The sequence below is a fragment of the Thermosulfurimonas dismutans genome, from assembly GCF_001652585.1.
GTDB lineage: Bacteria > Desulfobacterota > Thermodesulfobacteria > Thermodesulfobacteriales > Thermodesulfobacteriaceae > Thermosulfurimonas > Thermosulfurimonas dismutans.
This window is the reverse complement of the sequence record NZ_LWLG01000015.1, coordinates 1-57,111: the sequence shown is the minus strand read 5'-3', so window position 1 is coordinate 57,111 and position 57,111 is coordinate 1. Positions and strand designations below refer to the sequence as shown.

Below are 57,111 nucleotides of genomic sequence, written 5' to 3'. Positions count from 1 at the left end.
GCCATCGTGCACCAGCCTCCGGAAAGGGATCCCTACCTCTTCTACACCGAGGCCGACCGGCCCCTTATCGCTCAGCTTGCCGGAAGGGAGCCCGAGGTCATAGTCCAAGCCCTGGAACGGCTTGAGGCTCGCTTTGACTTCTATGGCTACGACCTAAATTTCGGCTGCGCCCGGGGACGGGCCAAACGCTACGGCTGGGGTGCGGCCCTTCTTTCGGAGCCGGAGCTCGCCCGCAAAATAGCGGCCGGGGGGCGTAAGATGACCCGCAAACCCCTTTTCGCCAAACTTCGTTCCACCCCGGGGCACGATCTCAGGCGGCTCATCGCCTTTGCGGAAGGGTTGCTTGCCGAAGGGGTTGAGATCCTGATCTTACACCCCCGGGCTCCGGAGGATGGTTTCCGGCGGCCGCCTCGGTGGGAAGAAATCGCAGCCTTGAAGCGTGAAACCGGAGCCACAGTCATCGGAAACGGGGACATATTTTCTCCGGAAGACGTCCTCAGGATGCTTGAGACCACCGGCTGTGACGGCGTTATGATTGGCCGTACGGCCCTCCTTCGCCCCTGGATCTTTCGGGATGCGAGGGCCTTTCTCAAGGGAGACCCCATACCCGAGGCACCCAATCCCTTTGAGCCGGTCTTACTCATGGCTGAACACCTGAAGCTCCTGCCCGAAGAATGGCGGGAGAAAAGGTTCAACCTCTGGCTCTTCTGGTATCTCCAAAACTTCCCCTTCGGTCTTTACTATTTCGGACGGGTGCAGAAGGCACTAGGAATTTCTGAAAAACTCGCGGTCTTAAAAGACCTCCTTTACCGCGAGAAAATACCTCCCTACCCCGCTCGTATCCGCCAGAACCGGTAAACTTCAGGAAAAAACAAAGATCAAAAGGCGACGTTTTTTTCTGTAGAATGGAGAAATCTCGGCGAGTTTTCCAAGGTCTGACCTAGGCAAAGAGACCTCGGCCCCGGGGATGGTTTCCACTAAGAGCACAAAGGGGGGCTTGAGACCCTTGAGATCTTCTTCTCTTACCACCGGAATAGGGCCCCCGTGATAAAAGACCAGAAGATAGTTGGGTTCCTTTCGGTAACTGTAATAGGGATAAGGCAGGGATAGATAGGGCCTCGCCGCCGATAGAGAGTCGAAGCGGAGCCGGTTTGAATGGTATTCCATAACCAGAGTACCGGCCACCATCATTAGAACTATAAAAGAAGTCCCGACCATAAATTTTCGTATTGGAAAGGCTCGGTTTTCAAGCTGGCTGAATATCAGGCGGGCAAGGAACAAGGCAAAGAAGGGGTAAAAAGGAAGGAGATACTTGCTGTATTTGGCGGCCGTAAAGCTGAGAAGGGTAATCGGCACCAAAAAAGATAGGAAGATAAGGGACTGCTGGCCACGCAACGCCTCCCGCAAAAACTTCCCCGGACGGTAAAGCAAAGCCAAGGTCCAAGGCATGAAGGCCAGAAGAAGAGCCCCTGGGTAATGCCAAAAGGGATCCCTTTTGCCGGTGGAAATCCTTCCAAAGATGTCGGTATAGATGAATTCGTAAAAAGCCGCGGCCGAAAGCTTTTTGTAGGCGTAAAAATACCAGCCGCAGACCGGAGCCAGAAGAAGAAACCAACCCAGGGGATTGAAAAGTACCCGCCAGATCCGGCGATCTTTGTAGAGGAGGCCGTAAATCGCCAGCGGCGGAAAGAGAAAAAAAATGAAAGGGCCCTTGGTTAGGGCCGCCAGTCCAGCCACAAAATATCCCAGGTAAAGGAATCGGCTTTTCTCCTCGGAGAGGTAGCTCCAGAAGAAATAGAAGCTTAAAAAATAAAGAAAGGCCAGCAACATATCGATTTCCACCCGGTGAGAGAAGAAAAAGAACTTGGGAGCAGAAATCAGGATTAGCACGGAAAGAAGGGCTATTTCCATGCGGCTACAAACCTTTAGGGTCAGGCGATAGAGAACAATTCCTATGCCAAGCGCCGAAAGAAAAGAGGATATCCTTAGCACAGCTTCCTTAACACCAAAAAGCCAAGCGAAGACGCCTGTTATCCAAATATGAAACGGGGGTTTCACCACATAAGGCTCACCATTGAGGCTAGGAATAAGCCAGTTTCCGAGTATTACGGCCTCTTGAACGATCTCTGCCCGACGGGCTTCCTGGATGGAAGTCAAAGGAAAAGAAAGGGGAACCACATACAGCACTAGAACCATTAAACAGGGAGCCCAAAAAGCTCTAAAAGCCGCCTTCATTTGGGTTACCATAAGCTAACTTGTACTCCCAAAAACTTCTATGCAGGGCACCAGAATAAACGAAACCAGAGTAGCCGTCACGAGGCCTCCTATAACAGCTATAGCAAATCCTCGAAAGTACTCAGCTCCCGCTCCGAGGCCCAGGGCCGTAGGAATAAGGGCAAAGATAGTTGTCAGGCTGGTAAGGAGGATTGGCCTGAGCCTGGTCTGAGCCGCTTCAATCAGGGCCTCCTTTCTGTCCATCCCTTCCCTTATTTTTTGTTCGGCAAAGTCGAGAAGGACGATGGCATTGTTGACACAGATTCCTATAAGGGTGAGCACGCCCATGGCCACCGAGATGTTCAGGCCCTGACGGGTTATCCAGAGGGCCAGGATAGCCCCTACCAAGGAAAAAGGGGCCGTAGTCAATATCACCAAAGGGCGTTTCCAGGACTTAAACTCCGCAAACAATATAAGATAGACAAAAATGATAGCCCCGGAAAGGATAAACATCATCTCCCACAGGCTCCTTTTGAGAACCTTGTACTGTCCGGTCACCTCCACCCGGTAGCCCCGGGGAAGCGAAAGGGCCGCAAGACGCCTCTTGAGGCTTGAGGCCACCTTGAATAGGTTCCCCTCCACTTCGGCCAGCAGGGTGACCTCCCGTTCACCGTTGAGCCTGGTGATCTCTCCGGGGAGGTATTCCACCCGGATATCAGCCACCTTCCTGAGGGGTACCAGTTCCCCTTTCGCTGTCCGGATAGGTAGAAGGGCAAGTCTTTTTAGGCCGAAAGCCTCGGGCCAATCAAATTCGAGAAGGACATCGATCTCCTCCCGCTGTCTCACGATGCGTGTGGCCTCAAGGCCCCCAAAGGTGGCCCTCAGGGTGGAAAACACCTCCTCCAGGCTCACCCCGAAACGGGCAAGGTCGGGATACCTCAGCCTTACTACGATTTGAGGCCTTCTTGTCTTCAGGGGATTGACCACATTGGTAATGGCCGGATCCTCGTCCATGATCTCTTCTACCTTTCCGGCCAGGTACGCCAGGGTGTCAAGGTCTTCACCGTAGACAGTCACCCCGAAGAGGGCCGGAAGCCCGGAAAGACTCTCGTCCATCTTCTCCTGGGTGGGCTGGTGATAAAGAAAGACCACCCCGGGAAAGCGAGCATAAGCCCTCTTGAGATCGGCCATGATCTCCTCTACTCCCCGGTAACGTTCCCCCTTGGGCTTGAGCTTGATCATAATTTCTCCCCGGTTGACACCCTCGATCTGGTAACCCACCTCTGGGGAGCCGGTGCGACGATACACACAGGCCACATCGGGATCGGTCATGGCTAGGCGGACAAGCTCTTCTCCAATTCGATTGCTCTCCCTGAGAGAGGTGCCTGGGGGCATGATGTATTCTACCAGGATGGCCCCCTCGTCCACCGGAGGGAGGAGCTTTGCCGAGCCAAGAAAGACCGAAAGACCGGCCAAGGTAAGGCCCCCCATACTCAGAACGATCACTTTACGGGGATGATCAAGGCTATAGGAGAGGACCCGAGATAGGAGACCCCTCAGACCCGTGAGAAGCCTCCCGGCCGGGGGCCGGAGGGGTTCCCGCACCGGGGGCATATTCCCGAGAAGCACCGGGACCAACGAGAGGGAAAGGATGAGGGAGACTAGGAGGGCCAGACTCACCACCAAACCGAAGGGCCGCAGGAAAAGGCCGGCGATACCGGTCACCAGGGCCAGGGGGAGAAAGGCCGCCACAGTGGTGAAGGTCCCGGCGGCGTCGGGCGGGGTGATTTCTACCGTGCCTGCCAAGGCCGCCTCTGGGGATGCTTTCCCCATCTCCAGGTGCCGGGAGACGTTCTCCGTGACCACAATGGCGTCGTCCACGATCATCCCCACGGCAAGCGTGAGCGCCGAAAAAGTGATGACATTGAGCGAAAGCCCCAGGATCTTCATTAGGACTAGGGTGACCAGCAGGGTGAGTGGGATGGTGGCGGCCACTATGAGGGTAGGCCTCATCGTCCCTATGAAAAGATAGAGGACGGTCACTGCCAGGGCCGCCCCGAGCAAAAGATCACTGGAAATGGTTTCCCGGGCCTCTTTTATGATCTCTGACTGATCGTAGAATTTTTTGATCTTTGTTCCCGGAGGAAGGAGGGCCTTGAATTCCTCCACCGCGTTTTCCACGGCCCGGGCGACCTCAATAGAACTAGCACCGGGTTGCTTACGCACGTAAAAGGCCACTGCCGGTTGACCGTCTCCCCTGACCTCGTAATGCTTGGGAGCCACTCCTTCAAAGACTTCGGCCACCGCCGAAAGAGGAACCGCCTCCCCATCGGCGCTCTTTAGATAGAGGTTTTTCAAGTCTTCAATAGTTTGCAGACGGGCATCTCCACGGATCACATACTCCCGTCCACCTCTAGTAAGGAAACCGGCTACCTCAGAGGCATTGTGGCGTCTTAGAGCTAGCTCGAGATCCGAAATGCCGAGTCCGAGACGGGCAAGGGCCTCTGGCCTTACCCGGATAATAAAGGCCCGCCTATCACCCCCAAAGACCTCCACCGAGGAGACCCCGGGAATACCCATGAGCCGATTGGTGAGGGTAAACCGGATGAGATTTCGCAGTTCCACGAGGTCCTTCGAGCCGTAGACCACATATCCGAGCACCTCCTGAAGGGTGGTACCGATGTTTTCGAGCCTGGGGACGGCCCCGCGCGGCAAGAGACCAGCGGTCCGGGCGAGCCTCGCCTGAACGAGTTCTCGGGCCTCTCTGACCGAAATACCAGGGCCAAACTCCACCGTGACCTTGGAGATGCCCTGAACCGAGACCGAGGCCACCCGTTTGACCCCTGGTAGGCCTCGCATTTCGTCTTCAATAGGGCGGGTAACGAGAAGTTCCATATCCTCGGGAGCAGCCCCGGGATAATGAGTAACAATGTTTACCACCGGAAGATCAAGATTGGGGAAAAGATCTACCGGCAGGTGCCAAAGGGCGTACACCCCGGCAAAAACGATGGATGCAACCAAAAGAAGCATGAGGGGCGGTCTGTCAATAAGCCAGCGCAGAAATCCCCTCATTTGCCGGGTCCTTTTCGAAATTTTTTCCAGATCAGGGGAAAGATTAGCCCCAAAACGATCATCCACAGGGCCGCTTCTAACCAATGAGGGTCAAAGAGATAGGTGTAGACAAAGTAAAGGGTATGATCGAACCATTTGGGGCCCGGAACGAAAATGGGTTTCACTTCCACGTCAAGAACACCGTTTATGACCTTTACTTTGAGATAATGGTAGAAGAAATGTCTCGGATCCCCGCCGTAAAGTCTAGCTCCTGCCCCGCCGGTGATGGTGTAAGGAATGCCATTCCAGTTTCCATGAAAATAACCATGGATGTGTCCGGCAAATACGTGAGAGACCCCGTAGCCCCTAAAAACCCTCGAAAGAAATTTGGCCTCTTTTTCGGGTAGACAGTGGTATTCGTGAGGCCGGGGATCATAAAGGGGAATGTGGAGAAAAACCAAACGGTGGTCGCAAAGGTCCCGGCTCTTCCTGAGTTCTCCTTCAAGCCAGGATCTTTCTTTGAGGTTAAGCTTTCTTGCGGCATCATCCAGGATCAAGAAACAGGTCCTTCCGATACGAAAGGAGTAATAAGGCCGGCCGAAGATCCGAGTATAAAGCGGATAACCGCCTCCTTTTAGTTCGTGATTGCCGATGACCGTAACTAGGGGTTTGTGAAGGTTCTTTTGGATAAGATCCAAAAAAAGGGAATACGATGTCTTGCTTCCTGAATGGACCATATCTCCCAAGGCAATGACAAAGGAGATTTCAGGATCTTGGTCAATGTCCCTTAAGAGGCTTTCAAAGGCATAGATGCTGAACTGGCTATCTCCAAATACGGCGAATGAAAAATCATGCGGATCCTTAATCCTTATTCTAGAAAGATTGCGAGTATTCCAATCTGTAGCTGGAAGGGCGCAAACATGTTCATAGAACTCAAGCCCGAGAATGGCTCCCAACGCACCCAGAAGAACAAAGAATCGCAGGGATATTCTCCTAGCTTCTGTAAGAGGCACCTCACGCACCTTCCTAATCGGGAACTCTGTAAATCCGACTAAAATCTCGATAAAAGAGTTCGTAGGCCCCCTTAATCACCACCTTTTCCCCTTCTCTGAGACCAGAGACGACCTCTACGAAACCATCCCCGGAAAGCCCGGTCTTGACCATCCGCTTCTCAAACCCCTTTTCGCTTTTGACGAAGACGTAAGCCCTTTCGGCTTCGTCATAGACGAGGGCCTCTTCGGGGACGGCCAGGGCCTTTCGATGTTCCTCGAGGATCACCACTCCCCTCACGGGCTCACCCGGGGCCAGGGACCTTGAAATATCCCTCCCTTCGAGAAAGACCGTTATCCCTCCCGCCGGGGTCCGTTCGGGGGCCACCCTCGCCACCCTGGCGGAAAGGGTGCGGCCCGGAAGCTGGATCAGGGCCGGTTTGCCGGAGAGGCTGACGCCTTCCGGGGGGAAGACGATGGCCTTAACCCAGAGAGCCTTCGGGTCCAAGACTTCAGCCAGAACCGCTCCCTTTTCCACCCTCTGACCGATAGAGACCCTTCGCCGGGTAAAGATTCCCGAAATCGAGGCCCTGATCCGCAGCCGGGTTTCAAAAAGGTATAGTTCGTTTTTCCGGGCCACAAGTTCATTTTTGAGTTGCAGAAGATGCTTTTCGGCGTTAAGGAGCTCTCCGTAAGGGATGATCTTGGCCTTAACTCCTTCCCTCTTTAACCTCACAGCCTCCTCGGCCAAAGAGATTTCCTTTTCAAGAACGGCCACTTGTGACCTTAGGGTGGCAAGCCTCCTTTTCACCTCCGGGCCGCCCAGGACGAAGAGGACTTCTCCGGCCCTCACCCGGCTCTCATCGGGAACGCCTATCGAGACGATCCGACCCGGCGTGAGCGCCGTTATCCTTACGCTCTTTTTGGAAAACACCTTCCCCACAAAAGGGACAGTCCGACGAAAGTCTCTTCTCACCGGGGTAGAAACTTTGATGAGAGACGGTTCGACCTTGGCCGCTTCTACGAATTGGATCAAAGATATAATCAGAAAAAATACGCAAGCGACCGAAAAGATAGTCCTCATTTTTCTTAACCTGTTTGATATTCTCTTTTAATAAGCGCCAATAAGGCCGGCAAAACCACGAGGACCAGCGGCAATTGAAGACAGAGACCAGAAATTATGGCGATGGCCAGGGGCTTCAGCATAGCTGCTCCCTGACCAATTCCGAGAGCCAGGGGCATAAGGGCCAAAATGGCAGCCACCGTGGTCATGGCCACCGCCCGCAGGCGATTTCTCCCGGCAAGGATCAAGGCCGTTTTATACGGTACATGGCGCGGAAGCAGACGATATTCGGAGAGATAGAAAATGGCTGTTTCGGTAACAATGCCCACGATCATGGTAAGCCCCATCATGGAGGAGATATTGATCTCGGTATGGGTAATCCAGAGACCTACAAAGACTCCCGCCAGAGACAAAAGGATGGTTGCCATTACGGCGATAGCCATCCGGAAACTTTCATAGAGAAATAGGAGAAGCAAAAAGACCAGAAGCACCGCGGACACGAAAACGGCCAAAAGCCCGGCAAAGGCAATTTGTTGCTGACGGTAAAGACCACCGAGCTCATAATAGACCCCTTTGGGAATGAGTCCCGGACGATTAAGCACCCTCTTTACATCCCGGATGACCGATCCCATATCCCGACCGCTGATACGTCCGGTAACGGCCACCATCCTCTTTAGGTCTTCGTGCATTATCTGGGGTTGACCGGTGAGCACCTCCACCCTGGCGATACGCCTCAAAGGGAATAGATGTCCATCGGGAGCCCGCAGGCGGAGGGCCTCGACCTTGGAAGCGGTATCTCTGAGATGGCTTGGGATCCAGACTCGAACTCCCACCATTTTGGGAGTCTTCTGAATCTGGGTGGTGACCGCGCCACCAAGGTAATAAGAGAGCATTCTGGTTACCCATTCGGGATCCACTCCTTCAAGGGCCGCCCGATCCCGGTCAACATGGATGACCAGGGCGTCGCCGGCCAGAACGATCCCATCTCTTACATCCACCACGCCGGGGATCTTTCTTATTTCTTCGGCTACTTTGGGAGCCAGTTTCCGCAAGAGAGTACCGTTATCGGAAAAGAGCTTTATCTCTATGGGCTGCGGGACAGCCGTAAGATCTCCTATGAGATCTTCCATCAACTGGGCCATCTCGATCTCAAGCCCTGGGACCCTGCGCTCTATACGGCCTCTTATGTCCTCCATCACAGCCTCGATATCCCTCCGGGGTGGGGGCTTCAACCGGACGAAGAAATCGCCCTCGTTGGCCTCAGTAATATGGCCCCCCAGAGATAGTCCGGTCCTCCGGGAATAGGTCTCTACGTCTGGCGTCTCTTGCAATATCATCTCGACTTGACGCAGGAGACGATCCGTTTCGGTAAGAGAGGTCCCAGAAGGAGCTCGATAATCAAGGACAAACCCTCCCTCATCCATTTTAGGCATGAAGCCAGAGCCTAACCGATGATAAGCTATCCAGCCGATACCCACCAAAATCAAAAGTACTGGAATAATGAGCCAGGATCGGGCCATAATGCTCTTCATGAAACTCTCATATCTTTCATAGAACCGGGAAGCCCATCTCCCGGGCCTTTCCTTTTCGGCGTCTTTCTGGGTAAGCAGATGATTTGCCAGGATAGGAACCCCCAACCAGGCCACAAAAAAGGAGATCAGAAGGCTTGCGGCCATGGTAAGAGAGAGGGCCTTAAAAAAGGCCCCGGTTACCCCGGAGAGAAAGGCCAGGGGAGCAAAAATGATGGTCGTCGAGGCCGAGGAGCCGGCAAGCGGCCTAGAAAGCTCCCGAACAGCCGTGGCGATCCCAAGCTGCTGATTGGCCAGTTCTCCAAGCCTTCTTACGATATGTTCCTCCATGACGATCATGTCGTCGATGATGAGACCCACGGCCGCGGCCAGGCCTCCCAGGGTCATGATGTTGAAGCTCATGTGGAGGACGTAGAGGAGGATGATGGTAGCTGCGAGGACACTCGGAACCAAGACGGCGGCAATAAAAGTCATCTTGAGGTTCCGCAAAAACAGCCAAAGGACCAGGGCGGCAAAAAGGAGGCCTATAAGCACCGCATCCCTTACGCTCCCGGCCGCCGAGAGGATGAGCTCGCTCTGGTCATACCACTTGGCAATTTTGATTCCTAGGGGAAGATGTTTGCGAAATTCAGCCAGCTTTTTCTTGACCTCCTTAGCTATCTCAACGGTATTACCCCGAGGTTGTTGATAAATTAGGAGGAGTACGGCATCGTGGCCGTCGGCTGTGACCCTGATCCATTGAGGAGCGGTACCTCGGCGCACAGTAGCAATATCGTCCAGACGAACAAGTCCATTCTTGCCGGCCCGGATGATGGTCTCTTTGATTTCTTTCAGGCTCTGAAAGCGGGTGTCCGAGATGACTAGATAGAGTTTATAGTGGTCTTCCAAACGTCCTACGGCCTTGATGACATTGGCCGCTGAAAGGGCCCTGGCAACATCGTCTATCGAAAGCCCCAAGGCATCCAGCTTGGCCGGATCGATCATGACCTCGTATTCTTCCTCCGCCCCTCCTTGGACTCCAACCTTGGCCACCCCTTTAACGGTGGAAAGCAGAGGCCGTAACTGGTAAAGGGCTAGATCTCTCAGTTCAACCAGAGAATGGGTGTCAGAGGTGAGACTATAGGCCAAAACTGGAAAGACGGTGGGGTCCATGCGCCTTACGGTGAAAGAAGTTCCCCGGGGGAGGCGGGGAAGGACCTGGTTTATGGCCGATTCTACCTGAAGCATGGCCGCCACCATGTCTTCTCCCCAATCGAAGTTGATGGAGATATCGGCGCTGCCTCGGCTGGTAGTTGAACGGATGCTTCGTACTCCAGGAACAGACCTGATGGCCTCCTCCACCGGGCGGGTCACCTCAATGGCCATGCGTTCCGCGGGTCGGTCACCGGCCTCTAGTTTCACCTCCACGCGGGGAAAATCCACGTGGGGGAAGAGGGCCACCGGGAGTCTAAAACTGGCAGCCAGTCCTCCTAGAGCCAATATAGCAATCAAAAAGAGAATCGAACGGCGGTGGCTTTGCATCCACTCAACCACATTCACTCTATTTTCTCCGTCCGAACGGCTATTCCGTCTTCAAGTTCATAGTTCCCAAGGATGACCACCAAATCTCCAGGATGGAGATCCTGGCCGATAACCTCCACCTGAGATTCGGTTTCCAGACCTATCTTGACCGTGTGTTTCCGGGCTCGACCATCCTTGATGGTAAAAAGGACATAATGATCTCCTTCCGGAAGAACCGCAGAACGAGGAACAAGGAGAGCTTCTTTAGCAGCAACGATTATCTCGCCCCGGACATACTCATTAAGAAGTAGGTCTTTGTGAGAGACAGGGACTACAAAGACGTTCACCAGCCGAGTTGAAGGATTCACCGAGCGGGAGACGGCCCGGATAATGCCTTCTATGGCAGACTTAGCCGGTCTGTTAACCGGGAAAAGTCTTACTTTTTCTCCGGGTTTCAGGCGAGAAATATCCTCTGGTTCGGCTCCTAGTCTGACTTCAAGGGCCCCTCCGGTTACGATCTCTAGCAAAGGGCCTCCTGCCGGGACGATGGCTCCTTCTTGGACATAAACCTTGCCGACGATCCCGTCTTGCGAGGCCTTGAGGGTCTTGGTCTTTCCGAGTCCCTTCTTCTTGAGACTTTCGAGCCTAAGTCTAGCCTCCTGAAAGGCCTGTTCCGCCTGAAGCAATTCCTGATTAGTGGCCAATTTAAGAGCCTTTTTCTTTTTGACCTGGGTGAGTTTCTTTTTAGCCATCTTGTAAGCCGTTTGGGCCACCTCAAGCTTCAAAAGGCTATCTGGACTTGGAGCGAGCTCAAGCAAGGGAGTTCCGGGGCTAATCTCTTCGCCCTCACTCACAAAAATACGCCTTACCTGGCTTTCAAAAGGGATCGAGATAATCTCCACCGCTCCTGGAGCAGGGATGACCGTTCCGTAAGCTACCTCAGTCTCGGAGATCTCTCCCTTTCTTATTCGAGCAACCTTTACGGCGACCGTCTTTTTAAGAAATGTTTGGGGATAGCGGTTATCGTTTTTAGAACTCGGAAAGGAGTAACCAGTTAAATGCCAGAAGATGGCCCCTATAAGATGGGCCAGGATTAGGATAGCCAACCTTTTTTTGTTTATCCCGAATCTATCTTTCATTTACTTCATATCTCCTTTGGGATTAACAATTCCCAACGTCTTGCACCTCATCGGAAGGTAAACCCCGGAGGCGATCTCCAGGGCCACCCCGAGGTCGCTTTGTGTCTGCCTGAGCCTAAGAAGTTCGAGACGTTTGAGCAAAAGTTCGTTTTGCAGCCGGTAGTAACCAAGAAGATCGGCATTTCCCTGATGGAGGGCCTCCTTATAAGTGACAAGCAATCTTTCGAGGGCTGCTACGGCCTCCTCGGAAGCAACGATCTTTCGGCGCACAAAGGCCATTTTTTCAAGGATTTCTGCCACCTCGGCTCGGGCGGAAAAGAGTCTCGCCAGGTATTCGTCGTAGAGCTTCTTGCGGGTGGCTTCCTCCAGGGCAATGTGGGCCTGGCCCCGGTCAAAGAAGGGAAGCTCTATGGAGACCGCCAATCCGGTGGTGATCACGTCTCCGGTATCCTTGGCCCGAATAAGACCGATTCCTATTTTGGGAAACTGGGAAAGCACCGCGGCCCGAAGACGTTCGTCCTGGGCCTGATAGCTCATCTTTAAGGCCAGGAGATCGAGTCTCCTTTCCGCAAGTCCGGAAAGAAGTTTCTCTCTTTTGATGGGTGGGGGCCAGGAGAGGAGCCGGACATCCTTTTGAATCTTCAAGTAAGTGTTCGGAGGAAAACCGAGAACGCGGTTTAGTGTAAGCCTTTCCCGGGCCCTTTCCTCTCTCGCGGTTTCAAGGTCAAGCCTTATCTTCTGGTAGGTAGCCCTGGCAGCGGCCAGATCGAGAGCCGTCTTTTCTCCAAGGGAGACGGCCCTTTCGACCAAGGCGAGGTTCTTTTTTAGCTCCCTTTCGGCCTCTCGTAAAAGGGCTACCTTCCTTTCGGCCCAGAGTAGACGCAAGGCGTGAAGTTTAGCGGCCTCGGCTACCTGCCATTCCTTCCAGGCTACGTTGAGATCAACCGCGGCCCTTTCCGCCCTGGCCGAAGAAACCCTGGCCCCCCTGGTAAGTAAGGCGGTTATCTCCCAGTCAAGCTGAAGACTGTAGGCATTTACCGTTCCGGAAGTCACCCCTGCCGTGGGGACCTCATAGCTTAGCGCAAGCTGAGGGTTGGGAAGGAGCCCGGCCTGAAGTAACTGGGCAGAGGCTATCTTCTTTTCGTCCCTTACCGCCCGGAGCTCGGGATTGGCCACCACGGCCAAAATGGCGGCCTCATCCGGAGAGAGCCCGTCCTTTAGATCGAACTCTACGGGCTTGAGAAGGGGATGTTTTATCCGAGAGGCCTCTATTTCCAGAGCTTCGGTATCCGGGCCTTTAAGGACCGCCTCTTCCGCCTTCCGGTCAAGAGGCAAAGGATGATAGACCGCACAGCCCGAAAGCATAAAGAGAAATAAGATGCAAAACTTCCGATATTTTTTCATAATTGGCTGTCAGAGCGGGGTTGGTAGGCCTCGAGATAAGACCTTTCCGTTCTTCTCCGAGGCCAAAGTCTAATCTTCCTCAACTTCTTGTCTCTCGGCAGTAATCTTGAGAATAATCTTCCTGGCCTTCGAGAAATAAGGCAGCTTGATGGTAAAGTAGCCGAACTTGTGCCGTTTACTCCTCAGGATCTCCGGCACGGTAAGGACATCCTGTCGGGCCAGGACCGCATTTCCGGCACCCACCAGGGCCGCTTCCACCTCCACCCCGGAGAGTACGGTATGGGAGAGGTTGTGAACTTTTCCTTTGATGATCAGGGTGTTTTCCCTGAGTTCACAGTAGAGGTTCTTGAGAACGGTCTTTTCCTCGAGTTCATTCTCTAGTAAGACCGGGAGGGGGCAGTTTTCCGCCTGGATGGTTTCATCACCTACCGCTTCGTGTTCCTTATCCTGGCTCGCCCATGAAGCTTTTCCCATAACTAACAACCCCAAGCCGATAAGCAAAGTAATCAGGAATCTTAACCACTTGCTTTGACTCTTTCCCTTCATGACAACCTCCTTTGGTAGAGGTCTATAGGGAAAGATTAAAACGGTACAATTAGAGAAAGATTGAAAACAGATTAAAAATTCTTAATCTTCTACGATCTCTTTTGCAGGATGGGTCGTTTCGACTGGTAACGTCTGGGGCAGGACTATGTAAAAGACGGACCCCCGACCGGGTTCGCTTTCTACGCTAATCTCCCCCCCGTGGGCCTCCACGTAGGCCCGAGCCAGGGAAAGCCCGAGACCACGCCCTCTTTCCGGACCTCGGCCGCGATAAAACCTATCAAAGATCCGAGATAGTTCCTCGGGAGAAATTCCTCGCCCGGAGTCCTGAACCTTAATTACGAGGTCTTCGCCCTTTCTTTTGGCTTCTACCCGAATACGGCCCCCAGAAGGGGTATATTTAAAGGCGTTGTCCACCAGGTTTAAAAGGGCTTGAAGGAACCTGGCCCTGTCGGCAAAAAGGTAAAGATCTTCATCGGGATAGCGGATCTCGAAATTAAGGCCTTGGCTGACAGCTAGTTCCCGAAACACCTGATCTACCTCTTCAAGGATATCTTTTACAGGAAATCGCTCCCTTCTGAGTTTGAGCAATCCCGTTTCGGCCTCCGAGAGGTCAAGAAGGACATTCAGGAGATGAAGAAAACGGTCACTTTCGTAAAGTATGCGGACTATCAGTTCTTCTCGTTCTTCGGGGTCTCTCTTTTCAAGAGCCCTTTCGGCCAAAAGTCGGAGATGGGAAAGAAGGTTCTTGAAATCATGGGCTAGATTGTCGAAGATTTGAAGAAGTTCCCGAAAGTAGAGATCCAGTTTCTCGAGCATGGAATTGAAAGTCTCGGCCAGCCGGTCGGGCTCATCTCCCCTACCCGAAAGGGGAACCCGTCGGGAAAAATCGCGGGCATCCACAATGCCGCGGGCTACTCTTTCTATCTCCAAGATCTGTCTCAGGGATCTCTTGGCAAAGAGGAAACCCATAGGAAAACTTATCAGGAGGGCCACCACCCCTGCCCACAAAAAGGCCCTGTGGATCTGAGCTAAAATTCTCTGGTTGAAACGCAAGGGCACCGCCATCTCCATACGGTGTTCTCCAAGCCTCCAAACTACGGCCCTTACCCTTCCGAGGGAATCAGTAAGATCAAAGACAAAGAACTTCGGGGATTCGGAAGCTCTATCGGGCCATGGGAGAGTCTTAAAGACGGAATTGCCTACAGAAAAGACCTCCCTGCCTTCGGAGTCCAGTATCCGAAAGAAAAAATTATTTGGCCCTTCCTCTGCTAGCTCCGCCGAAGCCAAGGATTTTAAAGCCGGGAGGCCCTTGCGAAGATAGATAGTCGTGATTTCGGAGACATCCTCCTTGAGATCCTGATCCAGATTTTGAAGCAATTTGTGAGCAAGAATTAGGTGGACCACTGCAAAAACCAGACCCGTGGCCACCAGAAAGAGGGAACCGTAAAGGACCGCTAGACGAAAGGCCAGGCTCTTTGTCGGCAACTTAATCTTCATCCGTAAAGGTATAGCCCACCTGGCGTATGGTCCTAATGGTAGGGCGGGAATCCCTTCTCAAGCCGAGCTTTTCCCGCAAACGACAAATATAGACATCCACGATGTTCGACTCTGGTGAAAAATGATAGCCCCAGATCTTTTCCAATATCTGAATCCTGGTGAGGACCCTGCCTTTGTGTCGCATCAAATACTCAAGGAGCGCGAATTCTCTGGGTGAAAGTTCGACTCGCTTTTCTCCCACCCGGACCTCACGGCGCAGAAGGTCGAGCCTTATAGGACCGGCCGAAAGGACTTCCTCCATCTCCGGGGACTGAGAGGCCCTCCGTAAAAGGGATTTCACCCGGGCTAGCAATTCTGCAAAAGAAAAAGGCTTAGTTAAATAATCGTCGCTTCCGAGTTCAAGTCCCCGCACCCGATCGTCCACCGAACTACGAGCACTCAGAATTAGAATGGGCAACCGTGGCCGGCGTTTTCTCAATTTTTTTAAGAATTCGAATCCGTCCATATCTGGAAGCATTAAATCGAGAATAACCAGGTCCACTTCGGTGTTAAACAGGATTTCATAAGCGGCAAAGGCATTAAGAGCTTCTTCTACCGAAAAACCGGCCTCCTGTAATCCCCTAGAAACAAATTCCAACAGATCCCGATCATCCTCAACCACTAAAATCTTTCTCATAACGTTTTTTTAAGCACGTTTTCCTTAAAGTTTAATTAAAGCTCCATTGAGAAATTTTAATCCAGTTTTAACCCCGCCTCAAAAAGAATTCCACAAAATCAAGGTGAAATTTGGTTGCTAGGAGGCTAAAAATCTTGAGAAATTCAGTCTTTAAGATTTTTATTCTAGCCTTGGTCTTGGGCCTTTGGTTTCAGGGGACTCGGCCTTATATGGGGCGAGACGAACATCGCTATACTGAAATTGCTCGAAATATGCTCTCTAGCAAGTCTTTTCTAATCCCATACTGGAAGGGACATCCCCATCTTACTAAACCTCCTCTATTTTATTGGACTATAGCCCTGAGCTACAGGGTTTTTGGAGATAACCGCTGGGGAGCGCGAGTTCCTAACGCCTTGGCCTTTGCCATAACGGCCGCGGCCTTGGCAGCCATTGGAAAGAGGCTCTTTGGAGAAGGAGTGGGCTTGCGAACCGGGAGCCTCTATGCCACCACTCTTACGCCCTTTGTAGCCGCCAATATCGTCACCCCCGATACCCTTCTGGTTATGTGGGAGACCTTAGGGGCTTGGGCCTTCTTTAGGGTTCCCCATCTTGCCTGGGTCTTTTGGGCTCTAGCTTTCATGACCAAAGGAACAGCGGTACTTCCGGTAATGCTCCCTTTCCTGTGGTATGGCTGGGTAAAAAGAAGAGACTGGCAGGGACTCTTTTTAGGAGCCCTGGTCTTTTTAATAATAGCTCTTCCCTGGTATCTATATGTTCAATTCCATTTTCCTTACTTCTGGGAGGTCTTTCTGAAGGAACAAGTTACGGGAAGGCTCTTTCACAACTACTTCCACCGGAATAGTGCCTGGTACGCCCCGTTTTACCTCTACCTACCTCTCCTTACCGTAGGTGCTGTACCGATCTTCCTTTCCCTGCTAAAGAATGGACGGTCCCTCGGATCTTTCCTAAAAACCTCGGAAAAAGTCCGCATCGTGGCCTTGTGGTTTCTAGTACCATTTACAGTCTTCTGGCTGGCTAAATCCCGCCTTCCGCTCTATATCTTGCCCCTCTTCGGCCCCTTGAGCCTTCTGGCCGCCGGTCTTGAACTCCAAACCGGAAACCGTTTACCCAAAAAGGCATTTATGCTGTTCTGGGTAGGACTCCTGTTGGCCATCAAAGCTGGTAGCTCCATATATTTGAAAGCTCATGTTATATTTCACTCGCCATGAGAGAACGGAAGTTAATGGTACTTTTCGGGCTTGGACTTTTGACCTTTCTCTTCCTGAACCTAGGCGACCGGCCTCTATGGGGAGTGGAGGGACGCTGGGCGGAAGGTGTACGGGAAATGATGCTTCGTGGGGACTGGTGGGTGCCCACCATAAACGGCGAACCCCATGTCACCAAACCCCTCATCCCCTACTGGCTAATAAGGATCTCGGCCCTTGCCTTCGGGAGACTCGACGAGTTGACCGTAAGACTTCCGGTGGCCACCTGCGGTCTTCTCACCATCGTAGCCTTTTACGCCCTGGCCCGTAGATTCTTCGAACCTTGGTGGTCCTTAACGGCTGCGGGGATCCTTGCCACCACCTGGGGCTTTGTGGGTTATGCCCGGGTGGCCCAGAGCGAGATCTACCAACTGGCCGGCATCGTCTCGGCGCTGGCCTTTTATATGTGGTTTCGAGAAAAGAAAAGCTTCTGGGGATACCTGGGGTTCTGGTTTTCGGCCCTCTTGGCAGCCCTCTCGAAAGGACTTCCGGGTTTTACTGTGCCAGTATTAGTGGCCATGGTAGATATAGTGCTAAACCGCAATTTCAGACATCTTAACTTACAGAATTTTGGGGCGGCCTTTCTGGCCTTGACCCTCTATTTTCTCCATTATCTAGGTATCGCCCGGGCCATGGGAAGTGAGCTACCTTTCTATTTGATTGTACGGGAAAACCTTACGCAGGTGGTCAATCCCTACGACAACCGTGAACCTTTTTATGTATATTTTTATTATCTTCCCGAATTATTCTTGCCTTGGACCTTGTTTTTCTTTGCGGCCCTAGGGTTTACGGTTAAAAACTTTCGCAAGGTTTCCCAGAATCAGCGTTTTCTGCTTCTAGCTCTTACAGCCGTTTTCCTGCTTTTCGATCTAGCTCGAGCCCGACGCTCCTATTACATCCTTCCGGCCGTACCCCTGGGAGTGCTCCTTATAACTTACTATTTAAGAGATAAGCTAAAAAATCCGGATGCCCTGGCCAGGGGCCTCTCTTATTTTTACGGATTTACAACCCTTTTTGTCGGCATTTCTCTTGTTTTACTGGCTATTTTTCCCCATCATTTTGATTTTTTACCCTTCAAAAGTCGTTTTTTACCCTTAATAACCGGTATTTTCATACTAGGAGCTTTAAGGTGGTGTGTCAAAAAACGAACTTCCCCCTGGGGGCTTATCTTTAGTTATCTTATTTTAGCTATAGCTGGGATCTCCATAGCTACTCCCGCTTTAACCCCACCTTCTGAAAAAATCTTCGGAAGGGGATTGGCTCAGTTACAAACCAGCTTTCCGCAAGCCAAGCTTTGTGGTTATCGTAAAATTTCGGCTAACCTCTTCTTTTATATAGCCTCACCGAGGCCACTACCGATTTATCAGGAACTATCCAAAGCCGTTCAAAATTGTGATCTTGTATTTTTTCGGGAAAAGTTTTATAAAAAGGCGGCATCTGAAATAAAAATCTTAGGCGCCAATGGAGAACTTTATGCCGTGGATAAATTATATCGTTCCAAAGATTCTAATAAAAATTACCTCCTTTGGAAACTTTCGGGAAAATACATCTTAAAACAACCTTTTATTCCTTATCCTTAGGAGAGAGAGGGGAATGAAATCCGTAAAACTTGCTCTTATAGGTTGCGGGAAAGCGGCTACCAGACATCTACGCATCTTCAAAGAATTACCGGAAGTAGCATTAGTGGCCGTAGCGGATTCCGATCCCGAGAAAGCCCGGGCCTTTGCGGAGGAGATTGGAGCCGCCTGGTACACAGACTGGCGAAAGATGCTCTCGGAATATCCCGAAATAGAAGTAGTGGACATTGCGGTGCCTTCCGGAATGCACGGAAAGATTTCTCTTCCGGTAATGCGCGAATTTCGTAAAAACATACTCCTTGAAAAACCCATAACCCTCAACATCGAAGAAGCCTGGGAGATGGTACAGACGGCCGAAGAGCTTGGTCTCAAATTGGTTACGGTATTTCAGAATCGGTTCAATCTCCCGGTGAAGAAGGTCAAAGAGATCTTGGAGAAGAATCTCTTGGGTAAGATTGTCCTGGCTTCGGCTCGGTTTTATTGGTGTCGCAGACAGGACTATTACGACAGTGCCGCCTGGCGTGGCACTTGGGCCCTTGATGGCGGGGCGCTCGCCCAGCAGGGCTGCCACCATGTGGACATGCTCCGCTGGCTCATGGGTGAGGTCGAAAGCGTCTTCGCCAAGAAGGATACTCGATTGGTTGAAATCGAGGCGGAAGATATTTTAGTGGGCGTGATCCGCTTCAAAAACGGGGCCTTAGGAACCATCGAGGCCACCACCTGCGCCCGGCCTAAAGACCTCGGAGCCGAACTGGTAATCCTAGGCGAAAAAGGCTCCGTAAAACTCGGCGGCTTTGCCATGAACGAACTGGCCCATCTGGCTTTGGAAAACCAAAATTTAAATGAAGAAGAGCTTGAGGCCTGCCGAAAAAATCCGCCGGATCCTTTAGGTTTCGCCCACCGAGAGTATTTGCGAGCAGCCATGCATTACTTCGCCGGAGAGCCCCCCGATCCCAGGCTCTGCATAGGCAAAGACGCTATCCCCTCGCTAGAGCTCATCCAAGCTCTTTACGAGTCCGCGGAAAGCGGAACCGAGGTAAAATTTCCTTTTACCCCTGAAAAATCCCGGCTAGGAAAGATGGAGGGTTAGAGATGGCGGTGCCCCTTCTTGATCTCAAAAGGGATTGGCCCGAAATAAGAGAAGAGGTAGAAGCTGGTTGGCGCAAAGTAACCGAAACTATGCGGCTCCTTAACGGCGAGAACCTTTTGGCCTTTGAAGAAGAAGCGGCTAGATTTTTCAGAACTAAATATGCCTTTGGGGTAGGCTCTGGAACGGAAGCCCTGTGGCTTGCCCTGATAGCCTGTGGCATAGGTCAGGGAGACGAGGTCATCGTGCAGGCCAACGGCTTTGTGGCTGATATAGAGGCCATCCTCTGGGCCGGAGCTCGACCAGTGGTAGTAGAAATGGAAGAGGATTCTCTGGGGCCGGATCCTGAAGCCGTAAAAGCGGCCATTACTCCCCGAACCAAGGCCCTGATCGTGGTGCACATGTATGGTCATCCGATAACTCTTGAACCCATCCTTGAAATCTGCGAGCGCCACGGCCTGGTCCTCATTGAAGATGCCTCCCATGCCCACGGGGCGGAATACCGGGGGCAGAAGATCGGAACATTCGGAAAGGTAGGCTGTTTTAGCTGCGGGCCAGTCAAAAATCTAAATGCTCTGGGGGACGCTGGCCTGGTAATTACAGATGACGAGGAAGTGGCCTTCAAACTACGTTACCTCCGGGTACATGGACAGGTCAAAAAGAACGAGCATCACTTCTACGGTTTTAACAGCCGGCTGGATGAACTCCAAGCGGTAGTCCTGAGGGCCAGGCTCCGTCGTCTTTCAGAACAAAACGAAAGACGCCGACAATGGGCGGCTCGATACCGCGAGGCCCTCTCGGGAGTGGGGGATCTCAGACTGCCTCCCGAGGACGGTTCGGAAAGAATCAGCGTTTATCACCGTTTCGTGGTGAGGACCTCGCAACGGGACGAGCTCATGACTTTCCTCAAAGAAAGAGGTATCGGGACCGGCATCTACTATCCCGAACCCTTACATCGCCAGAAGGCATGGCGGGAGGCCGGCTTTCCGGAACTATCCCTTCCGAGAAGCGAAAGGGTGGCGAAAGAGAGTCTGGCGCTCCCCATCTTTCCAGAGCTTACGGAATCCGAATTTGAAGAGGTGGTCTCTGCGGTCAGAGCCTTTTTCGGAGCCTAGTAGTGATCTCGGTGGTCATCCCAGTACACAATGAAGAAAAGAACATCGAACCCCTTTATGAAGAAATCCTGGCGGCTCTTGAACCTTTAGGAGAACCCTTTGAAATAATCTATGTGAATGACGGCAGCACCGATGGCACTGGGGAGGTTTTAAGGAAACTCAAAGCCAGGGATTCCCGAGTGCGGGTCCTTGAAATGGACCGTAACCGTGGCGAAGCCGCAGCTTTGACCGCCGGTTTTTTTAACGCCCGAGGGGAGATCGTGGTAAGCATGGACGGCGATGGCCAGAACGATCCGGCCTATATCCCGGACCTTCTCCGCAAGTTGCGTGAAGGCTACGCCGTGGTCTCCGGATGGCGCATGAAACGCAAGGAGCCTCTTATCACTCGTAAAATTCCTTCCTTTGTGGCCAACCGTCTCATCGGTCTCATCACCGGTATCAGGGTGCACGACAACGGTTGTAGTCTCAAAGCCTATCGGGCAGAAATAGTCAAGCGTATCCAAATTCCTCACGGTTTTCATCGTTTCATACCGGCGGTCTTCGGGGTCAAAAATTCCGAAGTAGCTGAGGTAAAAATTATAGATCGTCCCCGGCGGTTCGGACGTACCCATTACGGACTTAAACGGACTTTCGAGGTCCTGCGGGAGTTGCTCACCATCCGACTGGTCCTGAAAAATCGCAAACGAAACGAAAAAAGGCTAACGATCCTTACAGCCTTTCTTTTTTTGGGGACTGGCGTAAGCCTAGTGCTCTCCCTTCTGGATCGGATAAGTCTTCTTTATCCGACCCTCTTATCCACAGCTTCGGTGATAAGTCTTCTAACCCTCAGGAATCTTAGACGTTTCAATAAGGCCCAGGAGGAAGGGGTCTTCAAGATTCGTGAGCTTTAGAATCTCCGTAAAGGAGTCTTTCCAGTTCTTCACCCTCAAGGACCTCTTTCTCTAGAAGGAGACCGGCTATCTCCTCCAGACGATGGCGATTCTGGGCTAAAATCTCCTGTGCCCGGGTAGAGGCCTCCCGCAGGAGTTTTCCAACCTCTTCATCTATAGCCCGGGCGGTTTCTTCGGACATAGTCTCCCGTTCCCGGAAGGGAACGTCCAGGAAAAGGTGTTCGCGGCGGCGAAAAGTCTGGGGCCCAAGCTTCTCGCTCATCCCATAGTCCATGACCATAGCCCGGGCGATCTCGGTGGCCTTCTCGAGATCGTTCTGGGCCCCGGTGGAAATCTCCCCGAAAACCAGTTCTTCCGCAGCTCGACCTCCTAGAAGAACTGTAAGCCTGTCAAATAGTTCGCTTCGGGTAAGAAGATACCGATCCTCGGTGGGAAGCTGAAGGGTGTATCCTAGCGCTGAAACCCCGCGCGGAATGATAGAGATACGATGCACCTTGTCCGCACCTGGCACTGAAGCCGCCACCAGGGCATGTCCGGTTTCGTGATAGGCCACCCGGCGTTTTTCTTCCTTGGAAAGATAGCGATTCTTCTTCTCCAAACCGGCGATGACCCGATCCACCGCCTCCTCAAAGTCCTCCATTTCTACCTGTTTTTTACCTTTGCGAGCCGCAAGTAGACAGGCCTCGTTCACAATATTGGCCAGATCCGCCCCCACCATACCGGGCGTACGAGCCGCGATCACCTTTAGGTCCACATCTGGAGCCAGTTTTACATTCTGGGTGTGCACTCGGAGGATGGCCTCCCGGCCCTTAAGATCCGGACGATCCACCACAATATGCCGATCAAAGCGCCCGGGCCGTAGAAGCGCTGGATCCAGAATCTCCGGACGGTTGGTGGCCGCAATGATGATGATACCCTTCTTGGGATCAAAGCCGTCCATTTCGGTGAGGAGCTGGGTCAGGGTTTGTTCCCGCTCGTCAACTCCTGCCACTGGAGAGACTCCGCGCACCTTACCCAAGGCATCAATTTCATCAATAAAGATGATGCAGGGGGCCTTTTGTTCCGCAGTGGCAAAAAGATCCCGCACCCGGGCCGCCCCCACCCCCACAAACATCTCTACAAAGGAGGAACCGGAAATGGAAATAAAGGGCACCCCGGCTTCTCCGGCTACCGCTCTAGCTAAAAGTGTTTTACCTGTGCCAGGAGGTCCCACCAGAAGTACCCCTTTGGGGATCTTTCCCCCCAGGGACGTAAAACGTTGAGGATTTTTAAGGAATTCAATAACTTCCTTTAGTTCTTCTACGGCCTCGTCCACACCGGCCACATCCTTGAAGGTGACCTTGATGTCCTCCTGGACATATACCCGAGCCTTGCTCTTGGCTAGCCCCATGACCCCACCTTCTGGAGGGCCAAACCGTTTCAGGATCAAAAACCAGAAAAAGAAGAGTAACCCCAGGGGTAGAACCCAGGAAAGGAGATGCGAGAACCAACCAGGCTCGGCCTTGGCCCGAAAACGAATACCCTTTTCCTCAAGAAGCTTCACCAGTTCGGGATCATCTACCTTACCGGTTTGAAAATACTTCTGGGATTTGACCGGAGCGTGTCTCAACTGAGAAAGGACCTCCGCGGCCCCTTTCTTAAACTCACCTTCGATCACGTCCCGAGAGATTACCAAGTTGTCTACCAACCCCCGTCTTACCAAGGTCTTGAATTCGCTGTAAGCCAGCTCTTCCTTGGGATAGGAAACAAGAAAAGGCCACATAAAAAAGAAGAGCAGGATCAACCCTAAGAAGACCCAGGGAATATAGCGGTTTTTATTGTTGTTGAAGAGGGGTTTTGGTTTTTTATCCCTTTGCATGTTCAGAAAACATAGTATCTTTCAAACTCGTGGTCAATAATATAACCTAAAAAACAGCATGCGAGAAATCGAAAGCCAAAAGATAAAAGAAGCCGTCGCCCGAGGGGCAATTGAAGCCTGTCGGGATCTGCCGCCAGAGGTGGAGAGGGCTTTGAAAGAGGCCCTGAGCAAGGAAGACCTTCCCCTGGCCCGTAGGGCCCTTGAAATCCTTCTTGAAAACGTAAAAACGGCCCGAAAAGTGGGGCTTCCACTCTGTCAGGATACTGGGATTCCAGTAGTCTTCGTAAGAATAGGGGAAGATGTCCAAGTAAAAAATCTCTATGAGGCCATTGAGGAAGGACTTTACCTGGGTTTCAAAGAGGGGTATCTCCGGGCCTCGGTCTGTGAAGTCCTTTCGCGTCGAAATACCGGCACCAATACTCCGGGGGTGATCCATTGTGAGATCGTCCCGGGAGAGGAACTTGAAATCTTCCTTCTTCCTAAAGGCTGTGGAAGCGAAAACATGAGCCGGCTGGCCATGCTTCCACCATCGGCAGGTCTTGAAGGTATAAAAAACTTCGTAATTGAGACCGTTTCCCGGGCGGGAGCCAATCCCTGCCCCCCGGTAGTGGTAGGCGTAGGTATTGGCGGTAATTTCGAAACCGCCGCCCTGCTCTCTAAGAAAGCCCTTTTGAGACCCCTGGCTAAACCTCATCCCGAAAAAGAAGTTGCTGACCTTGAGGAGGAACTGCTTTTAAAAATTAACCAACTCGGAATCGGGCCTCTGGGCCTCGGCGGGCAAACCACGGCCCTTGCCGTTCACATCGAGACCCACCCTTCGCATATTGCCAGCCTCCCGGTGGCCGTAAACATTCAATGTCACGCCCATCGAATTAAACGGATTGTCCTTTAATCCGCTTTTCGTCTTAGAAAAGTAGGAATTTCTAGTTCTTCCTCCGTAGGCAGTGAATCCAAAATTCGCGAACGGCGTTTCTTCGGCATCTCTTCCCTCTTTTCGCGAGGCTTCTCGAAAGGTAAGACCTTCTGTTCCTTCTTTTCTTCCTCAGCGCGAGCCCCAATTCCGGTGGCAATGACTGTAACCCGTAGCTCGTCTCCTATTTCTTCATCAAACACCACTCCCCAGAAGATCTTGGCCTCTTCGTGGGCCTCTTTGGAGACCATCTCGGATATAAGTGTGGCTTCCTCCATAGTAAGGGTATCGGGATGAGCGGTAATATTGAGAAGTACTCCCCTGGCCCCAGAAATAGAAACATCCTCAAGAAGCGGACTCGAAATCGCACTTTGGGTCGCGGCCTCTGCCCGGTGATCCCCACTAGCGATCCCCGTGCCCATAAGGGCCAGCCCACCCATGTCGGTCATGACGGCCCGCACGTCCGCAAAATCAAGATTGATATAACCGTCAAGGAGGATCAAATCTGAGATGCCTCTTACAGCGTAATAAAGGACATCGTCAGCCTTCTGGAACATCTCGTATAGCTTGGCGTTGGGAGAAGAAAGGGCCCGCAGACGATCGTTGGGAATGGTTATAATAGTGTCCACGTACTTCTTCAGTTCCTCCAATCCCTGCTGGGCCACCATCATCCGGGGACGCCCTTCAAAGGCAAAGGGCTTGGTAACTACAGCCACCGTAAGGGCCCCTAATTCCTTACTGATACGAGCCACCACCGGCGCGGCTCCGGTTCCGGTTCCCCCTCCAAGTCCCGCGGTCACGAAAACCATATCCGCTCCCGAAAGGGCCTCTCTAATCTCATCCTCGGCCTCAAGAGCGGCCTCTCGTCCGATTTCGGGATTTCCTCCGGCTCCTAGGCCCTTAGTTAAATTTCTGCCCAGCTGGATCTTTTCCGGTGCAGGATTGGGATCCAATACCCGGTAATCCGTGTTGGCAGCTATAAATTCCACGCCTTTCAACCCTTTCTGAATCATATTGCGAACCGCGTTTCCCCCCGCACCGCCAACACCTACTACCTTGATCTTGGCTTGATAGTTGGATTCTACGAATTCAAAAGCCATAGCTACCCCCCTATACCTAAAATTTTCTTAAATTTTTCAAGGAATCCTTCTTCTGATGAGGTTTTATCTTCAGCTAGATCCAGGTACCGAGCGGCGTAGAGCAGCAGTCCTACCGCGGTGGAAAGACGGGGATGATTAACCTCTTCGCTAAGTCCGGAGAGCTTTACCGGATAACCTATCCGCACGGGAAGATCAAAAATCTGTTCCGCAAACTCTGGAAGACCTTTGAGTAAGGCCGAGCCTCCGGTTATGACTACCCCGGAGCTCAGACGCTTTTTGAGCCCGCTTACCTCCAGATTGGTGTTTATAATCTCTAGGAGTTCCTGGACCCTGGGCTCGAGGATTTCCGCTAGCAACCTGCGAGAAAGCTTTCTTGGTGGTTTCTGTCCCAGGGAAGGCACCTCCAGGATCTCGTCTTGGGACACGAGCTCGGGCAAACAGACGCCGTATTCCTCTTTGAGCTTCTCAGCCGCCGAACGAGGAGTCCTAAGCCCTACGGTAAGGTCGCTGGTAAGGAGGTCCCCCCCCACAGGTACCGAAGCCGTATAACGGAGGGAGCCCTCTAAGAAAACGGCCACATCCGTAGTTCCACCCCCGAAGTCTATGAGGGCCACCCCTAGTTCCTTCTCTTCCGGTGACAGCACGGCTTCGGAAGAGGCCAGGGCCTGCAGTACCACGGCCTGAACCTCGACTCCAGCCATGGAAAGACACTTGACCTGGTTTTGGACCGCAGAAGCCGAGGCTGTAATGAGATGGGCCTTAACCTCAAGCCTCACTCCGCTCATCCCTATGGGCTGTAAGATCCCGGTCTGGTTGTCGATACTGAACTCCTGAGGAAGGACGTGCAAGATCACCCGGTCCTGAGATAGATTGATGGCCTTTGCGGCCTCAAGGACCCTGTCCACATCTTCGGATTTGACTTCCCCCTCCTTCAAAGCGATCACCCCGTGGCTGGTCAGGCTCTCGATATGAGAGCCCGCAATACCGGTGATCACCTGTTGAACGTCTTCGTAAGCCTGGACCTCGGCCTCTCGTTTAGCCTCTGCAATGGCCCGGGCAGCCTCCTCAATGTTAATCACCACCCCTTTGCGCAGTCCTTGAGCCGGAACCATCCCCAAGCCCAAGGCCGACAGTTCTTCCCCTTTTTTCTCTGCTATGAGACAACAGATCTTACTGGTCCCCACATCTATAGCCGCCAGCAAACTCCTACCCGCCATCTCTATTTCTCCCTCCGATAAACTAAAAGCGCCTTGTCCCCGGGATAGTCTAAACGTACGCTTTCGGCCCGGGCATAGAGCCGATTTTGATAGAGATAGGTCATAATCTTGTCGAGCCTTCGATAGGCTTTTTTAAGCTCCTCAAAGGGTTCGGGTTCAAAACGCACTTTTAGACCAGCCTTGGTGATGAGAAGGATGCGATCCCGCGCAAGATAAACCTGCGAAATGTTTTCGTAACAGGGAAGATAGAAGTTCTTGTCTCTGACCCAGGCCAGAAGTCTTAGAAAATCGGTCTCCTCTTTGAGAAGGTTCTTATCTTTAAAAGAAACGATAGGATAAGAAAGCAAATCCTTCTCTGAAGCCGGAGAAAAGGCCTCTCCTCTCTCATTTAAGAAATAAAGCTTTCCTGAAAGGTTCGTCACCGCCACCGGCCTCTCCTCTTCCACCCGAATTTCAAGGGTGTGAGGAAGATTCCTCATGAGATACACCTTCTTGATCCAGGGATGGGCCTCAAGTCGCCTTTTGATATCGGAAAGATCGATTCGAAAGAGGTTCTCCCCAATAGAAACCGAAATCAACTCCTTTACTTCAGCTTCTTTTACATGAGATAGACCCGAGATCTTAACCTTTTTCAAAGAAAAGAGCGTAAGCCTTTTGAGAAATAACGAACTACCGTAAACAAGTCCTATTAAGAGGAAGATTCCGGCCAATCCTATGAAAAGGACTCTTCTAAGCCTGGCCAACTATTCTCACCTCCGGCTGAAGTTCTAGACCAAAGGTCCTAAAGACCCTCTCCCAGGCCTCCTCCACGAGATAGAGAATGTCGTTGGTACAGGCTTTGCCCAGGTTTAAGATGAAGTTGGCGTGCTTTTCACTTATCACGGCCCCGCCGCGGGCTAACCCCTTAAGCCCAGCTTTCTCTATCAAATAACCGGCCGGAGCTTCCTCCGGATTCTTGAAGACGCAACCGAAGGAAGGCGGTCCAAAGGGCTGGGTCTGCCTACGCCGGGAAAGAGCCGCCTTGACCCGAGACCTCACCTCCTCCTTTAAGGCCGGCTTGAGTCTTACTACCGCCCGCACAAAGACCCCCCTAGGTCCTTGGAAGGCTCGGTATCGCCATAGTTCTGGGCCAGCCGCAAGCCTCACGAGCCCCTCCTCCGTTAAAATCTCCAGCTCCTCTACCAGTTCGGAGAAACACCGGCCGAAGGCCCCGGCGTTCATGTAAAGAGCTCCGCCCACCGTGGCTGGGATCCCGGCTAGGAATTCTGCTCCTGAAAAGCCCTTAGTAAGTCCGTAAGCTATGAGAGCTGAAGTCGGTGTGCCAGAAAGTGCTTCGAGCCTTCCGGGGGCAAGCTCTTTCAAACCCTTTAACCTCCGCAGATTCACTACCACTCCCGAGAACCCTTCGTCTGGAAAAAGGACCTTGCTCCCCCCAGAAAGTATAAAATAGGGAATGCTCTCGGTCCGGAGAAAATGCCATGTCTTCACCAGTTCCTCTACCCTCTCGGGAAAGACCATGATCTCCGCCGTACCACCCGTACGAATGGTGGTATAGCGGGCCAGGGGCACCCCTTCCCAAATCGTGAGTCCCATCTCTTTCAATTTCTGAACGAGTTTGCGCCTCTTCATGCGGCCTTGTTCAATCTTTTCCCACTAAGCAATTCCTCTCCCATCTGGTAAACGTCCCCGGCTCCCATAGTAAGCAAAACATCTCCAGGAGACAGGAAGAACTCCACTTGGGCGACTGCCTCCTCAAGTCCCGGAGAAAAAAGGGTAGGCTTATCTTTCCTTATCCTCCGTACCGCCTGAAAGAAACTTTCTCCAGATATACCCGGAATTGGAGGTTCGGAGGCCGGATAGATATCGGTTAGAAAGAGCACATCCGGTTCAACCAAAACCCTCAGAAAATCGCGCCATAGGGCCCGAGTACGGGTATATCGATGGGGCTGAAAGACCACCAACAACCGTCTCTCCGGAAAGAGTTCTCGCAAGGTCCTGAGGGTGACCTCGACTTCTGCGGGATGATGGGCATAATCATCAAAGACCTCGACTCCATAGATCTCGCCTTTTTTCTCCAAGCGCCTTCCCACTCCGGAAAAGGCGGCCAACCCGGAAAAGATAATTTCCGGGGAGAGGCCTAGCCTCAGGCCTACCCCTACCACCGCCAAGGCATTGAGGGCGTTATGTCTCCCAGGAACGGAAAGCCGGAAACTTCCCAAAGGCCTCCCCTTGTATGTAACCCTGATTTCTGGAAAAGGCCCCCCAGAGATCACCTCTCCGGAAAGATCCACTCCGTCGGAGAAACCATAAATCATGAGGTTACCGGAGAGCTCCGGAAGGATGCTTCTCACACCGGGATCGTCTCCACAAAGCACCAGGCCGCCCTCCGAATCCACCCTCCGACAGAAACGGACGAAGGCCTTCCTCACGGCCTTGAAATCGGCGTAAAAATCCAGATGCTCTCGATCGATATTGGTAACCACCCCTAGATAGGGCCTCAGGATCAGAAAGGAACCATCGCTCTCATCGGTCTCGGCCACCAGGTAGTGCCCCCGTCCCAGACGGGCATTGACTCCAAAATTGTTCACCCGTCCGCCGATAGCTACTGTGGGTTCAAGCCCGGCCCGAGTAAGGACCTCGGCGATCATGGAGGCCGTAGTAGTCTTACCATGGGACCCGGCCACGGCTATGCTCTTGGGATGAAGGGCCATGATCTCCGAGAGCATCTCCGCCCGCGGAAGGATTGGAAGACCGAGCTCCCTGGCCCTTATGAGCTCCGGATGATCCGGTTTCACGGCCGAGGAATAGACTACCACTTCCTTCCCGAGGAGATGACCGGGATCATGTCCGTAAAAGACCTCTATACCTTCGGCTTTTAAGGCTTCGGTAGTACCTGTCCTTTTAAGGTCACACCCTGAAACCCGGGCTCCTAAGGCCAAGAGCAACCTCGCCAGCCCACTCATACCCACTCCGCCAATACCTATCAGGTGATAACGTTTGCCTTTAAGCATTCGCTAAAGCCTCCATCTCCGAGATGATAGTTTCCGCGGCCCCGGGTTTAAAAAGCCTTCTAGCGGCCTCTCCCTTGTGTCTCAAAGACTCTACATCGCTCAAAAGTTCTACCACCTGGCGAACAAATTCTTCAGGAGTAAAAGTACCTTCCTTCATCATCAGGCCGCCTCCGGCCCTTACCACTGAAAGGGCGTTTTTCTCCTGATGGGCATGGGTAGCATAGGGGAATGGAATGTAGATGGCCGGTTTGCCCAAGGCACAGAGTTCGGCCACGGTGGTGGCTCCGGCCCGGGAGACCACCAGATCCGCCTGTGCGTAAGCCCAAGCCATATCCCGAATAAAAGGATAAACCTTCACCGGAAGCCCTTTCTTCTGATAGGCCTCCTTTACCCAGGCCTCGTCCTTTTCCCCGGTCTGATGAATAAGGTATAGATCCGAAATACGCTCAAAGAGTTTCTCCGCGGTCTCGACCAACAACCGATTTATGGACCGGGCCCCTTGGCTTCCCCCAAGAACGAGAAGCCCCCGACCCATATGCTCCCGGGACCTTTCCTCAAAAAGGTCTTCCCTTATAGGGTTGCCGGAATGGATGACTTTCTTTCTCGGAAAATACCTTCCGGCCTCCGGAAAACTCACAAAGACCCGGTGCACCAGGTGTCCGGCTAACCTATTGCTCATTCCGGCCACGGCATTCTGTTCATGAAGCCCAAGCCACTTGCCGAGGAGCCTTCCAGCCACAAGGGCTGGAAAGGAAGCGTAGCCCCCGGTTCCGAAGACCACTTCCGCAGAAAACTTCCGAATAATATCTGCGGCTTCCCTTACACCCCGGAGAAGCTTTATTATTGCTCTAATTTTGGCCGTAACTGAACGTCCCAAAAGCCCCTCTCCGCTTATGGTGGCTACCGGAAAAGAGGTCTCTTTGAGCACCAGCGCCTCTACCCTTCGGCCACAACCGATAAAGAAGACCTCCCCGCCCTGGGCCCTTATCCTATGCGCAAGGGCTAGGGCCGGGAATAGATGCCCTCCGGTTCCACCTCCTGCTATCACCCACCGCATCTCAGTGGTAGACCTCCGGCCTTTCCTCAGGAGCAAGAACTTTCGGGGCGTAAGTCATAACCAGCTCTCGGAAGACCTCTCCCCGTTCTTCATAGCTTTCAAACTGATCAAAACTTGCAGCTGCAGGCGACAAAAGCACCGTATCCCCTGGGCGGGCAACCCTCAAGGCCAATGCCAGAGCCTCGGGAAGGCCCTCCGCAAACAGAGTCTCCGTGGCCCCAGAAAGCTCCTCCGCCATGATGAAACGGGAGGCCCCCATGAGAATAAGAACCCGTACCTTTTGCCGAATCAGTTCGTAAAGAACTCGATAGGAAGCCCCCTTATGGAGCCCTCCGGCGATAAGCACAATAGGAGGCGATAACCCCTCCAAGGCCTTCAAGGTGGCGTCCACATTGGTGGCCTTGGAATCATTCACAAAATAGACACCTCCGAAAGAGCCCACGTATTCCAGCCGGTGAGGGAAGCCCACGAAACTTACAAGGGCCTTCCGCACCGCTTCAGGAGTAGCACCACAGAGTCTGGCCGAAAGGGCGGCCACTGCAAAATTGAAACGATTGTGCCGGCCAAGGAGTCTGAAGCCCGCAAAGGGATAAATCTCCTCACCTCCGGATAATCTCAGTACGAAATCTCTATCCCGGACTTCCACCGAAAGCCCAGGAAAATCCCCAAAAAAGAGGATTTCCGCCTGAGTCTCGGGAAGCTCGTGTAACAGTATCTCTCCGCCGGCCCCGGAGAGCCCTGTATGGGGCAGCATGGCCACTTCGTCCGGGCCCAGGTTCTCCAAAAGTCTAAGCTTCGCCCGAGCATAAGCCGTAAGATCTTTGTATCTTTCAAGGTGATCCGGAGTGAGATTGAGAATTACCCCCACCCGAGGCTTAAAAGTTTGGCTGGTCTCGAGCTGAAAACTCGAAACCTCCAGCACCACCCAGTCTGCAGGTTCCCCGGAAAGCACATATTCCGAAAGGGGAACCCCAAAGTTTCCACCGGTAAAAACCTTAAACCCGGAAAGTTTTAAAATATCGCTTACCATCGCCGTCGTGGTGGTCTTACCGTTAGTTCCAGTTACGGCCACGATGTTGTCCTTCCGTTTGAGGGCACAGTAGGCAAGCTCAAGCTCTCCGATAACTGGGATACCCTTGTCCCGGGACTCTTGATAAACCTCAGGCGGAATCCCCGGACTTACGACTATAAGATCCGCGGAAAGGAGGGTCTCGCGGCGATGGCCTCCGGTCTCGAAACGGACTCCCTGTTCGGTTAGGGCGTAAACTTCGCCCGGAGGAAGCTCTTCAAAAGCTCTTCTCTCCGAGACCGTGACCTCGGCTCCCAAGACGGCCAAAAGTCTGGCCGCCGCCTTTCCGCTTCGCCCAAAGCCGAGAACTACCGTCCGAAGTCCTCTCAGATTCGAAATCATACCCTACCTCAGTTTAAGGGTGGAAAGCGCCAAAATTCCACAAATGACCGCCAGAATCCAAAACCGCACTACCACCTTGTTTTCCGGCCAGCCCGAGAGTTCAAAATGATGATGCAAAGGGGCCATACGAAAGATGCGCTTACCTCCGGTTAGCTTAAAATAAGCCACCTGAAGTATAACAGATACGGCCTCCGCCACGAAAATCCCTCCGGCAAGAACGAGGAGCAACTCCTGTTTCACCATCACGGCTACCGCTCCCAAAGCTGCTCCGAGCCCCAGCGACCCCACATCTCCCATGAAGATCTCGGCCGGATGAGCGTTATACCAAAGGAACCCCAAGCCCGCGCCCACCATGGCCCCACAGAAAACGGTAAGCTCTCCCACTCCCGGGATATAGGGTACCTGAAGGTAATGGGCGAATTTTACGTGTCCGGCCACGTAGGATAAGACGGCGTAGACGGCCGAGACCACCGTAAAGGGCACTATGGCCAGGCCATCCAGTCCATCCGTAAGGTTCATGGCGTTCGAGGTCCCTACCACCACCAGATAGATAAAGGGAAGATATAGAAGACCGAGTTCCGGACGCAGGTCTTTGAAAAAGGGGAAGGTCAGAGTGGTATCAAAGCCTATTTTCTGAAAAAGGCAGTACCATAATCCCACCGCCAGCAAAGCCTGAAAGGCGAGTTTTTCCCGGGCCCTGAGGCCCAGATTCCGTCCACGGCTGATTTTACGATAGTCGTCAAGGAAACCTATAAATCCGAAGGTCACGAGGGTGCCCACCGCCAGCCAGAGATAGGGATTAGTGAGGTTACCCCAAAGAAGAACCGACAACACAATGGCCGCGATGAGGACCACCCCTCCCATGGTTGGGGTACCGGCCTTGCGGAGGTGTTCTTTGGGCCCTTCCTCCCGAATGACCTGACCGAACTGTCGGCGGCGGAGATAGGCTATGTACGGCGGCATGAGGAAAAACACCAAAAGTCCGGCCGTAAGGGTAGCATAAAGGGCACGAAAGGTAATGTAGCGAAAGACGTTGAAAGGTCCGAACCACTCGTGCAGGGGATATAATAGATGATAGAACACGTTCTTAGACCTCCCTTAACTTCGCTACCACCCGTTCAAGCCCTACGGCCCGTGAGCCCTTGATCAGCACCGCCGCCCCAGAAGGGATTTCCAAGGTCGATAGGAGTTCCTCAACCGAATGAAAGGCATACGCCCTAGCCCCCGAACTCCGTGCGGCGCTAGCCACCACCTCCGCAAATTCCCCTACCGAGAACACCAGATCTGCCACTCGGCCCGCCTCCAGGCCCATCTCTTCGTGGTATTTTCGGGCTGTCTCTCCCAATTCCCGCATATCCCCCAGGATGACCACTCGAAGAGAAAACCCGTTCGTGATCTCCGCAAAAACCCTCAGGGCCTCGGCCACCGAACCTGGATTAGCGTTGTAGGCATCGTCCAGAATGAAATATCGGTCGGTTCTCATAGGACAGAGCCTTCCCGGAAGAGGGGATATATTCTCAAGGGCCGGTAGGCACTCCTCCACCGGGATTCCGAAGGCCAGCCCCGAGGCCAAGGCCGCAAGCGCATTTCTCACGAAATGGGCCCCAAGAAACCGAATTTTTCTACGTCCGAGGCTCCGTCCCCTAACTTTCAGCTCAAAGTCCGTCCCCTCGGGAAGTACCCTGACCCCTTCGGCCCTCACTTCGGCCTCCGGATGGAACCCAAAAGTGATTCGACGGTGAGGAAGCCCTTGGCTCTTCTCGAAGAGGGCCTCCTCGTCTCGGTTTACTATAAGCACCCCTTCTTTAGCCGTGCCCTCGAAGAGCTTGAACTTTTCGGAAAGCACCCCTTCAAGGTCACCGAGCCCCTCAAGATGGGCCGGTCTCACTCCAGTAAGAATAGAGACTTGGGGCTCCAAGATCTTACAGAGTCTCTCCATTTCGCCGGGTACACTTATACCAAGCTCAAAAACCCCCACTTCGACCTCTTGAGGGACGGAAAAAATGGACAGAGGCAGACCGATGAGGTTATTGTAGTTTCCGGGGTTTTTGAAGACCCGGAAGCGAGCACCGAGTACAGCGGCACACATTTCTTTAGTGGTGGTCTTCCCGCAAGACCCACTCACCGCCAGAGCCTTAAAACCCCTCTTTTTACGAAAATAGCGAGCCAGATCCCCTAGGGCCTTCAGGGTATCCTTCACCAGGACGATGGAAACCGTTTTCGGACACTCTTCGAGCTTAAAGCCCTTGGGAAACTTAGAAATAATCAGACCTTTGGCCCCCCGATCCAGGGCCTCGAAGACGAAATCGTGGCCATCAAACCGGGGGCCTTTTAAAGCCACGAAAAGCTCCCCGGGGGAAAGTTTACGGGTATCGGTAGAGACCCCGGAAAAAACGATCCCCATGTCGCCGTTTGCGAGAATACCACCGCAGGCCCTGACTACCTCCTCGGTACGCAGGGCCGCGGTTTTTATATAAGAACCCACACCTTCTGGCACTCCCATCCCCTTTAATTCCCTCCTAAAGCCTTTTCGGCGGCCCTTAGTTCCGCCACAATATGCCGAATCTCCTCCGCATCCGAAAAGGGATAGCGCTTCCCTTGAATCTCCTGATAATCCTCATGTCCCTTCCCAGCCACTAGAAGGACGTCCCCCGGTGATAGCTCCGAAATTGCTATCCTCAAAGCTTCCCGGCGATCAAGAATGACCCGGTAGGAAGCACTCCCGTTTATGCCAGTCAAAATATCCCTGATAATCTTTTCCGGATCCTCGAATCGGGGATTATCCGAGGTAATGAAGAGACGATCCGCAAGCTCCGCAGCCACTCGTCCCATAAAGGGCCTTTTGCCTGGGTCCCGATTTCCACCGCAACCGAAAACACAAAGAACCTTACCGGAGGCCAGTTTCCTTACACTCAAAAGAGCCGTGCGCAAGGCCTCCGGGGTGTGGGCATAGTCCACAAAAATGCGAGCTTGACGGAACTGGGCCACAGGCTCAAGCCTCCCCGGAGGGGCCGAAACTCCTGAAAGGAACTTTGCGACCTCCTCGGGCCTATAGCCCAGGCCTCGCAGAACAGCCCAGACGAGAAGCAGGTTTTCCTTCTGAAAATCACCGAAAAGTCCGGTCTCGACTATGAACTCCCCTTCAGGTTCAAGGATCCTGAGCTTGAGGCCCTTGGATCGCGAAAGTATCTCTCCCGTAAAATCCCGCCCCACGGCAAAGACGCTCATTCCCTTAGGAAGATCTTCGACCAATCTCTTTCCCCAAGGATCAGTTACATTTACCACTGCCAGTCCATCCGAGGCCAAATACTCCATAAAAAGTTTCTTTTTGGTCGCAAAATAGGTCTCAAAATCTCCATGATAGTCAAGGTGATCCCAGGAAAGATTGGTAAAAACCCCTATTTGAAAGACCAGCCCGGCTACGCGCTTCTGATCTAGGGCGTGAGAAGAAACCTCAAGAACGGCCGTCTCCGCTCCATTTTTAACCATCTCGGAAAGAAGAGCATAAAGCGTCACCGGGGGAGGGGTAGTCTCAAGGGCCTTTCTGACTCGGCCTCCGGTATCGTAGAGCAGCGTTCCGATGAGCCCACAGCTACCCCAAGCCCTCCGCAGAGCCGTCCTCAGCATCCAGGCCACCGAGCTTTTGCCATTGGTGCCGGTAATACCGATGAGAGCAAGCCTCCTTTCAGGATGGCCGTAAAAGGCCGCACAGAGTCTTCCCAGAGCCTCGGCACTATCCGCTACCCGGATCTGGGTGACGGGAAGCTTTGAATCCAACTCATCCTCCCTCACCACCGCTACCGCTCCCCGGGCCACGGCCTCTCGAATGAAGGCGTGCCCATCCACCCGAGTCCCGCGCCGGGCTACAAAAAGATACCCGGGAGCAAGCCGACGCGAATCCTCCTCTAGGCCCGCGATTTCGACCTCGAGCGACCCTCTGACCTCTCGGACCTCAAAGTCTTGCAGTAACGCCTCAAGTTTCATCGCGCAAATAAAGGACACAACTCTTTACCTTCTCCCAAGGAGTCCCTGGAAGGGGCTCCTGCCTGACCACCCTCCCGAAACCCCGAAATCGAACCTTTATGTGCCGCTTCCCAAGGCTCTCAAGAGCGGCTTTAAGCGTAAGTCCCCGGAGATCCGGGAAACCACCAGCCCGGGTCTCACCTTCGAATTCCGGGGGGAGATAACGCTCAAGCTCCTTGAAGAGCCCGGAAAGATTGACCCGAAATCTAGCCTTCTCCTTCAACTCCCCAGCCAGAACGATTACAAACCGGGGACGCTCATTCGGCCAAAATGTTAAATAAGTCCATTTGTTTTCGTCAATATAATTGTATACCTTTCTCAGCCTTTCGTCTCGCTCACCGCAGAGTCCTGAAAAAGTCTCCTGTTTAATCAGGTGTAATTTCGGAGCCTCTCCGCAGAGGTAAGCCGCCAGCGCCCGGACCATCTGCACCGGAGTGGCTAGAGTTTTCCCCCCTGGCCAAAAGACTCCCGGAGCCTCAGAGATCTCAAGCCCAGTGGGTTCTCCGAAAACCTCGACAGGAAGGTCTTTAGGCAGAAATTCCACCGGAAGGAGCATGGTTAGGGGCACGAACTCGCCTTTGTTAGGCAGACTGACCAGGGCGTATACCTCTCCGGAAGGGATCTCCACCACCACCCCACCGATCCGCTGGAAAAATTTCGTTAGTCCCTCGAGCATTCTATGAAGGGCCTCTTGGACTTCCCAGGAAAGGGTGAGGGTAAGGGCTTTGCCGGAAGAAGGTCGGGATTTCAACAGAGCTTCAAGGACTCCGGAAAAGATGGTCCCGCCGGGATACTCCGGACGAAAATATCTCTCAAAAACCAGTCCAGAAATTCCAGATAGGGCATTTGTTTCTTCTGCAGAAAGGGCTCTGGCCACGAGATAGGGCGGTCTAGCTACTATAGCACGTTCTTTGAGATAGGCTTTAAGTTCGTTTGGGATCGGGAGCTCCCCTACATAGTAGGCCTTATAAAGTTCTTTTACTCTGAAAAGTACTCTTCCCTCTCGATCGTAAACCGGGGCCTTAGAGAAAGGCCGAACCTCAAGACCCCCTGAACCCGTAAGGGGTTTTATCACGATCAGGGCCAAAAGGGTCAAAAGACCACTCAAAAGTCCTAATGCCCTTCTCATGGCAATCTGATGATCTCCTTTTCCGTGGGTTTGAATAATCCGAGCGGGGCCACTTTGGCCCTTATCACCTCTTCAGCCGTAAGACGCTCCCATTCCGAAAGTAATTTCGTTTTAAGGGCCCTCTCCCTTTTTATCTCAGACTCCACTCCCCGCAGTTGATGGAACCTATAAGCCGCAAACCCCCAAGGCAAAACCAAAAGTAACAACAACACCAGTTTGAAGATCAGACTCAGTCTCAGGCTCAGGCCCGAAGCCTTGGTGCTGGCCCGGGACGTATTTTTACGAGGCTGATAGGTGTAACCCAAGGTTAAAGCCCGCATCTTTCCGCCACCCTCATCCGGGCGCTTCTCGCCCGAGGATTGCGTCTGACCTCTTCCGTCGAAGGCCTTATCGGCTTCTTGGTCACCACCTCCAATCTCGGGTCCTCCCGAAAGGCCCTCTTGACTATACGATCCTCAAGAGAATGGAAAGAAATAACAGCCAATCTCCCTCCGGGCTTTAAGATTTCCGGGGCTTCGGCAAGGAATTTCCCCAGGTTTTCGAGCTCCCGGTTTACGGCTATGCGCAGCGCCTGAAAGGTAAGGGTCGCTGGATGCTGGCCTGATCTTCGCCTCCGGACCACGCCTTCGACCAACCTAGCAAGCTCAAGACTAGTCTCGATGGGCTTCTTTTTGCGGGCCTCTACAATGGCTTTGGCAATCCTCTTGGCCGCAGGCTCCTCGCCATAATTACGCAAAAGTTCCACCAATTGGGGATAGCTCAGCCGATTGATTAGATCTCTAGCCCTTAGCTTCAATCTCTCGTCCATACGCATATCCAGAGGTTCGTCTCTTCGAAAACTGAAACCTCGCCCCGAGGCCTCAATCAAAAATGAAGAAAGTCCCAAATCTAGGACTATCCCATCGGCAAGAACCTTTTCCTCCTTGAGAACCCTCGGGGCCTCGGAAAAGTTGAGCCTGAATATCCGAAATCGCCCCTCGTAGGGGACCAGTCTTTTAAGAGCCAGCCCGTAGGAGACCTCATCCCATTCAAAACCGTAAAGGAAGCCATCCGGAGCCGAAGCCTTGAGGATGGCCTCACTGTGTCCCGCAAGACCCACGGTGCCATCCACATAAATGCCCCCCGGCTTGACCCGAAGGAAAGCCAACACTTCCTCCAATAGAACTGATTCATGCTTGACTTCCACCAAGACTTAATTCCGCTACCTTTCTCGAAAGATCGTCAAAGCCCTCTCGGGCAGCTTCCATCTGGATTGAAAGCCTTTCCGGATTCCAGATCTCAAAACGATCAAGGAGTCCCAGCAACACGGCCTCACGTTCGATCCCGGCGGCCTCTCTGAGATGGGCAGGCAAAAGGATCCGTCCCTGTCTATCCGGGAAACATTCCTCGGCCGAACCCAAAAAATATCGCATGTAAAGCCTCACCTCCGGAAGATCTGCAGGCAACCCCATCAATCGCTCTTCAAGCCGTCGCCATTCCTCCCAGGGGTAAGCCACCAGGCATTCCGGGAGCCTGGTAACCACTAGACCGCTTCCACCATATCGCTCTCTCAGCACCTCCCGAAAACGCCTGGGAATGCTTAGCCGCCCCTTTTCGTCAAGATTATGTCTGAACTGCCCTCGAAACACTACACCCCACTTTTTACCACTTTATCCCACTCAATAGGCTACAAGAGATAACGGTCTTCTGTCAAGGATTATTTTTATTCGTAAAAAAGAGAAGTTATACTGAATAAAATTTTGAGCCCCTAAAAGGCAGATTTTACCCAAATTCTTGAAATATCGTTAAAAATTGGAAGTGGCATTTAAACACAAATTATCGACGGCGACGGTATTTTCTCACCGCCATCAGGTGTTCCTGGTAGGTGCGGGAGAAATGGTGGGAGCCGTCGCCCCTGGAAACGAAATAGAGATAGGGAACCTTGGCGGGGTAAAGCACGGCCTTAAGACTTTCCTCTCCGGGATTGGCAATGGGGGTGGGAGGAAGCCCTGGATAGCGGTAAGTGTTGTAGGGGTTTTTCACCCGAAGGTGTTTGTAGTAAAGCCTTCCCCGAAAACGGCGGAGGGCGTAGCGCACAGTGGGATCGGCCTGAAGGGGCATACCGCGCTTCAAGCGATTCCAGTACACGGCTGCAATGAGGGGTTTCTCCCGGGAAAGCACGGCCTCCTTTTCCACAATGGAGGCCAGGGTCACGGCCTCGTAAACCGAAATCCCTAGTTCCTTGGCCCGGTCCTCATATTTCCGCCAGACTTCCCAGAAACGAGAGACCATTCGCCGGATAATCTCCTCGACAGGCATGCCCTTTACAAAATAGTAGGTGTCCGGGAAAAGGAAGCCCTCCACCGAAGACCCGGGAATTCCCAGGGCCTGGACGAATTCTTCATCGAAGGCCTTCGAAAGGAAGGCCTCCTTTGGGACCAAGCTGGCACGATCTAGAAGGTCGGCCACCTCCCAGACGTTGGCCCCTTCTGGAACGGTCACAATGTGGGTGATAACCCGGCCCTCGGCCAGAATCTGCAGGATCTCCCTGGTAGACATATGAGGAGAAAGTTCGTATTCACCGGCCTTGAGCTTATCGAGCACTCTGAGCCTCAAGGCCTCCAAAAGGAAAACGTAGCGGTTCTTGATGAGACCTCTCTCCTCAAGCAACCGGGCCACCTCTTTTACCGGCGTTCCAGGGGAGATGAAGACCACCTGCGGGGCCTCCACGGAAGACACGGGTTCGGTGAGCTCAAGATACCAGCCGGAGAGATATAGCCCGGCCAATATCAAAAAGAAAAAAAACTTCCTCATCCCTAGACAAGCCCAAAACCCGCTTTAGAATAATCTAACATTTGAAAAGATAGCTCTGAAATCATGGGAGGCCAAATGGATGAGAAAATCATAGCGGCCCTTGAAGAAGAGGTCCGCGAAAACCCCAAATCCATCTTTGCCCATCACCGGCTGGCTCTGGCTTACTTCCGGGCCGGTCGTATCCAAGAGGCCAAGGAAACCTTCAAGAAGATCCTGGCCCTAGATCCTCAGAATTTCGAGGCCCTTACCAACCTTGGAACCATCCTGGCCCAAGAGGGGGAGCTTGAAGAGGCCCGCAAGGCCTTCGCCCTAGCCCTTAAAATCTATCCCGCTTCTCCTCAGGCCCTAACCAATATGGGCCTTATTTCCTTCCAGCTGGGAGACCTTGAGGAGGCCGAAAAGTATTACCGAGAAGCCCTTTCCGTAAAACCGGATCTTCCGGCGGTCTGGGTGAATCTCGCCACGGTCCTCATCGCCAAGGAGGCCTACGAGGAGGCTGAGAATTGTTGCCGAAAAGCCCTCGAATATGAACCCGAATTCTCCATGGCTTACAACAATCTTGCGGTTGCTTGCTATTATCAGGGCAAAAAGGATCAAGCCCTAAAAGCCCTTCAAAAGGCCAAAGAACTAGGATATCCCGTCAATCCTCAGTTCGAGGAGTTGGTTCTTTCATGAGTCGCATTCCTAAGTGTCCCTTTTGCGGAAGGCCGGTAGCTCCCCCTCAGAACCTGGGCTTCCAGTTTGCGGATATGGATGCCGGTTTTTGCGAATGCGGGGCGGTCTATGTGAGTGATGTCACTGGTTACAGCCGTGGTGCGGCCTTTGCAGAAGCTTTGTTTCTGGCCGCTGGTGGCGATTGGGAGCTCGCTTGGGACCTCATACCGGGCGAGGATTATCAGGAAAGCCTCCTTGAACCCTACGATCAAGTCACCCATCAGGTCATTCCGGAAGGAAGTTTCGAAGGTCGCAAGATCTCCGGAGTGCTCTATTTTATAAAGCTTGCCGATGATATCCGGGAGGTGAGCCGAGAAAAAATTCCCGAAATACGCCAAAAACGCAAACGCGAAGAGGCTCCTCCTGGGTTCAGGCCTAGGAAAATACGGCGTCCAGAAGCCGAGCGACTGGTTTCTGAAGATCGGTTTAAGGAACTATTACTTCTCTGTAGACACCAACCTCTCAATCTCCGCACCCTTCAGAAGGTCCTCTATCATCCGGAGCCGGCGCTACGGTTCCGCACGGTGAAGTTTTTGGGGAAGATAGCGGCCGAGCTCGCCGACGAATATCCTGAAGAAGTAGCCGATCTGATGAAGCGTCTGCTTTATGCCAGTGCGGATTCCGCGGCCTCGGCATGGGGCGCTCTTGAGACCGTGGGTGAGATCATCCGGTATCTCCCAAAGCGTTTTGGCCTTTACACCCGAAATCTACAGGCCTTTCTAAAGTATCCGGAGTTCCGTCCGGCAGCGCTCTTTGCCCTCTCGCGAATTGCGGAGGACCACCCTGAACTTATTCGGCGAGAAAAACCCTTTCTCCTAACCGAGTTCCTACAGGACAAGGAACCACTGGTAAGAGGACTCGCCCTGTTGACTATCTACCGGGCCGGACTTAAAGAGCTCACTTCCTCGATAAAGGCGCTCCTTTCGGATACCGCTGAGTTTGAAATGTACATCCCGGAAGAGGATACTTTTAGACGTTTCAGAGTGGACGAATTGGCGGCCAAAATCTTAAAGGAGTGGGAAAATGGAGGAGAAACCGACGCCTGAGGTTGAAGAAGCCCTAAAGTGGTATAAGGAGGCCCAGGTGATGTGGGCCCAGGGTCGCAGCCTAGACGCCTTGGACCGCTACGAAGAGGCCTACAAGGTCTTTGTAAAGCATCAGCGGCACAAGGAGGCGGCCAACGCCGCCGAAAAGATGGGCGATATATATTTCAACCGTGGCAACTTCGAACGGGCCTTGAAACCTTACAAGATCGCCCTTGACATCTGTGAGGAATACGAGGACGAACTGGGGGCTGCCATCCTTTCGGAAAAGATCGTCTACGTCTACAAGGAGATAAAGCAGCCTGAAAAGGCCCTGCCCTACCTTTACCGGGCCCTTGAGATCGCGGAAAAATACCGAGACGCCCACCGGGCGGCTCGCATGCTTGCTGGGATCGGTGACGTCTACCGTCATCAGAAAAACTACCAGGCGGCCCGGGAGGCCTACGAACTTGCGGCCAAAATTTATCGCCAAATGGGCTCCCGGGAACAGGCCGAACTGGTCGAGAAGGCCTTAGAAGGTATCCGAGAGGAGATAGGCTCCGGGGAACTGGCCCCGGATAGCCCCGACCAGTGAAACCCGTATATTGCCTCCCCCGGAAAGGATCTTCTCCGAGATCTCGGAAAGCCTCTTGACTACTTCGGAGAAGAGCACCGTGGGGTAGGTCTTTCCGGGCTCAAAACCCGACTTGGGACATACATAGGCCTCCCCCTCGATCTCAAGCGGAAGCCCGTAGATGCGACAGGTAATCGGCCGGAATTCATAGACCAAACAGAGACCTTTGTCGTTTAGAAACGGACAGCGCAACTTGATGGTGGAAAGCACAAAAGGGGTTACCGGCTTGGGCACTTTGGTTTCCCAATCTTTTTCGTATTTCTGGAGGCGTCTTTCAACCTCTCTCCTTTCCCGCCGGGGGAGGGTGCGAAAGGCTCCCCCCAGATAAAGGGCCTCCACCAGGGAAAGGTCAAAAGGGGCCCAACAGCAGTCCGTACATCCCTTCCGGCAACGGACCTCCCGTGGGTATTTCTTTTGGACTTCTCGAAAATTCCGGTCCACTTCTTGCAATAATTCCTTAAATTCCCGAGGAGGCTTAAAGCGTGCCATCTTGCACCTCCGGTAAAAACTTTTTAAGGAGTGTCCTCAAATCTTCTCCCCGATAAAGTAGCGCCTGAAGCCCGGCACGCAAAGCTCCCTCGTAATCTTCCTTCGGATCGTTTCCGATCATGAGGGCCTCTTCGGGCCGAACACCCAGGGCCTCACAGGCCAGGTGGAAGGCCTCGGGATCGGGTTTCCCCACCCCAAGCTCACAGGCGGTAAAAATGGCGTCAAAGGCTTGCTTTAGCCCCAATGCCGATAGGAGCCGGTGGAGCCTTTCGTCCCAATTAGAAAGAATGGCCGTCTTGACCCCAGACTTCTTGAGAAGGGATAGCACCTCGGGAAATCCCTTGGCCGGCACGAAGGCCTTAGGACTGGCGAAGTATTCATAAGCCCTGCGAAAAGTCTCGTCTTCCGGAAGACCATCAAGCCACGGAGAAACGGTCTCAAAAAAAGCCTTCCTCCAGAACTCAAGGCATTCCTCTTTACCGAAAAGCGTAAGCTCCTTCCTTATCTCCGGCCAGAGTTTACGGAAGCGGGCCTCAAGTTCGGAAGCCGGAACTTCTCGGCCAAAAAGCCTGAGGACTTCGGCATAGATGGCCCCCACGGAGGGTCTTATGTGAAAAAGAGTGCCTTCAGCGTCAAAGATTATGGCCTTAAACATGGAGCGCCGGAAGATGACTCCTCAGGTTTTCGTAAAAGGCCCGCGGGGTGAGCTCGGGAAAGTCTTCTCCGGTATCCACCAGAAACTTCCTCACGGCCACACATAGGTGGCACTTGCCCACGTAGCCTTCGGGGTCGGGCTCAAAGCCGAAATTCCTTCGGGCCCATTCCGCAAGGCCGAAAGGTCCCGCCTCAACCAAAATTTTGATTATCCGGGACTTTCCGGCCTCGTAATCATCAACAAATCTCCGGAGATCCCCCTCTACCCTTCCTAGGGAAAGGCCTCCGCAGAAAAGGGGGATATAGTTTCCATAAGGATCAAAGTGGCAGTGTCTGGAGAGGAGGATCTCGGTCATACAATTCATCCCCCGGAAGCGTTCATAGGGATAGCGTTCAGCCAAAATACCCAGTTCGAAACCGGCCCGCCCACCGGAAAAGAGACTGTAGCCCTTCCAGAAAAGCCTTCCGGCCTCCTCTTTACCGTAAATCCTTATCCATTCTGAAAGTGGAACCGGACGATCCTCGCCAAACCCTCGGATGAGATCCACAAAGTGCTCCATGTAAACGATCACATGATAAGCCCCGAAAACCTCCCGGGCGGCCTTTATGGCCCAGAGGGTCCTCTTCAAGGGTACGGTTTCGGCGTGAAAAGGGCTGCAGGAAATGAGTACGCTCGTAAGGCCAGCCTCCTTCAGAATTTTAAATCTCTCACGGGCCTCTTCATAGGAAGTGCACCAGCCGGCGTTGGTCTCCACATATTCTATAGGCAGGTTCCTTTCTCGACATTTTTCAACCGCAAAGACCAGAAGTTCGAAATTGAAAAAGGGTTCGCCGCCGGCCAGATGCAACCCTCGGGGGTTCTCCCAGGTCTCCTGGATTCCCGAAAGGAGGTTCTCCAGGTCTTCACGACTCATCCAGTCATGCCACTGCGGACCACAGGCATAGACGCAGTGCCGACAGCCGCACTGGCAACGATAGGAAAGCATGATCCCGCAGGAATCGAATCGCTTGAGACAAAGAACCATTACCGACTGTGGCCCGGAAGCTCAAGATGGGTGCAGGTTCCGGTATCACACTTGTGGGTTTCAGCCACCCGAGGCCTATCCGAACCTCCGCCTCCTCCGGAATCCACAATAGGGGTGATGGTGCTCATGAGGCGTTTGACATTTTTGCCCCCACACTTCTTACAGGTTACGGTTTCTATCTCGGAACGACTCTTTAAAAGGGTCTCGAACTCCTCTCCACAGTCCTCGCACCGAAACTCGTAAATAGGCATCTTGCCGCCTCCTCTCCTTGGCGGTTTATTTCAAATTAAGATAAAAGGCCTCCGGGGCACGGTCAATGGAAAAGGTCAGGATTTTCGTTTACGGGACCCTTAAGCGCGGCGAATCTTTGCACTATTTGTTGCGGGAGGCCCGGTTTCTCGGAGAAGGACGAGTCAAGGGCTACGCCCTTTATGACCTTGGGGAGTACCCCGCAGCAAGACCAGCCTCGGGAGAGGCTTTCGTTTGGGGAGAGATCTATGAGATCAAACCTGATCTTTTTGAAGTCCTTGACGAGGTGGAGGACGAGTACGATCGCCAGGAGGTCCCGGTGGAAATCGAGGATAGCCGCGTTATAACGGCCTGGATGTACATTTATCGGGAACCACTTCCGGAAAGCAAACGCTTACTAAGTGGAAAATGGGGAAAATCACCGTAGGCCTTACCCCTCATCGCCTGGAATTTTTGCCGGAGAGCTTGAGGCTCATGGAAGAACATGACCTCATCGTACTGGAAGAACCACCTCATCCCAAATTTAAAGACATGCTTGAAGGTCGGGTGCCAATTGAAGATTTTGTACTGGAAACCGAGGCCGGTTTTCCCGAATACGCCCTAGAGCTTTACCGAGCCCTGAAAGGGCTTTATGCCCACGGAAAAAAGATTCTTCAGGTAGAACCCTATCTGGAACGGTGGGTCAAAATTCAGGAGGCCCTGGCCGAAGGCCGAGAACCCGGGGAGTTAAGAAAGGAGCCCGACCTTTCTCAAGTCTATTTTCACGAGCACGAAACCTTCGGGCGGCTTCTCGAGTTTTACGGGGCCATGAAGGCCCCCTTTGAGGAACTGGTTGAAAGGATCAAGGCCTTTGCTCAGGCCGATGCCTGCCGCATAGAATTCCGAGATCGACTCCGGGCCGGGGCTATTCTGGATCTCCTGAAAAATCTTGCCCCCGAAGCCAAGATCTATATCGAGGCCGGCTACATCCATCTCAAACTGATTTACTATCTCGCCCGGGGAAAACCTTCGTATTACAAACTGGTGGTAAGGAACCTGATCCTTTCCACGGTGAAAGCCAGAGGGCTTAACGGGGTTTGGCCCTCACCCGGCGACGGTCTGACCTCCTATTACCTCTTCGGAAAACACCGCCAAATTGACGAGGATCTCCTAGCCGCCCGAAGCCTGATTTACATCCGGCTCATCGAAAAGGAGGAACTCAAGCCTACCGAAAAAGAGCCCTTCCCGCATCTCAAAAACGAACTTTTCTGGCGGGCCTTTGTAAAAGAGCTTTCTTATGAAGACTGCCGGGCCCTGGATGCCAAAATAAGGCTTCTTTCTACTCCCAAGGCCCGGGAGGTTGCCCGCAGTCTTTATCCTCAGGTATGGCAAAAGGCTCAGGCTTATGAAGGTCTATATCGGAACCTGTGGAAATAAGGTCGGGCTTAAAAAATATGTGGAACTCTTTGACACCCTTGAGATAAACGCCACCTTTTACAATTTCCCTTCGGAAACAACCTTAAAAAACTGGGAAAAAGTCTTCAAAGAACGAAAAGACTTTAAGCTGGCCTTTAAAGCCTTTCAGGGACTGACCCATCCCTTAGGTTCCCCTACCTGGCGCCGGGCCAAACTTACCCCGGAAGAGAAGGAGAGATTCCGGGGCCGGGTGGGCTGCCTGAAGCTCAATCCGGTAACCGAGGCTCTCCTTGAAAGGATCTTGGAGATGGCCACAAGACTTTCGGCCCGCTTCCTTTTGTTTCAACTTCCCCGAAACTGTGAAAGGGAGAAGGAAGGCTTCGCCCATTTCTTCTCTCGGTTGAGGGAGTTATCCGGCGGGTCTGCGGGACTCCACTTTGGACTCGAAATTCGTTGGTACGAAGCTGATCTTCTCGTAAGGGTATGCGAAGACTTTGGGATCGTCCCGGTCTTCGATCCTCTCCTCTTTCCCAAATATCTGGATTGCTTTAAGGACTTACCTCTTCTCTACTTCAGGCTTCACGGAACCCTTGAGGGCGGACGCCTGAACTATAACAAGCGTTACAGTGACGATGAGCTCCGGGAGCTTGGCGAGCTACTTTCAGGGCTCAGGGCCAACGAGGTCTTTGTCCTCTTTAACAACATCTACATGCATCAGGACGCCCTGCGATTCAGGGAAATTTTCCTTACTTTATCAAATAAAGAAACCCCTCAATAATCTTTTCCAACTCCTCCCAAGAAACTTGGCCAATCTTTTCACCGATTCTCTCTACCGAAAGGGTTCTGATCTGGCTCATTTTCACCCAGGAATGCCTGGGTAAGCCCTCACTTTTTAGTTCCCAAGTAAGGGGAAACCCCGCTTTTTGAGATCTGCTAGTTATAGTCATGGCAATCACGGTTCCGGACCGTTCGTTAAAGACTTCATGACTAAGAATCAATACCGGCCGCCGTCCTCCCTGTTCATGTCCTCTTACAGGATTGAGGTCAGCCCATCTGATCTCTCCCCTCAGTATTCTGGCCATTCGGAAACCTCCCCCGACAGGCCTTCCTCAGCTAAAGCTTTCTCAAATTCGGGATCCAGTTTGGCGCATTCTCTGGCCAATCTTTCTTGCCTCAAACGCTCCAGTTTTTCTCTCAAGGCCTCCCCAATGGCTTTACTACGACTGGGGAAAACCTTTTGCTTGACGAGTGCATCGAGCTCCCTAAAAAGGTCCTCTTCAAGGGTGATAGCAATCTTCACTTTGCCCATTTGACACTCCTTTTCTAATCGAGTATTACTAAAAATCATACCATAAATCTTTGTAGAATCAGCATCCCTTGATTTTAGAGCCAAAGGCTTTAGAATAGATCTCTAAAATGGAGGGGTGCCCGAGCGGCCGAAGGGGCGCGGCTGGAAACCGCGTGTGCGGGGCATAACCCCGCACCGAGGGTTCGAATCCCTCCCCCTCCGCCATTCTTAAATTCATTTAAATTATCCCTTCCTTTTTGCTCATCTTTGGGGTAAGTTCAAAAATAGCTTGCATTATCAGGAGAATTCTATGTCTCTCGAATATATCGATAAACTCAAAGAGCTAGCGTATAACCTCTGGTGGACCTGGAATCCGGAAGGCAAAAAACTCTTCCGCATGATCGATCCCATCCTTTGGGACGAACTGAGAGAAAACTCGATCAAGATCCTCCAGCGAACAGATCGCCTGAATGAGATCCTTAAACGCCGCGAGTTTTTAAACGAAGTCGAATATGTATATCTGGTTTTTAGAAGTTATCTCGATACTCCGGGCCCTTATTTCCAAAAAATTAGAAAACCTATGGCCTTTTTTTCTCCAGAATACGGGCTGCATCACACCCTTTATATCTACGCCGGAGGATTGGGGCTTCTTGCCGGAGACATCTTAAAAGAAGCCAGCGACCTTAACCTTCCTATGGTAGGCATCGGTTTCATGTATCCCCAGGGATATGTGCGTCAGAAAATAAAAGCAGATGGCTGGCAGGAAGATCTTCAGAACCATATAAAGAAGGAAGACATGCCGGTCCAAAAGGTCTACGAGAATGGGGACTGGCTCAAAGTCTATTGTTATTGTTTCGACGAATTGGTTTACGCGGGTGTCTGGGAGGTTTCAGTAGGACGGGTAAAACTCTATCTTCTTGATACCGATGTAGAAGAAAATCCCCCCTGGCATCGGGAAATCTCCTACCAATTATATACTCCAGACCAAGAAATGCGTCTTAAGCAACAGATAGTTTTAGGCTTTGGGGGAATGTTTCTCCTCAAAAAGTTGGGTATAGACATCTGTGGCGTCCATGTTAACGAAGATTATCCGGCCCTGGCCTTGGTAGCCCGTCTCATCCAGTTCGTTGAAGAAGGGGAAGATTTCGATTCCGCAGTTTCACAGGTTCGAGAGACCTCTCTTTTTACCACTCACACCCCCTTAAGATCGGCTATCAACACCTATCCCTTCCATATAGTGGAAAATCAGTTTCGTTTTCTCTGGGAAAAATTCGGGATAGACAAAGAGAAATTTTTGGACTTGGGAACCAACTCCCAGAATCCCTCCGAGGGTTTCAATTCTACTATCTTGGCCATGAGGCTCTCCAAATATACAAACACCGTAAGCCAAAAGCACCAGGAAGTAGCCAAAAAGCAGTGGCATTTTCTCTGGTCCGACCGTAGTCTCAAGGATGTGCCCATCGATTATGTCACCAACGGGGTACACCTTCCCACCTGGATAGACGAAGACCTTCGCAATCTTTTAAATGACCATCTAGGCAGCCGCTGGCTTGAGGTTCACGACAGCGAAAACCTTTGGGAACTCATTGATCTCATCCCGGATGAAAAATTTTGGGAAATCCACTATAAAAACAAACAGGAACTGTGCCATCTCATAAAAGAGCGCCTCCGGAAGAGATGGACTGAAAAAAATCTTGATTCCTCCCTGGTAATTGCCGAAGGGGCCTTTCTTGACCACGATTTTCTTACCATCGGCTTTGCCCGACGCATGACAGGCTACAAAAGGGCCACTCTCATTTTTGAGGATCTCGAACGGTTAAAAAGAATCCTTAAAGATCCGGAAAGACCGGTTCAGATCATCTTTGCCGGAAAGGCCCATCCTCAGGATCACGAAGGCAAAGAAATGATCCAGAAGATCATCAACATTGCCCGCAACCCCGATTTTGCCGGAAGGATCGCTTTCATAGAGGATTACGACCAGGAACTGGCTTATTATCTGGTCAAAGGGGTAGATGTCTGGCTAAACAATCCCATTCCACCGCTTGAGGCCTGCGGCACAAGCGGTATGAAGGCCGGTATCAACGGTGTTATTCACCTTTCTATCATGGACGGCTGGTGGATCGAAGGTTATAACGGAAAAAATGGCTGGGCCTTCGGGGATTACGAGGTAGATGATGATCGCAATCCCAAGGACGCGGAGGCCATTTACGAGATCCTAGAAAATGAGGTCATCCCTCTTTACTACTACTGGGACGAGACCGGTATTCCTCGCAAGTGGGTCAAGAAGATGAAAGAGGCCATAAAAAGTATCGCCCCTCACTTCTGTGCCCGAAGGATGCTTAAGGAATACATCTCAAAATTCTATACTCGTATAGACGCAGCCGAAAAAGAGTTACGGAATCTATAAATGAAAAAACTCTACCTTGTTTTCTGGTGGCACATGCACCAGCCCCTTTACCGGGATCCTTTCTCCGGGAAATACCTCTTGCCCTGGACCTATCTTCATGCCGTAAAAGATTACTACGAAATGCCTTGGCATATAATTCGGTTTGAAAAAATAAAAGCAAACTTTAACCTAGTTCCCGTCCTCCTAGAGCAAATTGAAGATTATGCCTCCGGCAAGGCCCGCTGTCTCCTTCTTGAGACCCTGGAGAAACCTCCAGGGGAACTCACCGAGGAAGATATCCGCTTTCTATCTGTCCTAATAAAACTTTTACCCTTTGAACGCATGGTAAAACCCTATCCCAGGCTGGTAACCCTTTTTGAGAAAATATCCAAACTTTCCAGAGAGGATTTACGGGATCTCCAGGTCCTTTACCTTCTTTCCTGGTGCGGAAGAGCCCTAAGGGAAAAAAGCCCTCTCGTAAGGGAACTTCTTTTAAAGGGAGAAGGCTTTGAAGAGGCCGAAAAACTCTCCTTAATCGAGGAAACTAGAGCCTTTCTCAAGACTATTATTCCTTTCTATCGAGAGCTTTCTTCCGAAAAAAGGATTTCTCTTTCGACCACTCCTTATTACCATCCCCTTCTTCCCATCCTTATAGATCCGCAAGCGTCTAAAGAAGCCGATCCTGAAGTCATGCTCCCTCGGATAACTCCCTTCGGAGAGACGGCCCGTATCCATGTAGAGGCCGCCGTAAAGAAACATACAGAAACTTTGGGAGAGGTCCCGAGATTTGTATGGCCAGCGGAGGGAGCCCTGAGTGAAGCCGCCCTTGATCTTCTTTCCGAAAACGGCCTGAAGCTTGCGGCTACCGACGAGGCCCTGCTTTTAAACACTTTAGGGGAAGGGGATCGCCGAAAGATCTATCGCAAGTACCATTTGGGTGAAATAACTCTTCTTTTCCGGGATCGCATTCTAAGTGACCTCATCGGTTTCACCTATCACGGGATGTCGACGGAAGCCGCCGTGGAAGACTTTGTTAGAAGGCTCCGCGAGATTTATGAGGCGGTAGATCATTCTCCCCTGGTATCCGTGATCCTTGATGGGGAAAACTGCTGGGAATACTACGAAGACAATGGCTATCCTTTTCTCACCGCCCTCTATTCCCGGCTTGAAAATATGGCCTGGGTGGAGACCCTAACCCTTGAGGAGGTGCTTGCAAGGGACGATCTTCTGGAAGGCCGCCTTTCCGGACTTAAAGCCGGAAGCTGGATATACGGTAATTTTCGGAAATGGCTCGGAACCGAAAAGAAAAATCAGGCCTGGGAGACCCTGGCAGAGGTCTATGGGATACTTTCTGAAGGGAAAGATCATCCTGCTTTTGAGAGGGCGCTTACGTACTTTCTCCGTGCTCAAGGCAGTGACTGGTTCTGGTGGTATGGAGAAGGCTTGAAAATACCTTTTCTTGACCGTTTTGACCTCCTTTTCCGAAACAATCTAATGAAGGCCCTATCCGAAGTAGGGGAAGAAATTCCAGAGGATTTGAAAAGGCCCATCGAAGAGGTCCAAGTGTGAGAGTGCTTTATCTCTCAAGCGAGATCTTCCCCTTTGCCAAAACCGGAGGGCTTGGAGATGTAGCTTACTCCCTCCCGAAAGCCCTTGAGCGTCTGGGTGTGGAAGTCCTTCCGGTCATGCCCCTTTATCCCACGGTAAAGCTAGAGGGCCTTAAACCGGTTGGAGAAGAGCTCCCGGTAAAACTCGCCGGCCGCCTCTATCCCTTTAGGTTGTATCGAAAAGAGAAGTACTTCTTCTTTCACAATGCCGAACTCTTTGACCGGAAATACATCTATGGCCCGCCCGGGGAAAGCTATCCGGATAATGACCTTCGTTTTGGAGGCTTTTGTTGGGCGGTAGCCAAGGCCATAGAGAAAGGCCTATTTAAACCGGACCTCATTCACGCTAATGACTGGCCAACCGCCCTTTATCCGGTTCTTCATCACGAAATCTATCGTTTTCCTCAAAAGGTGATTTTTACCATCCATAACCTCGCTTTTCAGGGCCTTTTTGAGAAAGATACCATCCGGCGTCTTCATCTCCCCTGGTCCCTTTATCATATCGAGGCCCTAGAATACTGGGGGAAGATAAACCTCATGAAGGGGGCCATCATCTTTAGCGACGCCGTCACCACCGTAAGTCAGACTTACGCTAGAGAAATCCTTACTTATGAATATGCTTACGGTCTTGAGGGCATACTTTACAAATATCGCCACAAACTTCACGGCATCCTAAACGGTATCGATTACGAACTTTGGAATCCCGAAACCGATCCCCACGTTTATGTGCCCTATTCCGCAGAATCTCCTTCCGCCAAAGAGGAAAACAAGCAGGCCATGCTTAAAGAACTGGGGATAGCGGACTTTTTTTACGAAAAACCCCTTATGTGCTTTATAAATCGGCTCTCCAAACAAAAGGGGGTAGAAATAATCCTAGATTCTTTAGAAAACCTCTCCCATTTAAACGCCTTTTTCATCTTCTTAGGCGAGGGGGAATATCGACCTCACTTTGAAGGGCTTCATAATCGCTACCCCAACATATATGCCCAGATCGTTTTCGACGAGGCCTGGTCTCATAAGGTCTATGCGGCTTCAGATTTCATCTTAGTGCCCTCTCTTTACGAACCCTGCGGTATCACCCAGCTCATAGCCATGCGCTACGGAACCCTGGTAGTGGCCAGGAAAACCGGGGGGCTCGCGGATACCGTCGTAGACGTCTCCTATCCCGAGGGTTACGGCCTCCTTTTTGAGGCCCCGGACAAAATCGATTTCGTGTGCGGAGTAAAACGGGCGGTGGATCTTTATCAACATCGCAATTATTTTCTCAAACTTCGCCAAAAGGTCATGAAACTTGACTTCTCCTGGCAAAAATCGGCCAAGGCTTACTTTCAGCTTTACCGCAAGCTCCTTTCACGAAGGGAAAAAACATGACCACTAAAAGGGTCCTCTATCACTATTCCCGCCTAACGGATCTGGATATTTACCTTTTCCGGGAAGGCACCCACAGCCGTCTCTACGAAAAACTGGGGGCTCATCCGGTGGAAGTGGACGGCGAGGAAGGGGTTTACTTTGCGGTCTGGGCCCCGAACGCGACCTATGTCTCCGTAATAGGAGACTTTAACGGCTGGGATCGAGGCGCGCACCCTTTAAAACTCAGGGAGGACGGCTCCGGTATCTGGGAGGGTTTCATTCCGGAGGTTAAACCCGGAAGCCTTTACAAGTACTATCTTCACACCCGAAACGGTTTCCATTTCGAAAAAGGAGACCCTTTGGCCTTCTTCTGGGAACCCCCTCCTAAAACGGCCTCCATGGTCTGGAAACTAGCTTACGAGTGGCAGGACGAAGAATGGATGAAGGTTCGCCCCCAGAGAAACGCCCTTGACGCCCCCTGGCTCATCTATGAAGTCCACCTGGGCTCCTGGCGAAGGGTTCCTGAGGATGGGCATCGCTTTCTTACTTATCGGGAATTGGCTCCTTTACTTGCTGAATACGTAAAGAAAATGGGCTTTACCCATGTGGAGTTCCTCCCCGTAATGGAACACCCCTTTTACGGCTCCTGGGGCTATCAGACTACCGGATACTTTGCCCCTACCAGCCGTTACGGCAGCCCTCAGGACTTCATGTATCTCATAGATTACCTTCACCGAGAAGGTATCGGGGTCATCCTTGACTGGGTGCCTTCCCATTTTCCCACCGACGCCCACGGCTTAGCCTTTTTTGACGGCACTTACCTTTACGAATACGAAGACTTTCGCAAAAGGTTTCATCCGGACTGGCAGAGCTATATCTTCGATTACGGAAAACCAGAGGTCCGAAGTTTCCTCCTAAGTTCGGCCACTTTCTGGCTGGAAAAGTACCATGCCGATGCCTTAAGAATCGATGCCGTAGCCTCCATGCTTTATCTGGACTATTCCAGGTCACCCGGAGGCTGGGTCCCCAATATTTACGGCGGGAATGAAAATCTTGAGGCCATCGATTTCATACGCCAACTAAACGCCTCCCTTTTCGCCGCTCTTCCAGGCATTCAGACTATCGCCGAGGAATCAACGGCCTGGCCACTGGTTACCAACCCCACCTATGTGGGGGGCCTTGGGTTCGGCATGAAATGGAACATGGGGTGGATGAACGATGCCCTCTCTTACTTTTCAAAGGATCCCATCTATCGGAAATATCACCACGACCAACTAACTTTTAGCATCTGGTATGCCTTCTCTGAAAACTTTATACTTCCTCTATCCCACGACGAAGTAGTCCACGGCAAGGGTTCGCTTCTTTCCAAAATGCCGGGAGACCCCTGGCAGAAGTTTGCCAACCTGAGGGCCCTTTTCGGCTACATGTGGGCTCATCCCGGGAAAAAACTGCTGTTTATGGGTGGGGAATGGGGGCAATGGCGGGAGTGGAATCACGAAGAAAGCCTCGACTGGCATCTCCTGGAATATCCTGAACACCAGGGGGTCCAGCTTCTCGTCCGGGATCTAAATCGTATCGTCCGTCAGAATCCGGCCCTTTATGAACTGGATTTCTCTCACGAAGGGTTCGAATGGATCGATTTTCACGACTGGGAAAAGAGCATCGTTTCCTTTTTGCGGAAGGATAGCTCCGGAGAAAACCTCTTGGTGATCGTCTGTAATTTCACTCCGGTTCCCCGGTATGAATACCGAATCGGGGTTCCGAGGCCTGGTTTCTATCGGGAGATCCTAAATACCGACGCTGCCGAGTACGGGGGCTCAGGCCACGGAAACTTTGGTGGCCAAAAGGCCGAAGCCGTACCCTTTCACGGCCGTCCCTATTCCCTAAATCTTACCCTTCCGCCCCTTGGAGTGCTTTATTTTCGCTGGGAGGGCGCGTGAAAATTAGGAGGGCTGGTATACTTCTTCCGATAAGTGCCCTACCCTCTCCTTACGGCGTCGGTGATTTTGGTCCCGAGGCCTTCCGTTTCGTGGATTTCTTAAAGGCGGCCGGACAGAGCCTCTGGCAAATCCTTCCCTTAAATCCCACTCGTCCCCGCTACGGAAACTCCCCCTACCTTTCCTTCTCCCTTTTTGCCGGAAACCCTCTTCTCATAAGCCCAGAAAAACTCTATGAAGAAGGCCTTTTACCCAAAGAAGACCTTGCGCCCCCAAATTTTCCCGAAGATCGGGTGAATTATCCCCGAGTGATGGCCTATAAAAGAGTCTTACTTCGCAAAGCCTGGGAGCGATTTAAACCTGATCACGAGTTTGAGGCCTTTTACGAACGGGAAAGAGACTGGCTTGAAGACTACGCCCTCTATACCGTATTGGAGGAAGAAAGCGGCCGACCCTGGCCGGAATGGGAGGAATCCGTAAGACATCGAGATCCCGAAATCCTGGCAGGACTTAAAAAGGCCTACCGCGAACGGATAGAAGAAGTCAAGTTCGAGCAATATCTCTTTTTCAAACAATGGTTTGTACTTAAAAGCTATGCCAATGAGCGGGGAATTTTCATCGTAGGGGACCTCCCCTTTTATCCGGGCTACGAAAGTGTAGAGGTCTGGAGTAACCCGAAGGTCTTTAAACTAGACGAAAATCTAAGACCGGCAGTTGTGGCCGGTGTACCTCCGGACTATTTCAGCCGCACCGGTCAGCTTTGGGGAAATCCGGTCTATAATTGGGAGGTTCTTGAGGCCCAGGGTTTTTCCTGGTGGCTTAAAAGGCTAGCTCACAATTTAAAACTCTTTGATATTCTTAGACTTGACCACTTTAGGGGCTTTGTGGCCTATTGGGAGGTTCCGGCCGGAGAGAAGACGGCTGTAAATGGGCACTGGGTTGAGGCCCCGGCCCAAAAGTTTTTTGAAGCCGTATTCCGACGCCTTCTAAACCCATCCCTTCTTGCCGAGGATCTGGGTTACATTACCTCGGATGTGCGTGAGATTAGGAAACTTTTCGGTATTCCGGGCATGAAGGTTTTGGTCTTTGCCTTCTTTGAAGAGGATAGCCCCTATCTTCCTCATAATCACGAAAAAGAGGCCTTCGTCTATACCGGGACCCACGACACTAATACCGTGAAAGGCTGGTTTGAAAGGGAACTCAATCCCGAGGCCAGAAGAAGGCTTGATACCTATGTGGGCAAAAGTCTTACGGCCGAGATCGTTTCTAAAGAAATGGTCCGTCTGGCTTACGCCTCTCCGGCCAAAGCGGCTATCATCCCTATCCAAGACCTCCTCGGACTCGGGGAGGAGGCCCGCATAAATACCCCCTCTAGGAGGGAGGGAAACTGGGAGTGGCGACTTAGGGCCGAAGCCTTAAGCCCCGAACTTTCCTCAGAACTTTACGAACTTGCCTGCGTTTTTGGACGAAGTCCTTAAGTCCTTACGATACAGTCTTCGCTTCCATAGGGATTGGGACAGTAACCGTCGGCCTCAAAATCATTAAACCACTGGTGGCCGTCAACAAGGTAGCGGAAGCGATAGCTCTTTCCGGCTTCAAATTGCTTGGTGAGCCAGAAGGTTCCATCTTTTCGACGTCTCATCTTCTCGGGCTGCCAGTTATTCCACTCGCCGACTAAATAAGCTTCTTCGCCATCAGTCCTCAAAGAAAAAGTAACCCAACATCTTTTGCCTTTGGCTTTTTTATTAAGCATGGCCTTACCTCTCGATTTGGTGCCCGGGGCCAGACTCGAACCGGCACGGGGGGTTACCCCAAAGGATCTTAAGTCCCCAGCGTCTACCTGTTTCGCCCCCCAGACTTCCCCCTCAAGCCCTTAAACTATAAAAAAGTTAAGCTTTTTAGCCCCGATTGGCAAGGACCTGCCCCCCTATACAACCCTTTAAACCCGATTGGTTTGCGCCGTCTTCATAGATGCCTATTGGGGAAAATTTAGATATCTAATAAACTTCCGGAATTGTTGGTCAGTCAGCCGAATTTTGCGAAAATCCTTAACGAACTGCTTATGCCTTTTTAGCTTCACGCACTAGATCCTCAATAGATGTCTCTTCCACGTTCTCTCCAACAAGGATTTCTTTCATAACACGCCGTGTAGTCTGATTCGGAATCCGAAATTCAAAGGGAAGGGTTCCGGTTTCGGCTATTACTGCAAGAAACAGGTTGACCGCTTCAGAAAGACTTATACCATACCGGTTTAGGATCCTTTGGGCCTTTTCTTTAGCAGTACGTCCAATATAAACGTTTGTCCTAACTTTTTCTCTCTTGCGAGCGCTA

General features: G+C 52.1%; 52 protein-coding genes and 2 tRNA genes (1 of these 54 only partly in view). 19 read left to right on the top strand and 35 right to left on the bottom strand.

The features are described 5' to 3' along the window. Window positions 1-858: the 3' portion of a tRNA dihydrouridine synthase gene (locus TDIS_RS08890; RefSeq protein WP_068671445.1), read on the top strand. 117 nt of this gene lie to the left of the window's left edge; only the last 858 of its 975 coding nucleotides appear in the window; its start codon lies beyond the left edge, outside the window; its stop codon occupies window positions 856-858. Between the two features lie 3 nt (window positions 859-861). Here the strand turns inward: TDIS_RS08890 and TDIS_RS08885 are convergent, their stop codons facing one another. The 10 genes from TDIS_RS08885 to TDIS_RS08840 form a co-directional block, all read right to left on the bottom strand. Then, entirely contained in the window at window positions 862-2,247 is a 1,386-nt protein-coding gene (locus TDIS_RS08885) for an ArnT family glycosyltransferase (protein ID WP_068671443.1), read from the bottom strand. Window positions 2,248-2,250: 3 nt separating this feature from the next. Then, window positions 2,251-5,286 (bottom strand): efflux RND transporter permease subunit, encoded by a 3,036-nt coding sequence (locus TDIS_RS08880; RefSeq protein WP_068671441.1) that lies wholly within the window; start codon window positions 5,284-5,286, stop codon window positions 2,251-2,253. Continuing rightward, window positions 5,283-6,287 (bottom strand): metallophosphoesterase family protein, encoded by a 1,005-nt coding sequence (locus TDIS_RS08875; RefSeq protein WP_161939512.1) that lies wholly within the window; start codon window positions 6,285-6,287, stop codon window positions 5,283-5,285. Before TDIS_RS08875 ends, TDIS_RS08880 begins: the two co-directional genes overlap by 4 nt. Window positions 6,288-6,291: 4 nt before the next feature. Continuing rightward, entirely contained in the window at window positions 6,292-7,338 is a 1,047-nt protein-coding gene (locus tag TDIS_RS08870; protein ID WP_068671437.1) for an efflux RND transporter periplasmic adaptor subunit, read from the bottom strand. A gap of 5 nt (window positions 7,339-7,343) precedes the next feature. Further along, window positions 7,344-10,385, bottom strand: a complete 3,042-nt coding sequence (locus TDIS_RS08865) for an efflux RND transporter permease subunit (RefSeq protein ID WP_068671435.1) — start codon at window positions 10,383-10,385, stop codon at window positions 7,344-7,346. Further along, window positions 10,382-11,485: an efflux RND transporter periplasmic adaptor subunit gene (locus TDIS_RS08860; RefSeq protein ID WP_068671434.1), complete on the bottom strand. Its 1,104-nt coding sequence runs from the start codon at window positions 11,483-11,485 to the stop codon at window positions 10,382-10,384. Before TDIS_RS08860 ends, TDIS_RS08865 begins: the two co-directional genes overlap by 4 nt. Then, a complete protein-coding gene (locus TDIS_RS08855) occupies window positions 11,486-12,889 on the bottom strand; it encodes a TolC family protein (protein ID WP_068671433.1) in 1,404 nt (467 codons plus the stop codon). Window positions 12,890-12,958: 69 nt separating this feature from the next. Next, window positions 12,959-13,435, bottom strand: a complete 477-nt coding sequence (locus TDIS_RS08850; RefSeq protein ID WP_068671431.1) for a hypothetical protein — start codon at window positions 13,433-13,435, stop codon at window positions 12,959-12,961. An 81-nt stretch (window positions 13,436-13,516) separates the two neighbouring features. After that, window positions 13,517-14,932: a HAMP domain-containing sensor histidine kinase gene (locus TDIS_RS08845; RefSeq protein WP_084271044.1), complete on the bottom strand. Its 1,416-nt coding sequence runs from the start codon at window positions 14,930-14,932 to the stop codon at window positions 13,517-13,519. After that, window positions 14,922-15,608 carry a response regulator transcription factor gene (locus TDIS_RS08840; RefSeq protein ID WP_068671425.1) on the bottom strand — a complete coding sequence of 229 codons (687 nt, stop codon included), beginning with the start codon at window positions 15,606-15,608 and terminating at the stop codon, window positions 14,922-14,924. Before TDIS_RS08840 ends, TDIS_RS08845 begins: the two co-directional genes overlap by 11 nt. Window positions 15,609-15,742: 134 nt before the next feature. Here TDIS_RS08840 and TDIS_RS08835 point away from each other — a divergent pair, with 134 nt between their 5' ends. Genes TDIS_RS08835 through TDIS_RS08815 form a run of 5 tightly spaced genes read left to right on the top strand, consistent with a single transcriptional unit; the run spans window position 15,743 to window position 21,521 of the window. Continuing rightward, entirely contained in the window at window positions 15,743-16,816 is a 1,074-nt protein-coding gene (locus tag TDIS_RS08835; RefSeq protein WP_068671424.1) for an ArnT family glycosyltransferase, read from the top strand. Window positions 16,817-16,830: 14 nt separating this feature from the next. Then, window positions 16,831-18,432: an ArnT family glycosyltransferase gene (locus TDIS_RS08830; RefSeq protein ID WP_161939511.1), complete on the top strand. Its 1,602-nt coding sequence runs from the start codon at window positions 16,831-16,833 to the stop codon at window positions 18,430-18,432. Between the two features lie 13 nt (window positions 18,433-18,445). After that, entirely contained in the window at window positions 18,446-19,519 is a 1,074-nt protein-coding gene (locus TDIS_RS08825; RefSeq protein ID WP_068671421.1) for a Gfo/Idh/MocA family protein, read from the top strand. A gap of 2 nt (window positions 19,520-19,521) precedes the next feature. Continuing rightward, entirely contained in the window at window positions 19,522-20,631 is a 1,110-nt protein-coding gene (locus tag TDIS_RS08820) for a DegT/DnrJ/EryC1/StrS family aminotransferase (RefSeq protein ID WP_068671419.1), read from the top strand. A 2-nt stretch (window positions 20,632-20,633) separates the two neighbouring features. Further along, window positions 20,634-21,521 carry a glycosyltransferase family 2 protein gene (locus TDIS_RS08815; protein ID WP_068671417.1) on the top strand — a complete coding sequence of 296 codons (888 nt, stop codon included), beginning with the start codon at window positions 20,634-20,636 and terminating at the stop codon, window positions 21,519-21,521. Here TDIS_RS08815 and ftsH read toward each other — a convergent pair. Beyond that, a complete protein-coding gene (ftsH, locus tag TDIS_RS08810) occupies window positions 21,502-23,379 on the bottom strand; it encodes an ATP-dependent zinc metalloprotease FtsH (RefSeq protein WP_068671415.1) in 1,878 nt (625 codons plus the stop codon). The two genes, TDIS_RS08815 and ftsH, sit on opposite strands and share 20 nt — an antisense overlap. A gap of 58 nt (window positions 23,380-23,437) precedes the next feature. Between ftsH and TDIS_RS08805 the strand changes: the two genes are divergently transcribed. Then, on the top strand, window positions 23,438-24,271 hold the full coding sequence (locus TDIS_RS08805) for a fumarate hydratase (RefSeq protein WP_068671413.1): 834 nt from the start codon (window positions 23,438-23,440) through the stop codon (window positions 24,269-24,271). On the opposite strand, the gene ftsZ is transcribed toward TDIS_RS08805, so the two are convergent. The 15 genes from ftsZ to mltG form a co-directional block, all read right to left on the bottom strand. Next, window positions 24,268-25,389 (bottom strand): cell division protein FtsZ, encoded by a 1,122-nt coding sequence (gene ftsZ / locus TDIS_RS08800; RefSeq protein WP_068671411.1) that lies wholly within the window; start codon window positions 25,387-25,389, stop codon window positions 24,268-24,270. The two genes, TDIS_RS08805 and ftsZ, sit on opposite strands and share 4 nt — an antisense overlap. Before the next feature lie 2 nt (window positions 25,390-25,391). Further along, entirely contained in the window at window positions 25,392-26,606 is a 1,215-nt protein-coding gene (gene ftsA / locus TDIS_RS08795) for a cell division protein FtsA (protein ID WP_068671409.1), read from the bottom strand. 2 nt (window positions 26,607-26,608) lie between these two features. Beyond that, window positions 26,609-27,349 (bottom strand): cell division protein FtsQ/DivIB, encoded by a 741-nt coding sequence (locus TDIS_RS08790; RefSeq protein ID WP_068671407.1) that lies wholly within the window; start codon window positions 27,347-27,349, stop codon window positions 26,609-26,611. Further along, window positions 27,336-28,235, bottom strand: coding sequence for a UDP-N-acetylmuramate dehydrogenase (murB, locus tag TDIS_RS08785; protein WP_084271043.1), 900 nt, complete (start codon window positions 28,233-28,235; stop codon window positions 27,336-27,338). Before murB ends, TDIS_RS08790 begins: the two co-directional genes overlap by 14 nt. Beyond that, window positions 28,232-29,617: a UDP-N-acetylmuramate--L-alanine ligase gene (murC, locus tag TDIS_RS08780; protein WP_068671405.1), complete on the bottom strand. Its 1,386-nt coding sequence runs from the start codon at window positions 29,615-29,617 to the stop codon at window positions 28,232-28,234. Before murC ends, murB begins: the two co-directional genes overlap by 4 nt. Continuing rightward, on the bottom strand, window positions 29,610-30,674 hold the full coding sequence (murG, locus tag TDIS_RS08775; protein ID WP_068671403.1) for an undecaprenyldiphospho-muramoylpentapeptide beta-N-acetylglucosaminyltransferase: 1,065 nt from the start codon (window positions 30,672-30,674) through the stop codon (window positions 29,610-29,612). The genes murC and murG overlap by 8 nt, the downstream gene beginning before the upstream one ends. Window position 30,675: 1 nt before the next feature. Further along, a complete protein-coding gene (gene murD, locus TDIS_RS08770) occupies window positions 30,676-32,085 on the bottom strand; it encodes a UDP-N-acetylmuramoyl-L-alanine--D-glutamate ligase (protein ID WP_068671401.1) in 1,410 nt (469 codons plus the stop codon). 3 nt (window positions 32,086-32,088) lie between these two features. After that, window positions 32,089-33,168 (bottom strand): phospho-N-acetylmuramoyl-pentapeptide-transferase, encoded by a 1,080-nt coding sequence (gene mraY, locus TDIS_RS08765; RefSeq protein WP_068671399.1) that lies wholly within the window; start codon window positions 33,166-33,168, stop codon window positions 32,089-32,091. A gap of 4 nt (window positions 33,169-33,172) precedes the next feature. Then, window positions 33,173-34,588: a UDP-N-acetylmuramoyl-tripeptide--D-alanyl-D-alanine ligase gene (locus tag TDIS_RS08760; RefSeq protein ID WP_068671397.1), complete on the bottom strand. Its 1,416-nt coding sequence runs from the start codon at window positions 34,586-34,588 to the stop codon at window positions 33,173-33,175. Between the two features lie 5 nt (window positions 34,589-34,593). Beyond that, window positions 34,594-36,087: a UDP-N-acetylmuramoyl-L-alanyl-D-glutamate--2,6-diaminopimelate ligase gene (locus TDIS_RS08755; protein WP_153303814.1), complete on the bottom strand. Its 1,494-nt coding sequence runs from the start codon at window positions 36,085-36,087 to the stop codon at window positions 34,594-34,596. Beyond that, window positions 36,059-37,237: a PASTA domain-containing protein gene (locus TDIS_RS08750; protein WP_068671393.1), complete on the bottom strand. Its 1,179-nt coding sequence runs from the start codon at window positions 37,235-37,237 to the stop codon at window positions 36,059-36,061. Before TDIS_RS08750 ends, TDIS_RS08755 begins: the two co-directional genes overlap by 29 nt. After that, entirely contained in the window at window positions 37,234-37,557 is a 324-nt protein-coding gene (locus tag TDIS_RS08745) for a hypothetical protein (protein ID WP_068671391.1), read from the bottom strand. The genes TDIS_RS08750 and TDIS_RS08745 overlap by 4 nt, the downstream gene beginning before the upstream one ends. Further along, on the bottom strand, window positions 37,545-38,387 hold the full coding sequence (rsmH, locus tag TDIS_RS08740; RefSeq protein ID WP_244147506.1) for a 16S rRNA (cytosine(1402)-N(4))-methyltransferase RsmH: 843 nt from the start codon (window positions 38,385-38,387) through the stop codon (window positions 37,545-37,547). Before rsmH ends, TDIS_RS08745 begins: the two co-directional genes overlap by 13 nt. A gap of 19 nt (window positions 38,388-38,406) precedes the next feature. Continuing rightward, entirely contained in the window at window positions 38,407-38,865 is a 459-nt protein-coding gene (gene mraZ, locus TDIS_RS08735) for a division/cell wall cluster transcriptional repressor MraZ (protein WP_068671389.1), read from the bottom strand. A 187-nt stretch (window positions 38,866-39,052) separates the two neighbouring features. Further along, entirely contained in the window at window positions 39,053-40,030 is a 978-nt protein-coding gene (mltG, locus tag TDIS_RS08730) for an endolytic transglycosylase MltG (RefSeq protein WP_068671387.1), read from the bottom strand. 75 nt (window positions 40,031-40,105) lie between these two features. Between mltG and TDIS_RS08725 the strand changes: the two genes are divergently transcribed. Genes TDIS_RS08725 through TDIS_RS08715 form a run of 3 tightly spaced genes read left to right on the top strand, consistent with a single transcriptional unit; the run spans window position 40,106 to window position 42,361 of the window. Beyond that, window positions 40,106-40,705 carry a tetratricopeptide repeat protein gene (locus tag TDIS_RS08725; protein ID WP_084271042.1) on the top strand — a complete coding sequence of 200 codons (600 nt, stop codon included), beginning with the start codon at window positions 40,106-40,108 and terminating at the stop codon, window positions 40,703-40,705. Beyond that, window positions 40,702-41,790: a DVU0298 family protein gene (locus tag TDIS_RS08720; protein ID WP_068671382.1), complete on the top strand. Its 1,089-nt coding sequence runs from the start codon at window positions 40,702-40,704 to the stop codon at window positions 41,788-41,790. Before TDIS_RS08725 ends, TDIS_RS08720 begins: the two co-directional genes overlap by 4 nt. Next, complete coding sequence (locus TDIS_RS08715; protein WP_068671380.1) at window positions 41,768-42,361, top strand: tetratricopeptide repeat protein; 594 nt, start codon at window positions 41,768-41,770, stop codon at window positions 42,359-42,361. Before TDIS_RS08720 ends, TDIS_RS08715 begins: the two co-directional genes overlap by 23 nt. Here the strand turns inward: TDIS_RS08715 and TDIS_RS08710 are convergent. Genes TDIS_RS08710 through TDIS_RS08695 form a run of 4 tightly spaced genes read right to left on the bottom strand, consistent with a single transcriptional unit; the run spans window position 42,299 to window position 44,819 of the window. Next, a complete protein-coding gene (locus TDIS_RS08710) occupies window positions 42,299-42,889 on the bottom strand; it encodes a YkgJ family cysteine cluster protein (protein WP_068671378.1) in 591 nt (196 codons plus the stop codon). The genes TDIS_RS08715 and TDIS_RS08710 overlap by 63 nt on opposite strands. After that, complete coding sequence (locus TDIS_RS08705) at window positions 42,876-43,544, bottom strand: HAD-IA family hydrolase (RefSeq protein ID WP_068671376.1); 669 nt, start codon at window positions 43,542-43,544, stop codon at window positions 42,876-42,878. The genes TDIS_RS08710 and TDIS_RS08705 overlap by 14 nt, the downstream gene beginning before the upstream one ends. Then, window positions 43,537-44,568, bottom strand: a complete 1,032-nt coding sequence (locus TDIS_RS08700; RefSeq protein WP_068671375.1) for a radical SAM family protein — start codon at window positions 44,566-44,568, stop codon at window positions 43,537-43,539. Before TDIS_RS08700 ends, TDIS_RS08705 begins: the two co-directional genes overlap by 8 nt. Beyond that, on the bottom strand, window positions 44,568-44,819 hold the full coding sequence (locus TDIS_RS08695; RefSeq protein WP_068671373.1) for an FmdB family zinc ribbon protein: 252 nt from the start codon (window positions 44,817-44,819) through the stop codon (window positions 44,568-44,570). Before TDIS_RS08695 ends, TDIS_RS08700 begins: the two co-directional genes overlap by 1 nt. A 65-nt stretch (window positions 44,820-44,884) precedes the next feature. Between TDIS_RS08695 and TDIS_RS08690 the strand changes: the two genes are divergently transcribed. Genes TDIS_RS08690 through TDIS_RS08680 form a run of 3 tightly spaced genes read left to right on the top strand, consistent with a single transcriptional unit; the run spans window position 44,885 to window position 46,990 of the window. Next, window positions 44,885-45,244 (top strand): gamma-glutamylcyclotransferase family protein, encoded by a 360-nt coding sequence (locus TDIS_RS08690; RefSeq protein WP_068671371.1) that lies wholly within the window; start codon window positions 44,885-44,887, stop codon window positions 45,242-45,244. Then, on the top strand, window positions 45,226-46,233 hold the full coding sequence (locus TDIS_RS08685; protein WP_068671369.1) for a hypothetical protein: 1,008 nt from the start codon (window positions 45,226-45,228) through the stop codon (window positions 46,231-46,233). The genes TDIS_RS08690 and TDIS_RS08685 overlap by 19 nt, the downstream gene beginning before the upstream one ends. Beyond that, the gene (locus tag TDIS_RS08680) at window positions 46,202-46,990 is read left to right on the top strand and encodes a DUF72 domain-containing protein (protein ID WP_068671367.1); all 789 of its coding nucleotides are present in this window, start codon (window positions 46,202-46,204) and stop codon (window positions 46,988-46,990) included. Before TDIS_RS08685 ends, TDIS_RS08680 begins: the two co-directional genes overlap by 32 nt. Here the strand turns inward: TDIS_RS08680 and TDIS_RS08675 are convergent. Both TDIS_RS08675 and TDIS_RS08670 read right to left on the bottom strand, forming a co-directional pair. Beyond that, the gene (locus tag TDIS_RS08675) at window positions 46,959-47,294 is read right to left on the bottom strand and encodes a type II toxin-antitoxin system PemK/MazF family toxin (protein ID WP_068671365.1); all 336 of its coding nucleotides are present in this window, start codon (window positions 47,292-47,294) and stop codon (window positions 46,959-46,961) included. The two genes, TDIS_RS08680 and TDIS_RS08675, sit on opposite strands and share 32 nt — an antisense overlap. After that, on the bottom strand, window positions 47,279-47,521 hold the full coding sequence (locus TDIS_RS08670; RefSeq protein WP_068671363.1) for a ribbon-helix-helix domain-containing protein: 243 nt from the start codon (window positions 47,519-47,521) through the stop codon (window positions 47,279-47,281). The genes TDIS_RS08675 and TDIS_RS08670 overlap by 16 nt, the downstream gene beginning before the upstream one ends. A 109-nt stretch (window positions 47,522-47,630) precedes the next feature. On the opposite strand from TDIS_RS08670, the gene TDIS_RS08665 reads away from it, so the two are divergent. The 6 genes from TDIS_RS08665 to malQ all read left to right on the top strand — a co-directional run bounded on the left by TDIS_RS08665 (window position 47,631) and on the right by malQ (window position 56,258). Further along, a tRNA-Ser gene (locus TDIS_RS08665) sits at window positions 47,631-47,725 on the top strand. A gap of 85 nt (window positions 47,726-47,810) precedes the next feature. Further along, window positions 47,811-49,907 (top strand): alpha-glucan family phosphorylase, encoded by a 2,097-nt coding sequence (glgP, locus tag TDIS_RS08660; RefSeq protein WP_068671361.1) that lies wholly within the window; start codon window positions 47,811-47,813, stop codon window positions 49,905-49,907. After that, on the top strand, window positions 49,908-51,455 hold the full coding sequence (locus TDIS_RS08655; RefSeq protein ID WP_068671359.1) for a glycoside hydrolase family 57 protein: 1,548 nt from the start codon (window positions 49,908-49,910) through the stop codon (window positions 51,453-51,455). Beyond that, the gene (locus TDIS_RS08650; protein WP_068671357.1) at window positions 51,452-52,864 is read left to right on the top strand and encodes a glycogen synthase; all 1,413 of its coding nucleotides are present in this window, start codon (window positions 51,452-51,454) and stop codon (window positions 52,862-52,864) included. Before TDIS_RS08655 ends, TDIS_RS08650 begins: the two co-directional genes overlap by 4 nt. Continuing rightward, window positions 52,861-54,783 carry a 1,4-alpha-glucan branching protein GlgB gene (gene glgB / locus TDIS_RS08645; RefSeq protein WP_068671355.1) on the top strand — a complete coding sequence of 641 codons (1,923 nt, stop codon included), beginning with the start codon at window positions 52,861-52,863 and terminating at the stop codon, window positions 54,781-54,783. The genes TDIS_RS08650 and glgB overlap by 4 nt, the downstream gene beginning before the upstream one ends. Then, window positions 54,780-56,258, top strand: coding sequence for a 4-alpha-glucanotransferase (malQ, locus tag TDIS_RS08640; RefSeq protein ID WP_208595691.1), 1,479 nt, complete (start codon window positions 54,780-54,782; stop codon window positions 56,256-56,258). The genes glgB and malQ overlap by 4 nt, the downstream gene beginning before the upstream one ends. On the opposite strand, the gene TDIS_RS08635 is transcribed toward malQ, so the two are convergent. The 3 genes from TDIS_RS08635 to TDIS_RS08625 form a co-directional block, all read right to left on the bottom strand. Next, a complete protein-coding gene (locus TDIS_RS08635) occupies window positions 56,255-56,533 on the bottom strand; it encodes an isoamylase early set domain-containing protein (RefSeq protein ID WP_068671353.1) in 279 nt (92 codons plus the stop codon). The two genes, malQ and TDIS_RS08635, sit on opposite strands and share 4 nt — an antisense overlap. A gap of 17 nt (window positions 56,534-56,550) precedes the next feature. Next, window positions 56,551-56,638 (bottom strand) — tRNA-Leu (locus TDIS_RS08630). Window positions 56,639-56,840: 202 nt separating this feature from the next. Then, the coding region (locus TDIS_RS08625) for a type II toxin-antitoxin system RelB/DinJ family antitoxin (protein ID WP_084271041.1) at window positions 56,841-57,111 on the bottom strand (271 nt) is incomplete at its 5' end.

What these genes read in the sequence shown, in the direction of transcription:
- TDIS_RS08885 (WP_068671443.1), bottom strand. Translation starts at nt 2,247, where the DNA reads ATGGTAACCCAAATGAAGGCGGCTTTTAGAGCTTTTTGGGCTCCCTGT.
- TDIS_RS08880 (WP_068671441.1), bottom strand. Translation starts at nt 5,286, where the DNA reads ATGAGGGGATTTCTGCGCTGGCTTATTGACAGACCGCCCCTCATGCTT.
- TDIS_RS08870 (WP_068671437.1), bottom strand. Translation starts at nt 7,338, where the DNA reads ATGAGGACTATCTTTTCGGTCGCTTGCGTATTTTTTCTGATTATATCT.
- TDIS_RS08860 (WP_068671434.1), bottom strand. Translation starts at nt 11,485, where the DNA reads ATGAAAGATAGATTCGGGATAAACAAAAAAAGGTTGGCTATCCTAATC.
- TDIS_RS08855 (WP_068671433.1), bottom strand. Translation starts at nt 12,889, where the DNA reads ATGAAAAAATATCGGAAGTTTTGCATCTTATTTCTCTTTATGCTTTCG.
- TDIS_RS08850 (WP_068671431.1), bottom strand. Translation starts at nt 13,435, where the DNA reads ATGAAGGGAAAGAGTCAAAGCAAGTGGTTAAGATTCCTGATTACTTTG.
- TDIS_RS08845 (WP_084271044.1), bottom strand. Translation starts at nt 14,932, where the DNA reads ATGAAGATTAAGTTGCCGACAAAGAGCCTGGCCTTTCGTCTAGCGGTC.
- TDIS_RS08840 (WP_068671425.1), bottom strand. Translation starts at nt 15,608, where the DNA reads ATGAGAAAGATTTTAGTGGTTGAGGATGATCGGGATCTGTTGGAATTT.
- TDIS_RS08830 (WP_161939511.1), top strand. Translation starts at nt 16,831, where the DNA reads ATGGTACTTTTCGGGCTTGGACTTTTGACCTTTCTCTTCCTGAACCTA.
- TDIS_RS08825 (WP_068671421.1), top strand. Translation starts at nt 18,446, where the DNA reads ATGAAATCCGTAAAACTTGCTCTTATAGGTTGCGGGAAAGCGGCTACC.
- TDIS_RS08820 (WP_068671419.1), top strand. Translation starts at nt 19,522, where the DNA reads ATGGCGGTGCCCCTTCTTGATCTCAAAAGGGATTGGCCCGAAATAAGA.
- ftsH (WP_068671415.1), bottom strand. Translation starts at nt 23,379, where the DNA reads ATGCAAAGGGATAAAAAACCAAAACCCCTCTTCAACAACAATAAAAAC.
- TDIS_RS08805 (WP_068671413.1), top strand. Translation starts at nt 23,438, where the DNA reads ATGCGAGAAATCGAAAGCCAAAAGATAAAAGAAGCCGTCGCCCGAGGG.
- ftsZ (WP_068671411.1), bottom strand. Translation starts at nt 25,389, where the DNA reads ATGGCTTTTGAATTCGTAGAATCCAACTATCAAGCCAAGATCAAGGTA.
- ftsA (WP_068671409.1), bottom strand. Translation starts at nt 26,606, where the DNA reads ATGGCGGGTAGGAGTTTGCTGGCGGCTATAGATGTGGGGACCAGTAAG.
- murB (WP_084271043.1), bottom strand. Translation starts at nt 28,235, where the DNA reads ATGAAGAGGCGCAAACTCGTTCAGAAATTGAAAGAGATGGGACTCACG.
- murC (WP_068671405.1), bottom strand. Translation starts at nt 29,617, where the DNA reads ATGCTTAAAGGCAAACGTTATCACCTGATAGGTATTGGCGGAGTGGGT.
- murG (WP_068671403.1), bottom strand. Translation starts at nt 30,674, where the DNA reads ATGCGGTGGGTGATAGCAGGAGGTGGAACCGGAGGGCATCTATTCCCG.
- murD (WP_068671401.1), bottom strand. Translation starts at nt 32,085, where the DNA reads ATGATTTCGAATCTGAGAGGACTTCGGACGGTAGTTCTCGGCTTTGGG.
- TDIS_RS08760 (WP_068671397.1), bottom strand. Translation starts at nt 34,588, where the DNA reads ATGGGAGTGCCAGAAGGTGTGGGTTCTTATATAAAAACCGCGGCCCTG.
- TDIS_RS08750 (WP_068671393.1), bottom strand. Translation starts at nt 37,237, where the DNA reads ATGAGAAGGGCATTAGGACTTTTGAGTGGTCTTTTGACCCTTTTGGCC.
- TDIS_RS08745 (WP_068671391.1), bottom strand. Translation starts at nt 37,557, where the DNA reads ATGCGGGCTTTAACCTTGGGTTACACCTATCAGCCTCGTAAAAATACG.
- mltG (WP_068671387.1), bottom strand. Translation starts at nt 40,030, where the DNA reads ATGAGGAAGTTTTTTTTCTTTTTGATATTGGCCGGGCTATATCTCTCC.
- TDIS_RS08725 (WP_084271042.1), top strand. Translation starts at nt 40,106, where the DNA reads ATGGATGAGAAAATCATAGCGGCCCTTGAAGAAGAGGTCCGCGAAAAC.
- TDIS_RS08720 (WP_068671382.1), top strand. Translation starts at nt 40,702, where the DNA reads ATGAGTCGCATTCCTAAGTGTCCCTTTTGCGGAAGGCCGGTAGCTCCC.
- TDIS_RS08715 (WP_068671380.1), top strand. Translation starts at nt 41,768, where the DNA reads ATGGAGGAGAAACCGACGCCTGAGGTTGAAGAAGCCCTAAAGTGGTAT.
- TDIS_RS08710 (WP_068671378.1), bottom strand. Translation starts at nt 42,889, where the DNA reads ATGGCACGCTTTAAGCCTCCTCGGGAATTTAAGGAATTATTGCAAGAA.
- TDIS_RS08705 (WP_068671376.1), bottom strand. Translation starts at nt 43,544, where the DNA reads ATGTTTAAGGCCATAATCTTTGACGCTGAAGGCACTCTTTTTCACATA.
- TDIS_RS08700 (WP_068671375.1), bottom strand. Translation starts at nt 44,568, where the DNA reads ATGGTTCTTTGTCTCAAGCGATTCGATTCCTGCGGGATCATGCTTTCC.
- TDIS_RS08695 (WP_068671373.1), bottom strand. Translation starts at nt 44,819, where the DNA reads ATGCCTATTTACGAGTTTCGGTGCGAGGACTGTGGAGAGGAGTTCGAG.
- TDIS_RS08690 (WP_068671371.1), top strand. Translation starts at nt 44,885, where the DNA reads ATGGAAAAGGTCAGGATTTTCGTTTACGGGACCCTTAAGCGCGGCGAA.
- TDIS_RS08685 (WP_068671369.1), top strand. Translation starts at nt 45,226, where the DNA reads ATGGGGAAAATCACCGTAGGCCTTACCCCTCATCGCCTGGAATTTTTG.
- TDIS_RS08680 (WP_068671367.1), top strand. Translation starts at nt 46,202, where the DNA reads ATGAAGGTCTATATCGGAACCTGTGGAAATAAGGTCGGGCTTAAAAAA.
- TDIS_RS08675 (WP_068671365.1), bottom strand. Translation starts at nt 47,294, where the DNA reads ATGGCCAGAATACTGAGGGGAGAGATCAGATGGGCTGACCTCAATCCT.
- TDIS_RS08670 (WP_068671363.1), bottom strand. Translation starts at nt 47,521, where the DNA reads ATGGGCAAAGTGAAGATTGCTATCACCCTTGAAGAGGACCTTTTTAGG.
- glgP (WP_068671361.1), top strand. Translation starts at nt 47,811, where the DNA reads ATGTCTCTCGAATATATCGATAAACTCAAAGAGCTAGCGTATAACCTC.
- TDIS_RS08655 (WP_068671359.1), top strand. Translation starts at nt 49,908, where the DNA reads ATGAAAAAACTCTACCTTGTTTTCTGGTGGCACATGCACCAGCCCCTT.
- glgB (WP_068671355.1), top strand. Translation starts at nt 52,861, where the DNA reads ATGACCACTAAAAGGGTCCTCTATCACTATTCCCGCCTAACGGATCTG.
- TDIS_RS08635 (WP_068671353.1), bottom strand. Translation starts at nt 56,533, where the DNA reads ATGCTTAATAAAAAAGCCAAAGGCAAAAGATGTTGGGTTACTTTTTCT.